The following is a 57,671-nucleotide window of genomic DNA, read 5'->3' as shown; positions in this document are numbered from 1 at the left end:
GCTTGTTTATAGGAATGATGAGGCTTACTGCTGTGCAGCATGATGGCCAGCGGTGTAACCAGTAGCAAAGGCGGCTGTAATGTTATACCCCCCTGTATAGCCGTGAATATCCAGAATCTCTCCGCAGAAGAACAATCCTCTTGTCAGCTTAGATTCCATTGATTTTGGATTTATTTCTTTTAAATGAATGCCACCGCCTGTGACAAACGCTTCCTCGATGGAGCGAGTACCGCTTATCTTCATCGGGAATGCCTTCATCAGCTCACAGAGATCCGCCCACTGCTTTTTCTGAAAATGGTCATGGGTAGTGGAGTCGTCCATGTTGACCATGGCCAGCAGCAGCGGAACCATGCGTTCTGGCACCATCTGCTTCATAATGTTCTTTACTGCCTTCTTCGGCTCCTTGGACCAAACGGATAGCCCCCATTGGCTGACTGCATCAAGGCTTAGCTCAGGCTTCAGGTCGATCGTGACAGGCACGGTTTCTCTTTTGGAGCGCTTCAATTCTTTAACGACGAATTGACTGCAGCGAAGAGCAGCGGGACCGGACAGCCCAAAGTGTGTGAAGATCAGATCTCCTTCATGAGTAATAAGCTTCTTGCCCTTTTCGTTCCACACCGTAATGGCAATATCCCGCAAGGAGAGGCCTTGAAGCACTTTGTCACGGATAAAGGAAGCATTGGACGTTAAGGGGACTTCTGTTGGATATAACTCCGTTATCGTATGCCCAGCAGCTTCAGCCCACGGATAACCATCTCCGGTTGATCCCGTATGTGGAACGGAACGTCCACCGGTTGCAAGGATGACAGCATCAGCTGGAAGCACTTCCTGACTCTTTAAGCGAACCCCTTTTACAGCATCATCTACATATATGACTTGCTCCACGGGTTCGTTAATACGCAATGTTACGCCCAGGCGAACGGCTTCGCCAATCAAGGCGTCGACGACAGACTTTGCTTTGTCGGACACGGGGAACATTCGTCCATGATCCTCTTCTTTTAAAGCGATTCCAAGCCGTTCAAAGAAGGCTATGATGCGCTCTGGATTCATATGCTGAAAAGCGCTGTGAAGAAAACGGCCGTTACCAGGGATAAAGCGAATGAGCTCGTCAATCGGCTTATTATTGGTTACATTGCAGCGCCCTCCGCCAGAGATGGCTAGTTTGCGTCCAAGCTTATTGCCTTTATCGACAAGAGTGACGCTGGCGCCTTGTTCAGCTGCGGCAATAGCAGCCATTAGGCCAGAAGGTCCTCCTCCTACAACTACAACTTGTGTACGGTGCATGCTGAAACTCCTTTTGCTGTTACTTTGATTGTATCCGCTATCTTTTTTCAAATATCGGGATGAAGCATTTCTTGTATCATTGTAGCCTTGTCTATGTCGATTGCAACCAAAAAACATAAAAAGTTGTTAAAAGATGTACTTTAGTGATTGTTTTAACAGCATGAGTATGTTTTAATACAGGCAGAAATAACCAGCGTGAGAAAGAAGGGAGATTATGTACGCTGCTTTAAAGGAAACACTGCTGCAAGTGTTTATTGCTTATCTTCCGGCTTTTTCGTGCCAGATCTATACGATGAAGCCGGAGCGTATCTCTAAGGCTCACTATAACATTGGATTTTTCTCATCCTTATCGGTGTTACTGTGCATGATGCTCTCCTTTTACTATTTTAAGGCAACGGTTCAGCCCTTTGATTTTCGTCTCATTCCTTATACGCTTGGTATTTTGTACGGTGGCTATCTCATTGGGAGCCTTATTGTCGGCTTTTATGTTATTGTATTAATTGGGTTCAGCCTTGCTCAGTACCCCGTCGCCATGTGGAGCGATGCACTTATTTATTTGACACCGTTTCTATTTTTGTCTATCAGCAAGTTTCGCCAGGCAGGGACGAGAAAGCGCGTTTACATCGTGATGAGCTTCGCGGTGCTTGGCATGCTGCTTTATTTCCTTTATTACGTTATCGCGTTATGGAATCATTCGATTATTTTTGATCTCGAAGTCTTTTTATTTATGGCCATCTTTGGAACGGTCTTCCTTGGTGCGGCCGGCTTAGTCGTGTACTTTGTTGAGAGTGCAAGGGAGAAGGCTTACCTGCAGCAAGGCTATATTTCGGTGTGGAGGCAATATCGGCAGGAGGCGCACAAGCTGCATCAGGTGATCGATGCGACGCCGCTTGGGGTTATATCGGTTGATGCGAATGAACGCATTACGGGTATTAACCAAATGATGATGTCTATGCTATTCCGTGAGGATCAAATGCCTCTTGCAAGCCACTTGATCGGGAGAGAATATCACAGCATCATTCAGACGACACGCTTCTGGCGCGGACAGGAGCTGCTGGTTCACCGTGTGCTTAGAGGCGAGAGCCTGCAAAGCGATGTGATTACGGTGGAGGGCAGAACGTACCTGATTCGTGCAGCTTCGATGAAGAATCAGGAAACCGATGAGATTGTTGGCGCTGTTGCTATGATGCATGATATTACCGAGCTTGTTCAGCTGCGTGCGGAGATGGGCAACATGGAGCGGCTTAGCCTTGTTGGGCAGATGGCAGCCAGCATTACCCATGAGATTCGAAATCCGATGGCCGTCGTACGCGGCTTCATTCAGCTGATGAGACAGAAGAGCCCGAATCACCTCGATGATTACTATAAGATTGTAATGGAGGAGCTGGATCGGGCAAACAGCATTATTAACGATTTTTTGTCCCTCGCTCAGAATCGTATCGTCGAAAAAGAGAGAATGCACCTGCATGATCTCATCAATACGATCTCCCCGCTGGTCCAGGCGGATGCCAATCTGCGAGGTCAGGAGATTACGTTAAGATTAAATAAACATGTGCCGGAATTGCTGCTCAATCCGAAGGAAATCAAGCAGCTCCTGCTTAATCTTGCCCGCAACGCCATGGAGGCGATGGACGACAAGGGGAGCCTGATGATTGAGACAAGATCTGAAGGACAATTCGTAGAGTTAATCGTACAGGATAATGGGCCTGGAATACCGAAGGAGACGCTAGATAAGCTCTTTGAGCCATTTTTTACAACCAAGACGAAGGGAACAGGTCTAGGCCTGCCGTTGTGTCTGAGCATCGTAGAGCGTCATAATGGAACGATACGGGTAGAGTCAGAGGCCGGTCAAGGTACTCGCTTTATCGTTTCATTCCGTACAGAAGATCATGTACAACCCATTCTTCAATCCCAGGCCATGTAGCAACAAGATATGGAGGACACTATGGATGTCATACAACTTGGATCATTAACGCTGAAGTGGGATTTGCTTGCCCTGATCGGCGCGCTTGTCTTAGCGCTGGTCGCAATCTCTCTTCGTTTAAAGCTCGAAAGCAAACCAGTAAAGCCGTGGATGGAATGGGCGATGACGGTGATGCTTGTGCTGCTGCTTAATGAAAAATTCGGCTACCTATGGGATTCGCCTTCTGTTATTTGGGAGCAGCCCAAAGCGCTGTTGTTTTTATCGGGGACCTCGATTAATGGAAATGTATTGCTTGTGATCGGGCTTGTTTCCTGGTCCATCTTATATGCACGCAAGCATCAGTTGTCGCTCGCCGTGTTAACGGATTTGGCTGCACAGGGCTATTTAATGTGGCTCGTCGGCTATGGCTTTTTGTATGCTTATATGACCGAGACAGCACCAGGCATGACGCCATTTCCGCTTCCTGGTGGGATAGCGCAGGCACTGCCGCCTATCGAATCATTTATAGCGATCGTCGTTTTGTTAGTGCTGTGGCTGCTGCGAAGACCGCTTGGCTCGCTGAAAGACGCGCAGTACAGTACCGCCTTTATGGGGACGTCAGGCTTGCTGCTGTCGCTATGGATTCCTCCAGAGATCGCGTGGATGTCGATGTCGAGCAATCAATGGCTGTATGTCTTCCTTCTCATCTGCTGCTACTTTATTACCCGGGAACGGGAGCGGCGCAAGCTGCTTATGAAGGCAAAGCAAGAATGGTCTAAAGAGGAAACGATAGAGGAAGCAGAGCAGGCTAAGCCTGGTTTGTAGTGTACGGACTGGTGAGCTCGCAGCGGATAATCCTGTCTTTATTCGCACATAATAGCACTGACTTATGTGTGGGAAAGGAGGGATACCTGTGAGCAGCAACAATTCAAAGGAACAAGAAATGCAAGAGAAAGCGAATCGTGGGAATAAGGGAGCTTCCAGTACTCCAGACAAGAAGCTTAACGGACCGAACATTCCGTCTACCTAGTCTAGAATGTTGTTCTGATGCCCTTGCTTTCACTTCTAGGCATGGTACAATATTTACCGATAGAGTGTTATGAATGTTCTATCGTAACATACTTTACTATAGGAGTGAACGAGGATGTCGATGTCATTCGAGCAATATATGCGTGATATGGTCCAACCTATGCGTGATGAGTTGACAAAGGTTGGCTTTATCGAGCTGCGCACAGCAGAAGAAGTAGAAGAGAAGCTTCCAACTGCAAAGGGCACAGCCCTTGTCGTGGTGAACTCCGTATGTGGTTGCGCTGCAGGACAATGCCGTCCAGGCGTTCGCCAATCATTGGAGGCCGAGGCAACACCGGATCATCTATTTACGGTGTTCGCTGGACAAGATAAGGAAGCAACGGCAAAAGCACGTGAATATTTTGCGCCGTACCCACCATCTTCTCCATCTATTGCCTTGATGAAGGATGGGGAGCTCGTGCATTTCATCGAGCGTCATAGTGTGGAGAATCGTTCTGCAGAAGAGATTTCAGCTGAATTGACTGCAGCTTATGAGCGTTTCTGCCGCTAAGCGTCATAGAAGGACGAAAGCCCCCGCACATATTGCATGTGCGGGGATTTTTGCACAACATTGAAGCAGAGGAAAGGGGAACTATGGAGATGAGCCTACAACAAGAGATTATCGAACGGTTTGGCGTAAAGCCTCAGATTGATGAAGCAGAGGAAGTACGCAAGCGCGTAGATTTCTTGAAAAAGTACGTCACAGATTCAGGCACGAGCGGCCTATTGATTGCGATCAGCGGGGGGATTGACAGTGCTGTTGCAGCAGGACTTTGCAAGCAGGCGACAGATGAATTGTCAGCAGAGACAGGCAAGCCTTATATGACCCTTGGCGTGTTCCAGCCTTATGGTGAACAAGTAGATATTCAAGACAGCTACGCTGTAGCGGAAGCCTTCAAGCTGAAGCATACGGTTGAAACGAATGTAGAAGATGCGGTTAATGAGATTGCCCTGGAAACGGAACAAGCCTTTAAGCAATTAAATATTCATCGTCATATCAGCATTCCGGGGAAAGGCAACGTTAAGGCCCGTGTCCGCATGGTGACCCAATATGCACTCGCGTTCGATCTCAATCTTCTTGTTGTTGGAACGGACCACGCTTCTGAAGCTCTTACAGGCTTCTACACGAAGTGGGGAGACGGTGCGGTTGATATCACGCCGCTCTCATCGCTGAATAAGCGTCAGGTTCGCCAATTGGCTCGTTATCTAGGCGTTCCTACCAGTGTTATTGACAAGGTACCGACAGCAGGCCTATGGGAAGGTCAGACAGACGAAAAAGAGCTTGGGATCACCTATGATGAAAATAGCGACTATCTCGAAGGCAAATCGGTATCTGATGAAGCAATAGAGAAGATCGAGCGTCAATATAGAAAGACTGAGCATAAACGCTCGGCGATTCCTGGCATTTAATTGAACATGCCAAGAATCAGGTTGTGAATGAAGAGGAAAGGCTGTCACTTGGCTGATATGCCCCTGCAGCAGCGTTTTACCCATCTGCTGTAAGGGGTGCATATCAGGTTAACCAAGGGGCAGCCTCTTTGTCATGTGCCTATGGAGTAGAAGCATGCTCCTGCTGCACGAATAAGCCATAAAAAAACAGTCCATCAAGGTGAGCCTGTGACGGACTGTTTTTTTATATATACAATTCATAAGTGCTGTTTTCTAAGTATCATTAGATTCTAGGTTGGCGGGATATAAGCCCGTTCAAGCCACTACAGGCTGATCTAGAATGACAGAGCCAGACCAATAGATCTCCTCTAAATGCGGATGATGATCGTGAGAAGTCGTGCATTTCTCGCGCAGAAGCATGCCAAGCTTCGTGCACGATTGAGAGAGTGCAGCATCGGAGCCTGCAATGACAAGAAGACCATAGCGGTCGCCGTAAACCATGAGAACCTCCTCTTCCTTAAGCTCCTGTTTCAGCTGAAGTGGTGAAAATGGATGCTTAAGCTGCTGTATGGTCGTCAGCTGTATACTTTCCTTAGGATCAACAACCGTCTCGACAAAAGTGGAGTAAGCCACTTGTGCAGGGCGGGCGGTGAGCGTTGTGAGCACCTGCTGCAGCTCTGAAAGCTCAGATTCCATATGCTGTGCTGCAGGCTTCGCCACCAATAGAGTCATCGTCATGTTCATTCTCCTCCCTTTCCACATACAGAAGCCTTATTCTTAGATGATCAAGGCTTTGAGGGTAAATTACCCCTATTTTAGCACTCTTAATCGCCAGATGAAACGGTAGGATATGGCATATAAAAGAAGATAATGTCTACTGTTTTGCCATGTAGGCCGCAATCAAGCACCCCCATTTATCCTTGTAGAGGTTGACGCTGGATAAAAGATAGGTATATTATGTGTATTAAGTGTACTATACATAGTAATACAGTTGATGCGAAGTCCAGATGTGCTTCGCCACAAGAGGAGGCAAGCGATGATACGGCTGCAGGAGCATAGTGCGACACCCATCTACGAGCAGATCGTTGAGCAGCTGAAGGCACTTGTCGTCAAGGGAGCGATGAAAGCGGGGGATAAGGTGCCTTCCGTGCGGGAGCTTTCTTCTATGCTGCTTATAAATCCGAATACGGTGAGCAAGGCGTATCAAGAACTTGAACGGCAGGGTGTCATTAAGACGATACGCGGCAAAGGAACCTTTGTGTCCTCGAATGAAGCGCCTAGGATGGCTGCAGAACGGACGGAAGCTCTGCAGCGGGAGCTTCGGCGATTGGTCGTCGAGGCGAAGAGCCTCGGGCTTACACGCAAGCAATTTGAAGAGATGATTCGATCGGAAAGTCAATCATTATGGGGGGATGAACGTGCTGCGGATTGATTCGCTGCATAAGCAGATTGACGGCAAGGCTGTGCTCAGCGGAGCGAGCTTTGAGCTTAAGCCGGGAACCGTTACAGGTCTCATTGGCCGAAATGGCACAGGGAAGACCACGCTGATGAGGTTGATGGTCGGAATCTATGATCCCGATCAAGGTCAAGTAACACTGGATGAGATAGACGTTCATCGAATATCGTCAGTGAAACGGGACATTGTATTTGTGCCTGATGCGCCAACAGCGCTTGAAGGCTACACATTAAAGCATTGTGAGGAGCTGTATGCAAGGATCTACCCGAACTTCGACCGTGCGTACTTCCGTGAGGCCATGGAACGATTCAGGCTGCCCTTAAACAAATCGGTCAGATCACTGTCGAAAGGGATGAAGATGCTGTTCAGCACAGCGCTTGGCCTAGCAACGAGAGCCAAGGTGATTCTGCTTGATGAGCCGACGAACGGCGTGGATGCGGTTGCGAAGAAGCAGCTGCTCGCGCTTATTATGGAGTCGGTAACACCAGATAGCAGCATCTTGATCTCCTCTCATATGCTGCATGAGCTGGATCGCATTGCGGATTCTATTATCCTCTTAAAAGACGGACAGACCGAGGAGCAGTGGATGCTTGAAGATCTCCGCGAGAAGGTACGGAAGCTGCAAATTGTCTTTGCAGATGGGGCAAGCAAGGAGTGGCTGAAGCAGGCGGATGTACATGTGCTTCAGCAGATTGGTCGGGTCTATACGGTGCTGCTGGAGTCGGAATCCCTGTATGCCTCATTGAAGGAGCAAGACGTGCTGCTGATCGATGAGCTGGCTCTTGTGCTTGAGGACTGGTTCACCTGGAAATCAGGAGGTGACGGGGATGTGGCGTAAAGCTTTTGATCCAGGATTATGGTTCAAGGAATATCGACAGGTCCGCGTGATGCTGTGGGCGATGCTCGGTCTAGGATTCGCAACTTTGCCACTATATAACATGAATCGGTGGTGGTTTGGGGAACAACGGCTGATCGACAATACTGTGGAGAGCATCGTCATGAACCCAGGCTATGATCCATGGATGGATGCCGTCATGAACATTCAAGTTCTCATGCTCGTGCTGGGAACGATTCTGGCTTTATGGCAGATGGGATTTGAGCGCAGATCCAATATGCAGGAGTTCACTTTGTCTTTGCCTTATTCGCGCACTCATATTTATACAACGAAATGGCTGCTTGGTGCTGCTTTTCTGATCGGATGCTTTTTGTTCAGCGCGGCATTGGATGCTATTGTGCTCGCTACCTCACAGCTTGCTCCGTTTATTGAATGGGGCGGGTATGTGATGACACTCTTAAGAGCCATGTTGATTAATCTAACCTTGTATACGCTGATGCTCGCGATGGGCACGGTGTGCGGCAGCGTATTCAGTCAAATTTCCTTCTTAGCCGTTTTAGCTTTACTGCCAGAGTTCATCCGCTTGATGGTGATGAGATTCTGCTGGGCGTTTGACATCTCGACACTTAAAAAGGAAACAACTCTAGAGGGCGATGTCTATTATTCTTCTATCGTTCCGAATATTCACAGACCGGAGCAATACCTGTTTAACGACGTTCGGGGCGCAGATGGGGATATAGGATTTTGGACTATCTCTATTGCATTGACCGTGACTCTATTTGTAGTAGGCTTGCTCTTGTTTAAACACAACAAGGCAGAAAATAACGGCAAGCTCGTCATCCTGCCAAGCTTTGAAGTGATCCTTCGCGTAGGCTTCACGCTGTGCTTCGCTCTGCTTGGTGCTACCGTATCGACGGGGGTATTTACGAATAGTCCTGCTGCTTACTGCATTGGTTTCCTTGCAGCATTGTTTATCGGTTACTTTATCATACGCTGGTTAACAAACGTGAAATTAAAAATATAATGCATCTTAACGCACCGCATCAGATAGAGAACACCTCAAATAGAGAGAAAAGACAATTGGACGAAATGGGCTCCTCTTAAAGGGTTCAATCATTATCATTACAGAGGGTCAGCCCTATTAGGAATAAAAGGACCTCAGCTTCCACGATCTGTGGAGGCTAGGTCCTTTTATTATGGTGCTAGCAAAAGCTGAACGCACGGCCTCATGGGCAGGTTGAACGAGGAATGACGTATGATCCAGAAGTTGATGTATACATCATCCTGCTGTTTACGCCTCCATTGCTTCTTGGCGAGGCATGTGGGGCTAGATTCAGCCCAATATTCGCCTTAGGACGCGAAGCGTACGGTTCACAATATCCTTCACATCCTCAGGTGTTGTACAGTGCGGCAGCCAGTAATAGATCGTATCTCCAAGCGGACGCAGGATAAGCCCTTCTTCGAAGCCTTCCTCGTATATGGCAGCGCCGATTCGTCTATCAGCAGAGAAGGCGATCCGATTCTTTGCATCTTGGTAAAGATCAAAGGCAGCGACAAGCCCGAGCTGACGGATATTCGCTGCATAGGGGAGCTCAGCGAGACCGCAAGAGTGCAAAGCTTCTGCAAGAGCGTGAATCGTGCTCTGCATTCGATCCAGAACGGCTTCCTCCTGAAAGATATCAAGACTCGCCAATGCAACAGCACAGGCGACCGGATTGCCTGTAAAGCTGTGCCCATGGAAAAAGGTCTTTTGGGTCGCATAGTCGTCATAGAATGCGTCGTAAATCTCATTTGTGCACAGTGTAGTGGCGAGCGGCATGATGCCTGCCGTCAAGGCTTTGCTTAGGCACATGATATCAGGCGAGACGTCCGCATGCTCACAGGCGAACAGCTTGCCTGTCCGGCCAAAGCCTGTCGCCACCTCGTCCGCGATCAAGTGGACACGGTGTGCTGTGCACAGCTTGCGCAGTTCCTGCAAGTAGCAGGCAGGCGTCATGATCATGCCGCCAGCGCCCATAAGCATCGGCTCCACGATGATGCCGGCGATATGATCCGCCTCGTTAGCGAGCAGCTCGCGAAGCGGGGCGAGCGCCAGCTCGGCAACGATGAGCTCATCCGCTGGCGAACGGCCCTTTGCCTGCCGCAGATCGGGTGCAGGCATGCGGTAGCCATGGAACAGAAGCGGCTTGAACAGAGCGTGGTACTGTTCAACGCCGCCAACGCTGACGGCGCCCAAGGTATCGCCGTGATAGCTGCCGTCGAGGTACACAAATTTATTTTTTTCAGGTTTTCCAACCTGCTGCCAATATTGAAATGACATTTTTAGTGCGACTTCGACAGCCGTTGATCCGTTGTCTGAGTAGAACACTTTTTGCAGACCTTCAGGTGTAAGGTTGACCAGGCGTTCTGCGAGCTCAATTCCTGGGGCGTGAGTTAGGCCGCTGAACATAATGTGGTCAAAGGCATGAAGCTGCTGCATAATCGCTTCTTTGATCTTAGGATGACCGTGACCGTGGACATTGCACCACCAGGAGGAAACGGTATCGTAATATTGTCTTCCATCCGCATCGTAGAGGAAGATGCCTTCTGCGCGATCGATGAGGACGTGATTGCGATCCTCATAATCCTTCATTTGCGTAAAGGGGTGCCATACATATTGACGGTCCTTTTGGAGCAGTTCGTTGATTTGCTCAGGAGATCGAAGAGCTTGCTTTCGCATATGAGTTTTCATAGAATAGAACACCTCCGCCATCTATATTGTTAACCTATTATACACCTATAGAGGTTAACATATAAAGAGTGTGGATAAGCATGACTTGAGAGAAGATGTATTTGATGGTTCAAGTTAAATCATTTAACCATAACAATGGCGAAGGAATGGCAAACGCATACGGGAGGACATTATTTTTCAGGAGGGGCTATAATCATATTGAGTGCGAACGAATCTATTGAGGTCCCGTTACATAAAATAGCTTTGAATTATATAACATATCTTTGATTTGTAATATTGTTCCTATTATCTGGTTGTGAAACAATGATATCATCCATTGACTAGAATGATAAGAACGCCCTCAATAGAGTCAAATCATCCGCATGCATGAATCCTAATCTTGATCCTTCATCCTATGAAATAGCAACCTAATGCTCAGCTACAACAATCCCAAGTGGGAGATGTTGACCCGATATTCGTGAAAGGAGCAGCAAGCAATGTTTCGCTTGAACATAAAGGCTAAAGTCTCTCTGTCCACGATGCTGCTGACCTGCTGGAGCTTCTTTCTTGTCTCTTGTGCCACCCTTGGCGAGCAGCAAGCAGCGGTAACGCTTAAAATTATGGCATGGAATGATTATCAATTTAACGTACAGTATAAGCAGCCTTTTGAGGCTTTGCATCCCAAGATCAAGCTTGAGCCGATTATTCTCGATACGAGTAACGGAGTGCCGTATGACGAAATGCTTGAGCTCATACAAAAGCAATCCCCAGACGTCATTGCCGTAACGCCGGGCCTTTTTCAGAAGCTTGCAGAGGAGGGCGCGCTTGTTCAGCTTGATCCTCTTATCAAGAGAGATCAATATCCCATTGAGGACATGCATCCTCCAGCAATTGAATATTTGCGGGCCAAAGGGCTCGGAAGCTTATTTGGCTTGTCTTCCTATGTGAAGACGCAGGCCCTTTTCTACAATAAGGATCTGTTCGATCAGTACCGAGTTCCTTATCCAAAGGACGGCATGACGTGGGAAGAGGTGATAAAGCTGTCTGAGCGCTTTAAGACTTCGAACGGTTCGGAGGCTGTACAGGGACTAGTTGCTGGGGGCTATCGCTACGGCAAAGGACACTTTAGTGTAGAAATGGCGGAGCTGATGCAGCTTAGCTATCTGGATCGGCAGGGAGAGCGTGTGGTGATACAGACTAAACCATGGAAGGAATTATTCGAAACGATTGATCGTGCATTCCGATTAGGTGCTATCGTCGTTCAGGAAGAGGAAGAGCCGAACGGGTTTATGGAAGGGAAGGCTGCGATGACGATCGGCACGCCAACCACAGCATTGCAGCTTGGAGAGCTTGATCGCGCCAAAAGCAAGCGGAAGGAGTGGCCTTTGCTGAATTGGCAAATGGTTACGTCTCCTGGCGGCCCCGCCGAGTCTAACCCTGGAACATGGTCTTTGGATCATATTCTTGCGATTCCTGAGTCTTCAGCCTATCCTGAAGAGGCTTGGACATTTATCCAGTTTATTACGAGCAAAGAACACACAATAGGCGGAGGCTCCCTATGGTCGGGGCATATGAGGGAGATTAGCGGACGGAGCCAAGAGCCCTTTTACAAGTATCCGCCTAAGGTGGAGAAGCATGAACCCATGAATGTCCCGGGGAAATTCCATGAGCAGTTCTATATGATTGTAAATGAGCATCTTGAACAGGTGCTGGAGCGTAAAGCCACCATTGATGAAGCGTTAGCTGCCATACAGCAAGAAGGGCAGCAGAAGCTTGATGCGTTGAGGCAGGAGCTGGATAGAGAATAAGATGATGCAAATCAAAGGTCGAAAGCCCCTATTCCGAGAAGGAGAGGGGCTTTATTTATGGCAGTGGGATCAGGGCTGTTTATTTCCTCGCTTGCTCTAAGGCCAGTGCTACTGCTTGAATCACGGCTTCACTGGATTTGCTTGCTCCAGACAGGGAGTCAACGCCCTCTGTCGTTTGCTTTTCAATGATCTCAGGGATCGTATCGTCGATAATGCCTGTCATCAGGCTTTCCGTTTCTTCATGCTTGACGACATCAATAATATCGATTTTGCCGCTCTTTACAACGACATTTACAACAACTTCGCTTTCACTTCCTTCGGCCTTTCCTTCATAGGTGCCATCATCATATTTGCTTGAGGAACTGCAGCCTGCTGCAAGAAGAAGCACAAGCACAAGCGAGATCATGGCTGACAGTGTTTTTCTCATCTATGTTACCGCCCTTTCGTAAACAGAACGATCGTTTCAGCTGTGGATCGATGCATTGAATTCTTTTATTTGTGAGGATCACTCTAAATATAAAAGAACCATCCATAGATAAATGTGAATTAAATCACAAAAATAATAAACAAATAGGATATTTTATTTTTAAATGTTCCCTGTCCGAAGAATATACATTTTATAAAAAGAAATAGGAACGATTGGGAGATTCATTAATGAGTAAATACATAATTACATATACCTATAGGATAGGCTTGGAAATAAGGTGGAATCCAGTGACGACAGGTGTAGAAAAATGGATTAAAATGACATTAATTATTCAAAAATATCCCATGTTATGGTGTGGATTTTATTTATGAGTATGCTGAAAAGTATTGATATAATAGGTTTTTCGCATATTTGTACGAATAATAATTCAAAAGCGTGCATATAAGAAGGAACCAATGTTTCCCTATGTCTACCAACGGTAAATTTGTTATTGAAATGGCTTTCTATTATGCATATATTTTAGATAGCTTCAAATTTTATAGAAGCTTTATATATTCCTAGGAGGGGTCACCTTAAATGAAAAAAGGGGTCTTAGCAGTACTCAGTTTAGTGTTGTCTATCACGATGCTTGCAGGTTGCGGAGGTAAAAATTCAGGAGCTGAAAATGGCAGTGATGCACCAAAAGCAAACTTTAAAGTCGGTATGGTTACCGATGCAGGTACAATTGATGACAAATCGTTCAACCAAGGAACCTACGAAGGAATTGAAAAAGCAAATAAAGATTTCAATATGGACTACAAGTACCTGAAGCCAGCTGGAACAACGGAAGCGGATTACTCAAAAGAGATCGGCAATCTCTATGATGCAGGCTTCAAATTTATTGTAACGCCAGGCTTCAAGTTTGAAACAGCGGTCTTCAAGGCACAAGACAAATATAAAGATGCGAAGTTTGTTATTATCGATGGAACGCCAAATGCTGGTGACGGTGCTGAACCGGTTGTTAAGGAAAACAGCGTAGCGATCTTCTTTGCGGAGCATGAAGCAGGCTTCTTGGCTGGAGTTGCTTCCGCCCTTCACATGAAGGAAGGACAAGCAGGCTTTATCGGCGGCATGGAAATTCCGCCCGTTCAAAAGTTCAACTGGGGCTTCCAGCAAGGTGTAGCTTATGCGAACGAGAACCTTGGCACGAAAGTAGAAATGAAAGCGGAAAACGTAGTATATCAAGGCTCCTTTGACGATGTAGCAGCTGGCGGGCAGCTGGCAGCTCAAATGTATGACCGCGGCGTAAAAGTGATCTTTGCAGCGGCTGGCGGCGTAGGTGTAGGGGCGATCAATGAAGCGAAGACACGCGTAAAAGCTGGCAACGACGTATGGGTTGTTGGTGTAGACGTTGACCAATATGAAGACGGTGTATACGCAGATGGCAAGTCTGCGGTTCTGACTTCTGCTGTGAAGAAGATTGACCATGCTGCATATGACATGATCAAGGCAGAGTCCGAAGGCAAGTTCCCAGGCGGACAAACGCTTATGTTTGATGCGAAGAATGATGGTATCGGCCTTCCAGAAGAGAACCCGAACTTGAGCGAAGACACGATCAAGCAAGTAGACGAAGTGTTTGCGAAGATCAAAGCCGGCGATATCAAAGTGGCAGCAGAGCAAGGCGGTCTGATCAAGTAAGATAAGTATAGAAAGCAAGGCTGGAAGTGAGGCGGCAGAAGCACCGCTGATCGGCGCGGCGGAAGAGGCATTTATCCTAAAAGCAAATGACATCTATCCACTCGCGTCGATCAGCTCGTTTCTGCAATTGAAGAGACGAGTGAAAGACGGAAGACATCCGTCTTTTTTTGTGAGCAAGATGAAGACAATGCCCGCATGGGCAATTAAAGAAAGTGAGGACCCTAAGCCATGGACTATGTTGTCGAGATGGTGGGCATCCGTAAGGAGTTTCCGGGGATCGTTGCAAATGACGATATTACGCTTCAGCTAAAAGAAGGCGAGATTCATGCTCTGCTCGGTGAAAATGGGGCGGGGAAATCAACGCTTATGAGTATTTTGTTTGGCATGTATCAGCCTGACCGTGGATTCATTAAGGTGAATGGGCAGGAAGTGAAGATTACGAATCCGAACGTGGCGAATCGCCTCGGCATCGGCATGGTGCATCAGCATTTTAAGCTGGTCGAGAACTTTACCGTAGCGGAAAATATCATTTTGGGTAGTGAAACACGCCAATGGGGCATTTTTTTGAATATGAAGTCCGCGATCAAACGCGTTGAGAACCTGTCGCAGCAATACGGTCTTAATGTGGATCCGAATGCGAAGATTGAAGACATCTCGGTCGGCATGCAGCAGCGGGTGGAAATCCTCAAGATGCTGTACCGCAATGCAGAGGTGCTGATCTTTGACGAGCCGACGGCCGTTCTAACCCCTCAAGAGATTGAGGAGCTTCAGCATATTATGAAGAAGCTCGTTAGCGAAGGCAAATCCATTATCCTTATCACGCACAAGCTGAAAGAAATTAAAGCCGTTGCGGATCGCTGCACGGTCATTCGACGCGGCAAGACGATCGGCACGGTGGATGTTGCAGAGACCAGCCGTGAGATGATGGCAGAGATGATGGTTGGCCGCAGCGTATCTTTTAAGGTGGATAAAAAAGAAAGCGAGCCGGGAGATGCGGTATTGCAGGTCCAATCTCTTACGGTTAAAAATAGCAAGAAAATTGAAGCTCTTAAATCCTTCTCGCTGGACCTTCATGCTGGAGAGATTGTCGGGATCGCAGGCGTGGACGGGAATGGCCAGAGCGAGCTGATCGAAGCCATTACAGGGCTGAAGCAGGCGGAAAGCGGCAGTGTTCTTCTTAATGGAAAAGAGATTGCGAAGCTCTCGATTCGTGAACGCCATGAGAGCGGCATCGGCCATATTCCGGAGGACCGTCAGAAGCGCGGTCTCGTTCTCGATTATACGATTGAAGAGAACCTGATCCTTGAGGTATACAACAAGCCTCCTTTCTCCAAGGGAGGACTGCTTAAGCCTGCCGCCATTCGCAAAAATGCTGAGCACATTATCGAGAGCTTCGATGTGCGCTCTGGTAACGGAGCGACCTCAATCGTTCGCTCGATGTCTGGCGGTAACCAGCAGAAGGCTATTATCGGCCGCGAGGTAGAGCGTGATCCAGATCTTCTTATCGCGGTACAGCCGACACGCGGCCTTGATGTAGGATCGATCGAATATATTCACAAGCGTCTAGTCGAGCAGCGCGACAAAGGCAAAGCGGTACTCCTCGTATCGCTTGAGCTTGATGAAGTTATGAATCTAGCTGACCGCATTGCGGTTATTAACAACGGTGAATTGGTTGGCATTGTCCACTCCTCTGACACGAATGAGCGCGAACTGGGGCTCATGATGGCCGGTTACAAGAGAGAGGAGGAAACAGCATGAGGAACGGTGTCAAATCCTTAATTGCCGTTTTGTTTGGTTTGCTTGCAGGTGCGCTTCTCATGGTATTCACAGGGCATGACCCTATAGAGGGCTACACGTATCTTTTGCAGGGCGCGCTTAAGAATCCTGAGCGGATCGGCAATATGCTTGCAACGGCCACACCGCTTATCTTAACGGGCTTATCGGTAGCCTTTGCCTTCCGGACAGGCTTGTTCAATATCGGGGCAGCAGGCCAGATGCTGTTCGGCGGCTTCTGTGCGACAGCCGTAGGCCTCTCGTTTGATTTTCCACGTCCGCTTCTATTGCTTGCGATGGTGCTCGCTGGCTTTATCGGCGGTGCGCTGTGGGCTGTAGTTCCTGGCTTCCTGAAGGCGCGCTTCAACGTGCATGAGGTCGTATCGACGATCATGATGAACTGGGTCGCCTATTGGACGATCTATTATGTGGTGCCAGGCTACTTCAAAGGAGCCAGCTTGGAGACAGAATCTCGTCAGCTCCCACCAGAAGCGATGCTTCATCAACAGTGGCTTACGGACCTATTCCAAGGCTCTTATATTAACCTTGGGTTCTTTATTGCGGTGCTTGGCGTGATTATTGTCGCGTTTATTATCAACAAAACGACGCTTGGCTATGAGCTGAAGGCGGTCGGCTATAACCGCCATGCTGCTGAGTATGCAGGGATTGCTGTAAAACGCAGCATCGTTACGTCGATGTTCATCTCTGGTGGACTAGCAGGGCTTGCGGGCGTTGTGCAATACGCAGGTAATGCCTCCAGCATGCAGATTGGTGTTCTGCCAACGCAAGGCTTTGATGGCATTGCGGTTGCGCTTCTTGGCATCAACGCTCCAGTTGGCGTATTCTTATCGGCTATCTTCTTTGGATTGCTGTACTCCGGACGAGGCTTTATGAATGCAATGACGGAGATTCCGCCGGAAATTGCCGATACGATTATTGCAATCATTATTTACTTTGCAGCAACCAGCATCTTGATTGAGCGTTTATATCAAAAATACAAATCGCGTCGTGCAGCGAATAAAAAGCGGGAGGACTGAAACCATGTGGACGACTATTGAGCAAATTTTTCCGTATGCGATCGCCTTCATGATTCCGCTTTTGATTACAGCTTTGGGCGCGCTGTTTAGTGAACGAAGCGGCGTCGTCAATATCGGACTTGATGGTCTGATGATTGTCGGCTCGTTTATAGGAGCCTTTGTTGTTTCTAAGCTTCAGGAGATAGTTCCCGGGGCGTGGTGGACGGTATGGGTAGGTCTGATAGCTGCCGCAGCAGCAAGTGCGCTGTTTTCGCTCCTGCATGCGTTCGCCAGCATTAATCTAAGCGCCAACCAGATCATCAGTGGTACGGCCATTAATATGATTGCAGGTGCGCTTACGATCTTCCTGGCGCGCAACATGACAGGCAGCGGTAATATTCGTGTCAAAAACGGTTTTGATACATTTGATATCCCGTTTCTTTCGGATATTCCGATCATAGGCAACTTGTTTTTTACGAAAATGTACCCTACAACGTTGCTTGTCCTCAGCATATTGATCCTTAGCATGTTCTTGCTGTACAAGACGCCATTCGGCCTTCGTCTTCGCTCTTGCGGGGAACATCCGCATGCTGCGGAAGCGGCAGGGATTCGGGTGCAATCGATGCGTTATGTGGGCGTCATGATCTCAGGCGCTTTCTCAGGCCTTGGCGGCGCGATTATACTGCTTACGTATTCCGGCGAATTCACGGGCAACGTAGCAGGGCTTGGCTTCCTTGCTCTTGCTTCCTTGATCTTTGGACAGTGGAAGCCGATCGGCATTCTGCTTGCGACGTTGTTCTTCGGATTCGCAACAACTGTAGCGAATGTATCGCAGGTTATTCCGTCATTGGCGGTCTTCCCGCCAGTGATTCTGAAGATATTCCCTTATATTGTCACATTGATCGCGTTGGTGATCTTCTCGAAGTCCTCCAATGCGCCGAAGGCGGTTGGAGAGCCATTCGACTCCGGCAAGCGCTAACAGCATTTAGAGTATATTAAAAATGAGTACCTCTGCTAGCAGCCATGTATGAAGGCGTATAGATTGAACGAATGAATGAGAGTCGTTCATCTATATAGATGCTGGCAGAGGTTTTTTTCAATTGCGAGTCATTTGCATTCTTCCTCGTTCAACCGGATAATAGTAACATTGAATAGAGACTAATAGATTGAGGGAAATAGATAGCCTATGTACGCGCAGAGAGGAGCTTATGAATGATCTATGGTGTGGGTCATGACATTCTTGAGCAGGATCGGGTAAAAAGCATATTGGAGAGCAGCAGCGGCGATCGGTTTCTACAGAAGATCATGACGGAAAAAGAACGGGAGCTTCTCGCTGATCGCGGGCCGCGTAGAATTGAGTATACGGCGGGCCGCTTTGCGGTGAAGGAGGCCGTCGTCAAGGCGTTTGGCTGCGGAATCTCAAGCCAGATCGGCTTTCAGGATATTGAGGTGCTCCCTGACTCGCTAGGGAAGCCGGTAGCAGTGCTGAGCCCGGGTGCTTGGGAGCGCTTGGGGCTTGATTCGAATGAGATGCAGCTTCACGTCAGCATCTCCCACCAGCCGGGACTGGCGTCTGCCTTTTGCATCGTGGAGAAGCTTGCATAAGAAGATCGTCTTGCATAACACAATGAGGGCCGCGATCTATAGTGATTGCGGCCTAATCTTGCCATATATATAGAATTTATAAGTGCTGCTTCCTGAGCGTCAAAGGAAGAAACTAAGCCCCAGGCTTGTCTGCCGTGTCCGACTTCAGGGTGGACAGCCATTCTGCGACCTTTTCGACGTCGCCTTCCTCCATGGAGCGTCCTACCTGCGGCATACGGGTGCCGCCGTTATGGATCTTGTCGATAATCTCTTCCTTGGTCAAGCGATCTCCGACCTTTTGAAGATTCGTATCCTTCCCCATGCGGCCTTCCAGATTGCCGCCATGGCATTGCAGGCAGCTTTGCTTATATACATTAGCCGCCTCAGCAGGTGCTTCACTTAAGATGGCATTCGATTCCGCATTGCTTGATGCACCGTTAGAGCTGCTGCAACCAGCCAGCACAGCGCCTAAGCACAAGGCGCCAATGAAGACTCCTAACCCTTTTGAACCTAATAGACTGCGCATCGTAATCTCCTTTCCATGATGAGTGCCTAGCTAATTTAAGTATGCTTGTGGTGGAAGAATAAGGCAAGGTGGAAAGGTGTCATTTGGAAGAACATTTGTCAGGTTCAGGGTGTGATATAATAGACAGCGGAAATTATACTAGCATAATAAGGAGGCCGTCATGGTCGAACCAAAAGCCTTTTTCAGCCGCGAGCTCTTGCGCTGGTATCACGAGAACCGCCGTGATCTCCCTTGGCGGCACGGACACAATCCTTACTATACATGGGTATCCGAGATCATGCTTCAGCAGACGCGAGTCGATACGGTAATCCCTTATTTTGAACGATTCATCTCCAAGTTTCCGACAGCAACCGACCTTGCTGATGCACCAGAGGAAGAGGTGCTAAAGGCGTGGGAAGGGCTTGGCTACTATTCGAGAGCCCGCAATTTGCAGGCAGCTGCGAGAGAAGTAAAGGAGCGCTATGGCGGAGAGGTGCCCGATGACTTGGCAGCCGTCTCTTCGCTGAAGGGCATTGGCCCTTATACAGCAGGCGCGATCATGAGCATCGCGTTCAACCGCAGCGAGCCTGCCGTGGATGGCAACGTGATGCGTGTGCTTTCGCGCTACTTTCGCCTGCATGATGACATCGCGAAGCCTAGCACGCGTGTTAAGATTGAAAAGGTTGCGAAGGAGCTGATCCCTGACGGACATGCTTCGGACTTCAATCAGGCGCTGATGGAGCTTGGCGCGCTGACATGCACGCCAAAGTCTCCATCATGCCTGCTATGTCCGGTCATGGAGCTTTGCGAGGGTCGCATCGCAGGAGAAGAACTGATCCTGCCGATCAAGACCAAGGCGAAGCCGCCGAAGCCAGAGGTACGCTATGCAGCGCTCATTGAGGGCACGGGACGGCATGAAGGCCAGCTCTTGATCCGCAAGCGTCCAGATACAGGACTGCTTGCTCGGATGTGGGAGCTTCCCCATGTGCTTGCAGCGAAGCAGGCAAGCAAGGGGAGCGCTGCAGAGGAAGAGGCAATGGACCAAGTAAGGGAGATGCTCTTCCAAGAAGGAATTCACGCAGAGCCAGTAGAGGCGTACTGCGATGCAGAGCATACGTTTAGTCATATTCAATGGCAAATGCGCGTATATCGCTGTAAGGCGCTGAGCGAAGCGACTCTTCCACCAGGCTACGCGTTTATCGAACGCGAGCATATGGAGGAGTATGCGTTCCCGAATCTATTCTTAAAGCTTATTTTGCAGTACTTTAATGAGCAGACAGTGGGGAATAGCTGAGCCATTCCATAGGTTGGGATAAGTGGCGAATCAGAGAGCTGACAAGCAAGGAGAGATAAAGATGGCAGTGAGAGAAATATTGCCGTTTGGGGATCCGATTCTGCGCAAGACGTGCAGACCAATTACCGAGATGACGCCCCGAATGGTGCAATTGCTGGATGATTTGAAGGAAACATTGTACGACAAGCCAGGAAGAGCGGGACTTGCCGCTCCTCAGATCGGCATCCTGAGAAGAGCTGTGGTAATGGATGTCGGTGAAGGCTTTTACGAGTTTATTAATCCTGAAATTCTGGAATGCTCGGGTGAGCAGGTGGGGCTAGAGGGGTGCTTGTCCTATCCCCATTATTATGGCAATGTGCAGCGTTATGAGCATGTGAAGCTTCAGTACATGACGCGCGAGCTCGAGACGAAGACGCTTGAAGCCAGCGGCTATTTCGCGGTATGCATTCAGCATGAGCTGGACCATTTGGACGGCGTGCTCTTTATTGATCGTATGGGAGAGACATTCCTTGTCCATGAGCGCACACATGACCGTGTTCCGGTTATGGAGGTCCTCAAGCTATCCAATCAGAATGTGTGCAAGTTATAGTTTGAACAGTAGAGTCAGTCATAGCGGTAGAATAGAAAGACGTGTCCAATGGGAGTCCCTTGAACACGTCTTTTTCATATCATCAATTAACAGGCCCATTTATCCTCTAGACTCAATATCCTTCGCAACGCGGAAGCCGATATTGCCTGATGAGCTGTCGGGAGTATTGCTGCTGCGAGCCGCCACTCGATATCGATTGCAGTAGGATTGATGGCATAGATAGGAGCCGCCCTTCATGACGCGGCTAGTTCCTTCAGAAGGTCCCATGGGACGCTCAGTCGAGCCTCGCAGCTCCGGTCGCTTTGTAAACCAATCCGCACACCATTCCCATACGTTTCCGGCCATATTGTATAGACCGTAGCCGTTTGGATAAAAGGCATCGATTGGTGCTGTCCCCAAATAACCGTCGCTCGCATGATTCTTTGTCGGGAATACCCCTTGCCAAATATTGCAGTAGTGCTTGCCATCTGGACGAAGGACATCTCCCCAAGGATAGCGGCGCTTCTCTAAGCCGCCTCTCGCGGCCGCCTCCCATTCGATTTCCGTTGGAAGCCGCACACCTGCCCAATCGCAGTAGGCCATTGCATCGTTCCAACTGATATGAACGACTGGATGCTGCATGCGATCCTCGATATGGCTGCCCGGTCCCTCCGGCTGCTTCCAGTAAGCGCCCTCGACGGCAAACCACCACGGCGTCTCTTGAGGAGAACCGATGATTGGCAGCTTATCCGGGTCCTCGATAAGAAGATGAAACACATAGGACCAGTTGAACTTTTCAGCATCCGTTAGATAGCCAGTAGCATCCACGAAGCGGGCAAACGCCTCATTCGTAACCGTATGAGGCGACAGGTGAAAAGCCTCGATCGAGACAGGGCGAGCAGGCCCCTCGGCATCTGCGGGAAATCCGATATCTTCATCGGTGCCGAGCATATACGTTCCAGCAGGGATGATAGGCCAATGGGACGTATCGACAAGCGCTGCACCTTGGGCTGTCGTGCTTGTACGTTCCGATAAGGAAGTTGAAGGCACAGTGGAAGCTGTCCCTGATGAACCGATTTGCTCCCGTGTGCCTGCACAGCATGATTGGGCGGCATCGGTGTGTTGTTCTCTTGCTTCTTGGGCTGAAGAGGCAGCTAGCGGAATCCATTTCTTCATCTTCAACGCTCCTTGCATGATAGATAATAAATGCGATGAGTTAACTCGGAATAGTAGCCGTCTCGAACTACGGTCTTTATGAATTTGAGCCCTTCTAGGATGAACTGTGTTGTGATAAGCGATCAATTACAAGAAGTGCTGCGCCGACGGCGATCGCTTCCTCGCCAAAGGCACCTTTGCTGAACACCACTTGATATTCGGGGTAATGATAAGTCTTCCGAATAGCCGTTTGCGTCGCGGTATAAAAATATAAGTCATGATTCGTCATCAACGGTCCGCCAAGCACAACCTTCTCCGGATGCAGAACATTAAGCAGATTGGCAAGGCCGATCCCAAAGTAGGTGGCAGCTTGCGTGACGATTTCTGTCGTTAACGGGTCTTGACGTTTTAGCCCCTGCATCACGTGACGAAGCTGTACGGGTTCGTTTGGCTCCAGCAGCGAGGCCAAGTAGCTGTTGCGCCCCATTCGAAGCTTGGCATTCAGCTCCCGCTCAATGGCATACACGGTGCAGTAGGAATCGAGACAGCCGTGATTCCCATCCCTTGTCCGATAAGGAATGCCGTCACTCTGGATGATCATCTGGCCAAGCGAGCCCTCCATGTCCATGGCGCCATAAATGAGTTTGCCATCGGACATCATTGCTGATCGAAGCCCGATTCCGACATGTACATAGAGCATATGGCGTACATTCTTCATCCGGTCAGCAAAAGATTCGGCGATAATGGCGGTATTCGCTCCATTGTCCAGCATAACGGGGATATGCAGCCGTTCTTCAAATCGAGCCGCAATATTGATATTTCGCCATCCCGGCGCCTGGAACCACTCGGGATTCTCAATGTATCCTGTAAATCGATTCAGCGGCCCTACGGCCCCAATACCCAATCCTATAAGATGATCCTCTTGAATCTCGTATTCGTCTTTCCAAGCTTCAATCTGTCGAATAACAGTATGCAGTAGTGCTTCAGGGGTCATTTCTTCATGCATGTCCCATACGGAAGCAGCAAGCTTTTTACCACTAAGATTAAGCAGCACCAGTCTTGAACTGACACGAGAGATGTCTAGTCCTAAGCTGTAGCCGTAGTCAGCCCTAACGCGGTACAGGATAGGCCTGCGGCCGCCTGTGGAAGCGCCGAAGCCGCATTCCTCGATAACACCAAGGTTGAGGAGATCCTCAAGTACACGCGTCAATGTGCTTACCGTCAGCCCTGACTGATTCAGCAGATCGAGCTTTGAGATCTCGTGCTTTCTGCGTACCATGCTGAAGATTTCCTTGGCTTTCTGAGAGGTGATGCGATCCGCTGGATCTGGGTAATGATTATCCTTAGACATACAATACCATCCCCGCAATTCCTGATATTAAGATGACGGCGATCGGATGGATACGAAACTTGACCAGCGCAAGAAGGGCAAGGACAAAGATGCCGATACTGATGTAGGTGCTATTGGACCAGCCGCTCAGCAAATCCGCATTCATCGTCATATTGACGGCCGCGTACGCGATAAGCGCAATAACAGCCGGCTTCATACCGTCGAGTGCAGCCTGCACCCAATGATTATCATACATTTTATAGAAAATAGTGGCAACCAGCAACATGATGATTGCTGAGGGAAGGACGACCCCCAAGGAGGCGGCCAAGCTTCCTGCGAATCCGGCTGCTGCATATCCCACATAGACAGCGCTGTTCATGGCGATTGGTCCTGGCGCCATTCCGGCTAGGGTGACAGCTTCCGCATACTGTGCTGGTGTAAGCCACATGTGCGTGAGAGCCTCGCGTTCTATGATCGGGAGCATCGCGTATCCGCCCCCGAAGGAGATAAAGCCTAATTTGAAAAACGTCCAAAACAACTTCCAAAGTACGAACATGCTGGCTGCCTTCTTTCTATCCGGTATGACTTGTGTTCATCTTGGAACAATCTATCGATAACATTTTAAGAATGATGGGAAGATTGCTGAACATTATGCCCTTGTGATTTCGGCGGCATCGTCATGCGCATGCGCAGCCACTCTACGACTAAGCCAGCTAGGGTGCCGAGAACGAGTACAAGGATCGGATGAATAGGTGTAAATAAGAGCAGCAGCGCGCAAACGCTCATCGCAATCCAAGCGAATGCTTCCTTAAGCGTTCTCCGTCCCATGCGGATAGCAGCAAATGCGATCAAAGCAATAACCGCAGGCTTGATGCCGGTTAATGCCGCTTGAACAAGCGGCTGGCTGCTGTACTTGGCCACCCCAAGGCAGATGATAAGCATAATCAGTATGGTCGGCAGTGAAATGCCTATAATGGAAGCAACGAGCCCAGGAAGCCCTCCAATCCGGTAGCCGATTAAGCCTGCCGCATTGACGCCAATTCCGCCAGGAGCCGCTCCTGCGAGTGCTGTAATTTCATTCATTTCATCTTCATTAAGCCATTGATGATGCTCTACGACCTCTCTGTCCAGCACAGGGAGGATGGCATAGCCGCCGCCGAAGGTTGTAGGCGCAATCTTGGTGAATGTCATGAACAACTGGCCGCACAGCTTCAGTCTTGAAGGTTGTTGAGAGGCACGATCCACGAGTTCCCCTTCTTTCGGTTCTGTCTTGTTGCTTCTAGTATAGCTCACTTAATTCCAAAATGGAATAAACCTTATCCTATATTCGGCTATAAAGGATTATTGGAAGAAATGTAGAAGTTATTTATAAAACTAAAAATGAAACTTCTGTTCATTATGGATGGAACTATGGTTGTCTGTGACGAACAGATCCGAAAGGAGCCGTAAATATGACGCAAGCAGGAGGCGCGAAGCGTCCGAACATCCTGTTTATAACCGTGGATCAGATGCGATATGACTGCTTAAGCATTGCTGGGCATCCTGTTGTGGAGACACCGAATCTTGATGAGCTGGCAAGAACAGGGGTCCGATTCGACCGGGCCTACACGGCAACTCCATCCTGCATACCTGCTCGAGCAGCTATTTTTACAGGACAAAGCCCTGCTCATCATGGCCGAACCGGTTATGAGGATTGTGTGCCATGGAGGTATGAGGAGACGATGCCAGGCGAGCTTGCGAAGGCAGGCTACCATACACAGTGTGTAGGCAAGATGCATGTGTACCCTGCACGCAATCTGCTTGGATTCCACAATGTTGTCCTGCATGATGGCTATCTTCATCATAATCGGATGAGGCACAACGTTTCTGCCAAGGATCATTTTGACCAAGTGGATGATTATTTGGTATGGCTGCGCCAGCAGGTGCCGACCGCTGATCTTGTAGATTTAGGTCTGGATTGCAATGCTTCAACCGTTGCGAGACCTTGGGAGCTTCCAGAGCGTCTTCACCCAACCAACTGGGTCGTTTCGGAGTCCATTGATTTCCTTCGCCGTCGTGATCCAGGCAAGCCCTTCTTCCTGTGGATGTCCTTTGTGCGGCCGCACCCGCCATTTGATCCGCCGCAGGCGTTCTTGGATTTGTACAAGGATGCGGATCTTCCTGAGCCTCCAGTGGGAGATTGGGCGATGCAGGAGGACCCAGATCAGTTTGGTCTGAATCCAGTCACAGACAAGGGTTTGGTTCCAAAGCGCCGCCTCAAGCAAGCAATGGCTGCCTATTACGCCCTTATTACGCATTTAGATCATCAGATTGGCCGGTTTATACAGGTGCTGAACGAATACGGCGAATGGAATAACACAATTATTATCTTCACCTCCGATCATGGCGAGATGCTTGGCGATCATCATATGTTCCGCAAGGCGGTGCCGTATGAAGGCAGTGCAAGAGTGCCGTTCATTTTAAATGACCCAGGCAATCGACTTGGGCTGAGAAGAGGAGCGGTGCTGGACGAGGTGATTGAGCTTAGAGATATTATGCCTACAGTGCTTGAATCGGCAGGAGTAAGAATACCAGATGCCGTGGATGGCCAAAGTATTCTTGGTCTTGCGCGGAAGGATGCTGCATTGTCTGAAGAACAACAGGAATCTTCCTTGGAGCCAGCGTCTCAAGGCTGGCGGCCGTATTTGCACGGCGAGCATGCGTATGGCAGCCTGTCCAATCATTGGCTGACCAATGGAAAAGAGAAATATATTTGGTTCTCGCAGACTGGCAAGGAACAATATTTTAACCTTGAAAAGGATCCTTTGGAGCTTCGCAATGCGGTGAATGATGCTGAATATGCGGATCGGATCGTCCATTGGAGAAGCGAACTGATGAAGGAGCTTGAGGGCCGCGAGGAAGGGTACAGCGATGGAACGCAATTGTTCGTGGGCAAGCAGCCGAGATCGACGCTTTCATTTCTTAAATCATAGATAATCCACCATATGAACAGATATCCAATATCGGATAGAGTCTTTTCCTTTGGCCATTCAAGGAGGAAGAGGCTCTTTTTTATTTCTCGCTTGGCTAGATTCAATGAGCGGTGCTTTCTTCTTGAGGACAAGGCATTGTGCTTCAAAGATTGATCTTCTATAAATGTAAAATATATGTAGAACAGTGTGGTAGTGAACTGCTACAATTTAGAAGGATTTCTAATATATATAGAACAGGGGAAACGAGTATGAAAAGTTGGAGAAGGATGACTTGTTTGGCGATTATGATGGTATTGGGAGTGCTGCTAAGCGCTACTGTCTCTGCAGCAGACAAGCCAATCGCAGTCTATGTGAATGGAGAGAAGCTTGTCTTTTCTAGCGGAAAGCCGATCATGGTAGAGAACAACGTTATGATTCCATTCCGTCCGATATTTGAAAAGTTTGGTTTAGAAGTCTCATTTGACCGAGAGTATGCAGAAGGTTATGTGTTTGTAGTTGGAAGCAATCAAGTTATGGATATAGATCTGGTTATCGGCGAGAAGCTGGCATCGGTGAATGGAAAAACACATCGACTTCCGGTAGCGCCTAAAGTCATGAATGGTACGACTTACGTTCCGCTTCGTTTTATTGGCGAAGCCACTGGCAGTGTTGTTAATTGGGACTCCAAATCGAATACAGTAAAGATCGATATTAAAGGCGTCCTGGCGGACAATCTGGAGATTGCGGAGTTGTTTGATCGCTTCTATCATTATCAAAGCACCGACAATATCAAGGGATTGAAGTCTTTATTTAAAGGCTCGCTATACGAGGCTGATTTTATTAGCTTCTACGAGGAGGATGCGAAGAATTACGACGTCAAATATAGCTCGTTAAGCGACTATGATATTAGTGAGATCACGAATGATTATGCGCTAGTTACCCAGCATGAGCGCTATCAGTACGTATCAGGTTCTCCCTTCTTTCCCCACTCTGAACTTTTGACTAGCTATGAACTATTAAAAGTCGACGGGCATTGGATCATAGCGGATATGTGGACCGAAGATTGGGAGTTCTTTATGGACAATGAAGCATTGCTGGCAGCTCCGAAGATTCCTGCGGAAACAGAGAAGTCTATTCATGAATTAGTAGTAAAGTACAACGACTACTGGAGTGCTGAGGATGCTGAGGGCATCAAGTTGCTCAGAATCACGGATGACGCTTGGTTGGAGTCCTTTGAGCATACGGTGAGAGAGGAATTCCCGAAGTATGATATTAAGTATAAATATAATCAGCTCAAAACCATTCGGTATGATCAAGACGAGGCGACAGTATACGCAGTGAACGAGCGGAATTATGAGTGGGAAGGTAAGCCTACCACGGATTATTGTGCCTATATCATTGTAGTTAATCGAATGAAGGACGGCCAGTGGAAAATAAAAGATCACTACACGTTAAGAGAGGTCAAATTAGTACCAGATAAGCCCAATGGCCCATTTATAACCATTGAGCAATAATAAGCACTGGCGATAAACATGCAATCGAGTATGGACGACTATGTGTTGAAACAAGCATATGCGAGATTACAAAAAAGCGAGTCCGCGGCATATCGCCAAAGACTCGCTCCTTTATGTGTAAACTGCTTATTTCGCAGCAGCTTCGTAACGTTTTTCAACTTCTGACCAGTTTACAACGTTCCAGAATGCGCCGATGTAGTCAGGGCGTTTGTTTTGGTATTTCAAGTAGTAAGCATGCTCCCATACGTCAAGACCCAAGATTGGCGTCTTGCCTTCCATGATTGGGGAGTCTTGGTTAGGCAAGCTGTATACGGACAATTTGCCGTCTTTGTCTACAGCAAGGAATGCCCAGCCGGAACCAAAGCGGGTAGTAGCTGCTTTAGCGAAGTCCTCTTTGAACTTCTCAAAGCCGCCAAGCTCATTGTTGATAGCGTCAGCAAGCTTGCCAGATGGTTGGCCGCCACCGTTCGGTCCGATTACTTCCCAGAACAGGGAGTGGTTCGCATGGCCGCCGCCATTGTTGCGAACTGCTGTACGGATGCTTTCAGGTACGCTGTCCAGATCCGCGATCAATTCTTCTACTGACTTGGATTGCAATTCAGGAGCGGACTCCAAAGCTGCATTCAAGTTCGTTACATAAGTATTGTGGTGACGATCATGGTGAATCATCATGGTTGTTTCATCGATGTGTGGTTCCAAAGCATTGTTTGCATAAGGGAGTGCTGGTAATTGATGTGCCATCTGTATTACCTCCTGATAATTTGAAATCTCTCTTCATTCATTAAACATGATTGCACTGAATAAATCAACAAAAATGTTTAAAAAGTCAGTTAATTGTTGCCATGTGTACACAATGACATATATTGTGTCATAATATACCTGTAGGCACTCTATAGAGATTACCCAAAATTAGGGGATTCCAAACGCTACTGTCCCAATCCATCCCATGAGGTATGCATAGGGATATTCGATGTTTTTGTAATCATGGTGGAAGAGGAGGAGATAAAACCTGAAGAAAAGCGCTTAAAACCTAATAACACGTTGAAAACGATTACAATGAAGCGCTTTCAGTAGAAAAAGGGCTTTTTTTCGTATTTTTTAAAAGTTTTTGCGTAAGAAAGAAGGAAAACTGTGCTTTTTGTCGTATTTGTAAATTTGTTTTGTTTGATAAACTAGTCCCTATACAAGAGAGAGAGAGTATAGAACCTATCATGCTCAGGATGAGGAGAGTAGTACATGAATGTTCGTTCCTTTCGATTGTCGGATTATATGCCGGCTACAGAGTTGTTGAAAGCCTCGCTGTCAGAAGAGTGCTGCGAAAAGACATTAGCAGCCTTGGCAAGACAATTGAAGCTCGAGGGGGAGCTCGTTGTTGTAGCAGAGCTTGAGGAAGATTCTGATGTGAAGATCGTTGGCGTTGCCATCGGTACGATTGACAGCAACAATGGTTATTACTACCGTTTAGCTGTACACCCTGACTACCGCAGTCAAGGTATAGGGAAGGCTCTTGTTCAAAAGTTGGAGCAGAAGTTCCAACAGCGTCAAGTTAAGAACATTATGATTGCTGCGGACGAGCATACGGAGGTTGTCCTGCCGTGGTTCGAGCAGCTCGGATACGGAGCACAGCATGTTCTCCGATCCTTGAAGAAGCTCCGCATTGTTACAGGCTGAGCGTGATGATTTTGCTCTAGAGACATAATTGCATAATCCTGTATTGGAAGGCATATCTTTTCAAACGTTGCATTCGGCGAAAAGATATGCTTTTCTATTATTAATTAGTTTTTCCTTGAACTACACGTCATTTATAAATGAGGAAAGCCGATGGAGCACTACAGACAAGTACTCGTGAAGAGCTTTAAGCATGATGGGCATTTGCACCGGGTCTGGTTGAAAAACTGGCTCGTCCCGCCAACTGTGCGGCATCCGCTCTTTTGCGGAGTGGATATGCATGTCCTGATTAACAGCCAGACTCCAATCGTGGAATCAGACGGGAAGCAGTGGATGAGCAAGGTTCCCGCGGTTACCTTTTTGATTCCGAAGCTGTGGTTCAATGTTGTTGCCCTTATTGAAGAACAGGGCGTTCGCTATTACTGCAACATTGCCTCTCCTCCTTATGAATATGAGGACACCTTCACGTATATTGATTATGACTTGGATGTGATACGCCATGCGAACGGGCATGTCGCGGTTGTGGATCGTGATGAGTACAATCATAACCGGCTGCTCTATCACTATCCGGACATGGTCGAACGTAAGGTAGCCGCAGGTCTTGAGGAGGTGCTTGCTCGGATACAAGCCGGTGAGCTGCCTTTTCAGGATGAAGCGGTCGAATGGTACTATCATAAGTGGATGCAGTGGATGGCAGAGAGCGGGAATGCCGAGTATTAACAGGTATGCAGGGAATCATGCTGGCTTGATGAAGTTGAAGGTCGTTTCGGATCACAACGGCGCCTCGTTAGGAGAAACTAGCGACAAGGTGCCGTTTATCCGTTTATAGATAAATCGTGTTGAATTTGAACAATGAAGGAGGTGATGATAATGGAGGACAAACAGATGAAGCAGCAAACGTTTCACAAGCAACAGGAACGCTGGGACAAACTGAAAAAGGAGATTCAAGCAGCAGCTGAATCCCTTGGCATCGATCAGATCGGCTTTACAACGGCTGATCCTTTCCCTTTGCTGAAGGAACGCCTGAAGCAATCGGTGGATAAAGGCTACAATTCCGGCTTTGAGGAGCCCGACCTTGATAAAAGAACGCAGCCGAAGCTGCTGCTTCCAGGAGCAGCGTCCATTCTGTCGATTGCGGTTGCCTATCCTTCCAAGCTGCCTTATACGCCAAAGTCAGAGCCTCAGTCGTATCGAGGCATGTTTGCAAGAACGGCTTGGGGAATGGATTACCATCATGTGCTTCGGGATCGCTTGAAGCGGCTTGAGAGTTTTATTCAAGAGCGAGTCCCTGAATCGGAGCTAAGCATATTGAGCATGGTGGATACGGGCGAGCTGTCGGATCGTGCGGTTGCAGAACGAGCAGGGGTCGGCTTTAGCGGGAAAAACTGCTCCATTATCTCACCTAAGCTTGGCAGCTGGATCTACTTAGGGGAAATGATTACGAATATTCCCTTTGCCCCTGATCATCCGTTAACAGAGGATTGCGGAACTTGTACAAAGTGCATGGATGCCTGTCCGACTGGTGCCTTTGTCGGTCCGGGCCAGCTGAACGCGAATCGTTGCATTTCCTTCCAGACACAGCTTAAAGACATGCTGACGGATGAGATGATGAAGAAGATGGGCAATCGCTTGTACGGCTGTGATACGTGCCAGATCGTGTGTCCGAAGAATCGCGGACTTAACTGGACCCATCAGGAAGAGCTTCAGCCCGATCCTGAACAGACGAAGCCGCTGCTCGTGCCGATGCTGTCGCTATCGAATCGGGAGTTCAAGACCTCGTTTGGCACTAGTGCAGCGGCATGGCGAGGCAAGAAGCCCATTCAGCGCAACGCTATCGTGGCGCTAGGCAATTTCCGGGATAGAAGCGCCGTGCCAGAGCTCTCGCAACTTCTTCTCAAGGATGATCGAAGTGAGATTCGCGGCACTGCAGCGTGGGCTCTAGGGCGCATAGGCGGCGATACGGCCATTGAGAAGCTTGAGCTCGCGAGACAGCGAGAAGCTGAAGAGGAGGTCTTGAAGATGATCGAAGATGCCATTCAAGAGGTGAAAGCAACGCCTGAGCCGTTGTACATGATCGAGATGGATTCACCGCTTGGCAAGCTTACGCTTAGCGCGACATTGGAAGGGCTTTGCCGAATTGACTTTGGCAGTGTGCTCGACTGCTCGCAAGAAATTCAAGTTTGGGCAGAGAAAGCGATCGGTGCTGTTATTCTTCAACGGAATCCTGAGCGCTTGAAGGAAGCGAAGCAGCAGCTTGAGGAGTATTTTGCTGGTGAGCGTACAGCGTTTGACCTGTCGCTTGATATCCGCGGAGGCACTCCCTTCCAGAGGGAAGTATGGCATGCACTTCGCAGCATCCCGTATGGCGAGACCTGGGCATACAAAGATATTGCTGAGAAGATTGGCAATCCAAAGGCGGTCCGTGCCGTTGGCGGCGCAAACAATAAGAATCCGCTCTCGATTATCATTCCGTGCCATAGAGTGATTGGCGCTTCAGGGCAGCTTGTGGGATATGGCGGCGGATTATCGAAGAAGGAGATTCTTTTGGCTTTAGAGCGGAAGTGAGGCTGTTCATTTTCATAGAAAAAGGGGAAATCTGCTTAGAACGAAAGCCATTGGATGAGCAGGAAGCTTGTCCCTATAATTGTCATCTCACGATGGACATGCTATCATAGTGCGGTAGTAGATTAACATCGTATATGTTGGGGTGACCATTGGAATGTGGACATGGATTACGGGCATCGTGTGCCTGATTATCGGTCTAGTAGGCGGATTTGCAATTGGTGTATACTATCTCCGCAATCAAATGACCAAAATGCAATCAGATCCTGAGATGATTCAGAAGATGGCGAAGCAGATGGGCTATAATCTGAATCCGAAGCAGATGCAAGCCGCCCAGAAAATGATGAAAAATGGCGGAGCCGGTCAAATGAGACCAAGCGGAGCTGCAAAGGGGAAAAAGAAAAAATAATTCCCCTTATGAAGCAGCAGTGCTAATGAACGCATGTGGCGGGAAGGAGGAGCAGTCATGGCGGGTGTAAAAGATTACGTGAATAAGAGCGTTAGCGACAACCGTGAACAAGTTGAATACCATATACGCGAGCTATTGAAGCTGATTGGCGAGAATGTGGAGCGCGAAGGACTTCTGGATACACCGGCGCGGGTAACGCGCATGTATGAGGAAATCTTTAGCGGATACAGCGTAGATCCGCGAGATGTACTTGGCGTAACGTTCGACGAGCAGCATGAAGAATTAGTCATTGTGAAGGATATTGTATATTACAGCCAATGTGAACATCATATGGCTCCATTCTTCGGCAAGGTACACATTGGTTATATTCCAAGCGGTCAGATTGTAGGCCTAAGCAAGCTTGCACGTCTGGTCGATGCGATTACACGCAGACTGCAAGTCCAAGAGCGTATTACTTCCGAGATTGCAAACATTTTGGAAGAGGTGCTGACGCCGCAAGGTGTAATGGTTGTAGTCGAAGGCGAGCATCTGTGCATGTGTGCTCGCGGCGTGCGTAAACCAGGCAGCAAGACGGTCACGACGGCTGTAAGAGGCTCGTTCAAGACAGATGCTGCCAGTCGCCAGGAATTCATGTCACTGCTGAAGCAGTAGGGTTATTAGGGTTGTAAGGATCGTATAGAACCCGTTCCGGGCATGGAACGGGTTTTTATTTCGAGATACAAGCATTTTAACGACGAATACGGTGCTTAATTGTGGTCGGAAACGCCTATATGTCCTTGCAAGGATAGAAATGGCGTGTTTCCGTTAGGATGGTGTGCGACAACGAAGGAGGAAGGAACGAGAAGATGACGGTACAAGAGAAGCAACCAGCATCAACGGATCAAGAGAAGGTATTGACAGAGGAGCAGCAGATGCTGTCCAAGCTGTATGAAACAGCAAGAGAATTTAAGAAGCTGGCTTGCTGGAAGTGGATTTCGGATAACCATATTTTTGGTGTGCGTAACCCTGAGGACGGCGAAATTGGCTACTGCAGCATCATGGGCGAAAGTGAGAATCTGTTTGGTCTTGCTTTGTTCCGTGGAAGCGAAGGGTTGGAAAGCCTTAATGACATGCTGATCGAGCGCGATGAGCGCTACGCATGGCTGCACAGACAAAAATGTATCATGGTGACTTACGAAGACCGTACAGATTTAGAGAAGCGTGACTTGGCTGAGATCAAGGAACTTGGCTTAAGCTTCCGTGGACGCAATGCATGGCCGATGTTCCGGGTGTTCGACCCTGGATTTGTGCCTTGGACATTGAATTCGGAGCAGGTTCGCTTTATGACAGCAGCCTTGGAGCAAGCGATGGACTTTGCTTCGCGTGCGAAGAAGGATGCCTCGCTCTTGACACCGCCTCAATCCGGATACGTTCTTGTCCGCACAAACGAAAGCGGTGCTTGGGAGGATCGCTGGGTGGAGCCTGGCTTTGTGTTGAAGCGTCCAAACAAGGTTATCATGAACAATCAAGAGATGCTTAACGACATTATGAATCGTTTCCCGAACAAAAAGGGACACTGGGAGACGGAGTTCTTCTTTGCTCCTGTAGCGGTGAAGGGTGACGGTGAGCGTCCTTATTATCCACGTCTTGCTATTTGGGTAGACCGTACGACACGCTCCGCGGTTGGCTTCCACTTGTGCTATGACGAGAACTATGAGCAAGAGTTCTTGGAGCATTTCCTGAAGCTGATCGAAGAGAAGGGACATCGTCCTCAGAAGCTGATCATTCGCACGAATGAAACGTTGGATCTATTTGAGAAGACTGCACAGCGTCTGAAGGTTAAGATTGAGCGCGAGCCTCGTCTTGTCTTCCTTGAGGAAGCGCGTCAGGACTTGTTCGAATACTTTATGAATAATCAGAAGTGATAGGTGTAATGCCAGAAAAGACCGTCTCGATTACAGAGGTGGTCTTTTTGCGTAATCTTGCTCCATTTGTTATGAACGTGACAACCTAACTTAGCTAGAAGCTTATTCACAGCATGAGTAGTAGACGTAGGCCAAATAGCAGCCGCCGCTCAATAAAACACTAAAGCAGCAAAGAGCAGATTGATCCTGCATTTGATGCGTGAAATATTTATCGTTAGTGATATTTCATTATGCTAATCGTTGAGCTTCGATTGGACACTAGCGATGAGAACGATTGTAATAAAGTGTAAAAGCACTTGTGCTAGATAACTCGATGCATGATCACTGTAGGAACATGCCTCTCCTCGTTTTACTGTATACTCTTTCCATAATCTTGGTCTAGTCTAGGATCTTTCCTCATCTTCTCTAGTATTGCACTTGTAAACGCTCTCAAGGCGGGATAGATCGCCTTCTTGTCGAAAGATTTACCTTGCAACACCCCTAACACAAGTGCAGCTTAATAAAGGGGAAGCGTGATATTTTTGATCGCTTCTATGGTTTCGACTTTGAATGTCGTTTCCAATGCCAAACAGGTATACACCTCATGTCATTATTTCTCGGGAAATGATGATTCGGCCTTTCAAAGATAGAATGAAATCATAGAAAGCGTCATATCCTTCCAGTATTATTGGGATTACGGAAAGTTTGAGGGGAAATGACAGACAATGACGCAAACATTCATCGACATGATGATAGCGTAAGTGCAGGAAAGGGACTTGCCTACATGGCGGGAGATCTCTTGCTTTTGATGATATAGATAGTGAGTGCGATCGTGCTGGCTGCCGCCTATCGAAGCAAGTGATGATATAAGTAAGCTTGTCCGCAGGTTTGCATGTAAAATTCTTTCGAAACCATTCAAAGATGAGACCGGGTATAGAGGTAGGCTTTATCGCCAAATAAATCGAATGTGGGCTCCGTCTATGACGAAACGCAGGCATCCTATCATGATAAAATAACGCTGCGCACATCGCGCAGCGTTTATCTAAAGTATGGAGGGATCGCAAAGCAACGGTCGACAGAGATAGCAAAAGGGGAATGCAAACGGCTTCCCTTTACTTGATGTAAAGGATTTGACACATACTCATATTTCAATGGCCAGCCGGCTAGAAGGGCGGCCATTTGAGCATCCTTGCTTTGAGATAGCGTTCCTGAACCTTCGGCCAGTAAACGACGTTCCACCAATCCTTGATATAGTCTGCCCGCTTGTTTTGATGCTTTAAATAATAGGCATGCTCCCAGACGTCCAGCGGGAGGAGCGGTATCACATCCCATTGGGATAGATTCTGATGCTTTTCAGCCTGCAGAATCTCCAAGCGGCGGCTTCTCGGACTCCAAACAAGGATAGCCCAACCGCTGCCCTCCACCATTTCGGCAGCTTTGGAATACTGCTGCTTAAAGGCCTCCAAGCTGCCAAAGTCCCGCACGATCTGCGCGCGAAGCTCGCCTTCCGGCTCACCGCCGCCTTTTGGACTCATAATTTCCCAGAATATCGTATGAAGATAGTGGCCGGCTCCGTGAAAGGCAAGCTCGCCCGCAAGCGCCTTGATTCGCTCGAAGTTGCCCGTGCGTCTAGCTTCTAATAACGCCAGCTCGGCTTTGTTGAGGCCTTCCACATAGCTCTGGTGATGCTTGTCGTGATGGATGCGCATGGTCGTCTCGTCAATGTAAGGCTCGAGCGCATTGTATGGGTAAGCAAGCGGCGGCAAACGATGCCCGCCAGGCGGAACGTAGGCCATGTCTGACTCAGGGCGACCTGGCTGCTCCGTGCGTGGAGGCGAGGTTCCGCCGCTCCGGTGAGGATCAGAAGGCGGATAGCCTTGCAGGGATTCAGCATTCTCCGACGAGCGATTGGCCTTTGTTATCGTAGCAGCAGGCGCGATGTAGGCAGTCGATGCGCCGTAGGGCTGCTCATGCACCATCGTGGCTGGCTGGGCATAAAGAGGCTGTTCGTCAGCTTGTCGAAAGGGCTCCTCTTGCGGTTGCAAATTGCCAATAAAGGCCCTTATGCCTGAGCTTGGCGCTTGCTGAGCACCTGATTGCGCAGCTGTCCATGGCGGTTCTTCCTCAGGCGCAGGAAAAGAAGGCCCTAACGCGTGGATATGCGCTTGTGGACCAGACGCCTGCTTTGGCGGATTGGCGCTAACCGTAGCCAAAGGGACATTCGTAAGCCCGTGAACAAAGCTGACGAACACGTACGATTCACGGACAATATGAGAGACGACCAGCGAGGCTGGTTGATTATCCTGAACCACCTTGCTGTACTGCCGCATATATTCGAGCTGCTGGACGAACTGCTCAGACTGATAGACGGATGCTTTAAGCAGCAGTTCGATCTGTTCTAGCATGGGTTGTTCCGGCAGCTGTCTTTTTTTAGAGATGCTGTTGAGCCAGCCTCGTGCGGTCTCCTCCGTTTTCTGGAATACCTGCTCCCACTCGGACAGCACCTGGACATAGGCGGGTTCAAGATCGGGGACAAGCTGAGAGATCATATGAGCATGCTCCAGCTCTTGATTTTTCCAAAATTGAATCTCTTCCAGCAAGCGCACGGGCATGAGATCTCCATAGATGAGCAGCACATCGTCACCTCCTTACCTCGTCGATCTGCTCACTCCTTATGTTCATGTGTATGTCGACAATAGGTTGGCCTATATCACTTAAAAAAAGAAATAAACCCTTCATGCTCATATAGAGCCTGAAGGGTGAAAGAACTTAAAGGTGCTAGTAAGACAAGATATGATAGCACGATGCAAAAAAAGATGGGGAAGCAAGAACATTAATATCCACTGCATGAAAGTACAGAATCTTCTATCTACGTTTATGCTAAGGACTATTTGACTTTAAAGCCTAATGAACGATTACCGAGACTCTTGGTCTTTTGCGATCAAGACAGAGGGCTTATCGACATGCGCAAGATAATCGGCAACCAAGCTCAAGTATTCTTTGCTATGCGTGCGATAGATCATTTCATGCTGTGCGCCAGACACGATCCAAGAGCTTGAACGGGAAGGGTCCTGATTGGCCGCAATCTCCTCAGCGATGGAGTAAGGCGCCTTCGTATCCTCCGTTCCATGAATGAATAGCGTCGGCATGCTGTATTGATGCTGCTTCACTTCCTGATAAGGAATCTGCTGCATGCTCGTGTCATTCAACAACGGGAACATCATCCGCAGAATATCCAAGGAAGGATGCTTAGGGACCTGCACATACTGCTGCACGTTATGGTACAGCGTATCTGGCTCGAGCAGGAAGGTGCTGTCGAGGATCATCCCATCGATATGATTATCCTCTACAAGCCCTGCCTGAAGCGCAGTGCCGGCTCCCATGGAGAAGCCCCATACGATGACCTGCTTGGCTCCGCGCTCTTTTGCAAGGTCTACCGCGCCCAGCAGCTGCTCCTTTTCAATCCGACCGCCTGTTGCCTTAGTCTTGTGCTGCTCTGAGGCAAAGCCATAGTCGAACATCACGACATTGTAGCCAAGTCGGTGGGCAAATTGTGCGAGATCATACATAGGCACCCAGTATTCCTCGCGGTTTGCACCGTATCCGTGGCTGAGTACAATCGTCTTGGTGGAATCATCAGCGGGGATATACCATCCATCGACGAGCGTGTGACCGTCTCTAGCAGGGAACGTAACCGTATCATAGGACATGCCCTTGGCTGCCATCGGATTCGAGAACAGCGGAGGAACCTGCGGGTTCGCAAACATCCAGGCAATAAAGGCATGAGCGGCTAAGAAGATCAGTACCGCCGCGAATAGTGCAGACAGCAGCAAGGCAATCACAATATTTTTGATCCGTACTTTGCCGGATTGAACAAGCTTAGGATCAACCGGGTTTATCCATTCTGGCTTTAGTACGGGGGTCGAAGTTAACGGTGTATTCATGATCATGGCCTCCTTGGATAATGTCGATTCTTCACCTCGCAGGGTGAATGCTAGAGAAGGAGGTAACGTCATATAGGACATAAGTCTCGTAAAAAGAATGAGAATAGGCACTCAACCTTGTCATTTCTTCTCTACTTTAATAGTATGTTGAAAGCCCTTACAACTCAACAGTTATACGGGATTTGTAAGGTCGGCGTAATCAAGTTGTAATATTGCAATCATCCTGTAAAATTTGTCGAAAGCAGGGCCTTTAGTCGAGTAAGGTGTTGGTTGAAGGTGTGTGTCATTCAAGCCCAATTTTAAGGCGTCTAATGAAATTTCCTCGTCGCTCACGACAGGCAAAGCACCGTATATCCTTCTATGCTTTACGAATATTACTTGCATCCGTTATACTTAATGTAACGAGGTTTCATACTATGAAACGTGAAAAGAAGGAGATCCGACATGGAGGAACGTGGCGGCAAGTTAACGGTGCGCGCGGTGGAGCGTGCGCTTGATATCTTAATGTGCTTTGCACACGATCAAGATCTGACGTTAACCGAGATAGCGGGACGCATTGGTTTGAATAAGAGCACCGTACATCGCTTGATTGCGACCTTGGAGGAGCGGGGCTTTATTCTGCGGAATGGAGACAAACTTCGCTTGGGATACCGGGTATGGGAGCTTGCGGCAAACCTGACTCAGGTAGATGATCCAGCGCAGCTTCTGCTTCCAGAGATGGAGCGCCTGAGAGATCAGCTTGGAGAGACCGTGAGCCTCTATGTCCAAGATGGGGATGCAAGGATTCGCATTCAAGCGGTACAAAGCAATCAGGCCATACGGAGAGTTGCTCCAGTTGGGGCAAGACTGCCTTTATATGTAGGGGCATCGAGCAAGGTGCTGCTTGCTTTTATTTCGGAAGAGGAACGCGAGCAGATCTTGAATACAATAGAGTGGCCTCAAAATTTTGATGTGCATGTATACTTGGCTCAGCTTGATGAGGTGACAGAATCAGGCTTTGCGATAAGCATGGAGGAGCGGGAGCCGGGCGCTGCGGCAGTGGCGGTTCCAGTCTATGGCCGCGATCAGCAGCTAGCGGCGGCGCTATCGATCTCGGGACCAGTCAGTCGTCTAACGCAGGAGACGATGATGGAGTATGCGCCGTATCTGAAGGAAGCGGCTGCTCGTATGGGAACGATGATGCGCACGGTGACGTAGACAGAAACGCTCTTTTTTAGTAAATGTGGAATGAGCGGCACAGCTACATCATATCTACATCACATTCAGTATTAATGGTTGCAGAAGGACTTGATTTAAGGTAAGGTAAAGAAGGAAATTATTTCAAAAACTATCATTGAAGATGGTTATCATGCGTTACTAGGGGGGCCCCGAGCGGGGCTGAGATGAGATCGCGACGAAGATCTTACACCCTTTGCACCTGATCTGGGTTATACCAGCGTAGGGAAGTAATCGGCACTTCGGAGAACATAAGCCTCCAGTCTATTGCCAATAGACGAGAGTTGCTTATTCGTTCGTATCGTGAAGACAACAGTCTAGCCGATTCCCTTGTGGAATCGGCTTTTTTGCGCAGTGCGGCATCGGTGATATGAATTCCGAATTCTGCTCTTCCTTCCTATACATTCACGACTTGCTTGGTGTGCAGGATTAGTCTCGCTAATCTCTACCTTGAGATAACGTATGAAAGAAAAGGGAGGATGGAGCAGCATGTCGAATGTGGCAAATACGGAAAAAAAACAGGATAGAGTATGGTGTGCGCCGTTTCCAAACAGCAAGAAGGCATACACAGCAGGGTCCAGAGCGGATATCAGAGTGCCAGAACGCGAGATTGCACTGTCGGACACGGAGACTCCAAATGGCATAGAGAAGAATGCTCCATTTCGTGTATATGACACGAGCGGACCATACACGGATCCAGGCTATACTGTTGATATCCGTCAAGGGCTGCCAGCGCTTAAGCGAGATTGGATAATGGAGCGGGAGGATGCGGAAGCCTATAAAGGCCGGACTACTAAGCCTGTGGACAATGGCTTCCGTACAGAAGCAGCGGTGAAGCAGGCTGGTGCGGAGCCGTTCCCATCCTTGAAGAGATGGCCGCTTAAAGCAAAGGCAGGGAGCAATGTAACTCAGATGCATTATGCCCGCCGAGGGATCGTGACGCCTGAGATGGAGTTTGCAGCAATACGAGAAGGTGTCTCGCCAGAGTTCGTTCGCGAGGAGATTGCAAAAGGCCGGGCGATCCTGCCTGCCAACATCAATCATCCAGAATGCGAGCCTATGCTGATCGGACGAAACTTCCATGTGAAGATCAACGCTAATATCGGGAACTCCGCTGTAGCAAGCTCGATCGAGGAAGAGGTTGAGAAGATGACCTGGGCGATCCGTTGGGGAGCGGATACGATTATGGATCTTTCAACGGGTCGAAACATACATACGACGAGAGAGTGGATTATCCGCAACAGCCCGGTTCCTGTAGGAACCGTTCCGATTTATCAGGCGCTTGAAAAAGTAAATGGCAAGGCGGAGGACCTTACTTGGGAGATTTACCGAGATACGCTCATTGAGCAGGCTGAGCAGGGAGTCGATTATTTTACAATACACGCAGGTGTTCTGCTGCGCTACATCCCGATGACGGCCAAGCGGATGACAGGCATCGTATCGCGCGGCGGCTCTATTATGGCAGCATGGTGCCTTGCTCATCATAAGGAAAACTTCCTCTATACTCATTTCGAAGAAATATGCGAGATCATGAAGCAGTATGATGTGGCATTCTCCCTTGGTGACGGTCTAAGACCAGGCAGCATCTATGATGCGAATGACGAGGCGCAGTTCGCGGAGCTGACTACACTGGGCGAATTAACGGAGCTTGCCTGGAAGCATGATGTACAGGTCATGATTGAGGGCCCTGGTCATGTGCCGATGAACAAGATTAAGGAAAATGTGGATATCCAGATGGATATTTGCAAAGAAGCGCCATTCTATACGCTTGGGCCGCTGACAACGGATATCGCGCCAGGCTACGATCATATTACTTCAGCGATTGGAGCAGGCATGATTGGCTGGTTCGGAACCGCCATGCTGTGTTATGTGACGCCGAAGGAGCATCTTGGCCTGCCGAATAAAGAGGATGTGCGCGAAGGGGTTATTGCCTATAAGATTGCGGCTCACGCAGCAGATCTTGCAAAAGGGCATCCTAGAGCGCAGCAGCGCGATGATGCCTTGTCGAAGGCGCGCTTTGAGTTCCGCTGGAGAGACCAATTTAATCTATCGCTCGATCCTGAGCGGGCAATGGAATATCATGACGAGACGCTGCCTGCTGAAGGGGCGAAGACGGCTCATTTTTGCTCCATGTGCGGGCCGAAGTTCTGCAGCATGCGCATTACGCAGGACATTCGTCAATATGCGAAGGAGCATGGCCTAGACGAGGCAAAAGCCATTGAGAGCGGCATGCAGGAGAAAGCGGAGGAGTACCGCAGCTCACGCTTAGGCTCGTAAGCAGCCCAAGAGGTTATATAAATAAGCATAAATAAGTCTGCTAGCCCAGCAACCCTCACATTTCTTGTTTAAGGGTCGAGGGCAGCAGGCTTTTATTTTTTATACGCTAAAGACCTGTTGGCATAAGAGGGACAGCGTCTAACATGCTGGATGTCTTCTATTGATCTGAATCCAAAGAGCGGCATTCCGTACAGAGCAGATTTCTTATAGAGGGACTGCGTAATCAACGGCGTTTTGTTGTACATCATGCCTGTTATGCCGAGTACGATGCCCAGCAGGAGAAGATAGCCGTAATCCTAGATCGGCTGTGCTTCAAGATGCCCAAATGAGAGTACCGGAGTGAGGCCAAAGAATTGGGAAGCCACCACATTGGCAGTAACCGATGAATGCATCACTGTTAACAGAATGATCGGTGAAAAATGACGGTGAACCTTCTCCAGCACAAACAAAACGCCTGCAAGTGGGGCATTGAAAGCGGCAGATAGGCCAGCACCTGCACCGCAGGTAAGCAGGAATTTCTCCTCTAGACGATTGTGGTTGCCAAATAGACGATGAATCCCTTGACCCAGAGCAGCACCAAGCTGGATGGAAGGGCCTTCTCGTCCTAGAAACAGGCCGGAACCGATAGCAAGCAAGGGTGCCGCCTATGAATTTTTTAATAAACACAGACAGCCAATTCATATGGAGCTTATTCACGAGTTGTCCTTCAACCTGTGGAATGCCACTTCCTTTGATTAGTGAGTCGCTTTTGATTAGAAGGCCGATGATCCAAGCCAGCATCAGGGCACCTGCAATCACAAGGGGGATATAGGCAAGATGATGCTGTACGTAGCCAAACATCATTTTGACAAGCTGCAGGGACTCGGTCCCCGCCATTCGAAACAGGCTGATGAATAGGTCCAACCACAAGACCTACAACCATGGTCTTTAACATAAATTTGAGCGTTTTCGTAAATGATTCCACCATTTATTTAGGGTTGACATCCCACTTCAAAACACTTAGTTTAATGGATATACAAAGTTATAAGAGATGTGCTAGGATGATACTAAGTGATAATGCTCGATCAGTCTTGAAGAGGTGGTGGTAAAAGACTACTATGTTACCGTTAGATGCGTACCAAGTAGCCTTTACAGCATGAGAGCATGCTCATTTTGGTTTGTTTGTCCATGATGCTAAGACGGTATCCCATCTTTCAGCTGTACAGGACGACAAAGAGACAAGAGACTTGCATGAATCCTGTCAGAATAAAATTTTGTAAGCGTTGTAACTTTGGAGAAGACTAATGAAACGAACGACGGAATCATGAAGAAATTTATAACCGACGACTAGCTCAATGAATTTGATATCGATAACACTGGAGGTCATACTCGTGAACGTTAAAGATGCAAATGTGCCGATAGAGGATCGTGTTCGTCATGTATTAAGCATGATGAATGTGGAAGAGAAGATTGGTCAGTTAATACAGCTGTATGGCTGGGAGATGTACGAGAAGGTGCAGGATAAGATCATACTGACTGAGGCATTCAAGGAAAAAATGCTTCGGGGTGGGATCGGCTCCCTCTATGGCACCTTGCGTGCGGATCCATGGACAGGTGTTACGCTTGAAACGGGATTGTCACCACGCCAAGGCGCGGAGGTGACGAATGAGATTCAACGCTTCGCGGTGGAGGAAACAAGACTTGGCATTCCGATTTTATTTGGCGAAGAGTGCTCTCATGGACATATGGCGATCGGCGCGACCGTGTTTCCTGTACCGCTTGCCATCGGCAGTGCTTGGAATCGCGATTTGTTTGAGAAGATGTGCCGGGCCGTTGCCATTGAGACTAGAGCTCAGGGCGGGGCGGTGACGTATTCACCGGTGCTTGATGTCGTTCGTGATCCAAGATGGGGAAGAACCGAGGAGTGCTTCAGCGAGGATAGCTACCTTGTGGGAGAGATGGGCGTTGCCGCAGTGAAGGGCATGCAGGGCACCTCGCTAAGCTCGCCTGACAGCATTGGTGTGACACTGAAGCATTATGCGGCTTACGGAGCTTCAGAGGGTGGACGCAACGCAGCGACGGTTCATATCGGGGCGCGTGAGTTGCATGAAGTGGATTTGCCTCCATTTGAAAAAGCATTCGCAGAAGGAGCCTTCTCAGTTATGACGGCTTACAATGAGATCGATGGCGTACCTTGTACCTCCAGCCGTTACTTGCTCAATCAGGTGCTTCGCGAGCAGTGGGGCTTTAAGGGCTTCGTGATTACGGATTGCGGCGCAATTGATATGCTGCATTCCGGACATAATGTCGCATCTACAGGCGAAGAGGCGGCAGCCTTGGCCCTGTCAGCAGGCGTAGATATGGAGATGTCAGGCTCCATGTTCAGCCGCTATCTCATGGAAGCCTTGAACAAGCGGTTGGTGTCTCAGGATGAACTGGATGAGGCAGTGCGCCGCGTGCTTGATGCGAAGTTCAGCTTGGGCTTATTCGAAGAGCCTTATGTTGATCCTGAACGCGCAGCGATTGTGATCGGCTCAGAGGAGCATGCAGCTATAGCGAAGGATGTGGCGCTCGAGAGTACGATCCTTTTGAAAAACGAGAATAAGATTCTTCCGCTGAATAAAGAACGCAAACAGAAGATTGCCGTGATTGGCCCGAATGCGGATCGGCCGTACAACCAGCTAGGCGATTACACCTCACCGCAGCCAAGAGAGCGTGTGGCGACGGTGCTGGATGGCATCCGTCACAAGCTCGAAGACAGCGACTGTCAGGTTGTCTATGCTCCAGGGTGTCGTGTGAAGGGAGAGTCCAAGGAGGGCTTTGAGTTTGCGGTATCGTCTGCACAGGATGCTGATCTGACCATTCTTGTGCTGGGCAGCTCTAGTGCGCGCGACTTTGGAGAAGGGACGATTGACCTTCGCACAGGCGCCTCTATTGTGACAGACAACGCTGAAAGCGAAATGGACTGCGGCGAAGGAGTTGACCGTACGAATCTTCGATTGTCTGGTGTGCAGCTTGAGCTTGCCCAAGAGCTCGGCAAGCTTGGCAAGCCGATGATTGTGGTGTATATCAATGGCCGGCCGATCGTTGAGCCATGGATTGAGGAGCATGCGGATGCCATCCTTGAAGCCTGGTATCCTGGACAAGAGGGCGGCCATGCGATTGCTGATCTGCTCTTTGGCGATGCGAACCCTTCCGGCAAGCTGAGCATCACGATTCCGATGCATGAGGGGCAAATGCCGATCTCCTATCATTTGCGCAGACCAAGCAAGCGGAGATATGTAGAGATGGACCTTAAGCCGCGGTACCCGTTTGGATATGGGCTAAGCTACACGTCATATGCGTATTCGAACCTGCAGGTGAGCTCGGCGCATGTGAAGGCTGGTGAACCGGTTCATGTTCAAGTGGAAGTGAAGAATACAGGAGAACGAGCAGGACAAGAAATTGTGCAGCTCTATATTCGTGATAAATACAGCTCGCTCACGCGTCCGGAACTTGAGCTGAAAGGTTTTGAGAAAGTACATTTGGAGCCTGGTGAAAGCCAAACGGTGCAGTTTGTATTGACGGATGAGCACTTTGCTCTCGTTAATGAGCGGATGGATCGAGTCGTCGAGCCGGGAGAATTTATTCTTTCTGTCGGCCCTAGCTCAGATCAACTCGTGTCTCAAACTATCTATATTGAAGGTGGCGATCGTTAATGGAACGCATTCATCGCTGGATACAGCAGCTGTCGAAGCAAGCCTATGAAGAGCGTATGCCTCTTGATCAATGGAAGCTCTCAAGAGGAACCTATGTAGGGCCTCGCAACTATGAGATGGAGCAGCTTGAGCAAGTGGGCTCTCCTAATCAGATTGTGAAAGGAGAGTACGGAACGACCTATCTATTCGAAACCGTCGTGAAGATTCCAAGCGACTGGGACGCAGATGCTGTAGGCTTCCGAATCGAGGCAGGCGGTGAAGGTTTGCTATCCGTTAATGGGAAACCTTATCATGGCTTGGATCGCAATCACTCCTTTGTCATGCTTCATGTAGACAAGATCGGATGGGAGCCAAGCTTAACCATTGAACTATTTGATCCGATCCCGGAGCCGATCGATCCGCTTAACGGCAAGCAGGTGCGCAATGAACCGATTCGCCATATCTCCTGTGAGCTGGTTCATGTGAACAAGCCGCTGGAAAGCCTATTGTTCACTGCGACGGTATTGCGCGACACGGCTCGCCTCCTTCCAGAGAGCAGCCTGAAGCGTACGCGAATAATGGAGACCTTCAAGCAAGTGATTCAGGACGCGAGCAAGGTGAAGCGCCGCCTTAGCACAGACTTTGCATGGGTAATGGAACTGGAGAATCAGCTTCGCAGCTGCATCCAGGAGAATGACGATCCGATGGATACCGATTCGCGTGGGATCATGCATATGGTTGGGCAATCCCATATTGATGTCGCTTGGCTATGGCCTGTCAGAGAAACGATCCGCAAGTGCAGCCGCACATTCTCGACGGTGATGACGCTAATGGATGAATATCCAGAGTTCCAGTATGCGCAAAGTCAGCCACAGCTCTATGCTTACGTGAAAGAGTATTATCCTGCGCTTTATGAGCGAATCAAAGAGAGAGTAGCTGATGGGCGTTGGGAGCTGGTCGGAGGCATGTGGGTTGAGCCGGATCTGAACATCCCGAGCGGTGAGTCGTTAGTTCGGCAGCTCTTGTATGGTCAGCTTTTCTATGAAAAGGAGTTTGGCAAGCGCTCTGTAACGGAATGGGTGCCGGATACGTTTGGCTATTGCGCTTCTCTCCCGCAGCTGCTGAAGCAAGCAGGCATGAAGTATTTTATGACCTCCAAGCTCAATTGGAATGATACCAATGCATTCCCATATGATTTGTTCCATTGGGTGGGCATTGACGGGACTCCCATTCTGTCCTTCTTGAATCATGGGTTAAATGAGCATACCGTGCCTAAGGATATTGCTGAGCACTGGGCTTCGTACCGACAGAAGGATCGCCATTCGGAGCAGATGCTGCTGTATGGCCACGGTGACGGAGGCGGAGGCGTTACACGTGAAATGCTCGAGATTCTGGATCGTGCTGAACTAATGACGTCGCTTCCTAAGGTGCAATATAGCAATGCCAAGACGTTCTTCGAAGGGATTGGAGAAGGACCCGCCGATCTTCCTTCCTGGCATGGAGACTTGTATCTGGAACTTCATCGCGGAACCTATACGACGCACGCGCGCAACAAGCGATGGAACCGTAAGGCGGAGGTGCTGTACCGAGAGGCGGAGATTTGGAACAGTCTATATGAAATTGGCATGCTGACTGGAGTCGACGGCAGATCTCACAAGCTTCGTACATTGCCAGCAGCAGATGCTGCTTCCTTTAGCATAGAGCAAACTGGGCTCGCTGATCTGAAGCAGGGCTGGGAACTGCTGCTCTTGAATCAATTCCATGACATTATTCCAGGCACGGCGATTACTGAGGTATATGAGACCTCGGCTCGTGAATATGAAAAGATCTTCGAGTTAGGTGAACAAGCGCTTAATAGCGGCCTAGAGCAGATCGTGAAGCAGGCAAGAATCGAAGAGGTCAATGGATTAGTCGAATGCCATGCAGCATCCAGCTTGGATGTACAAGAAGGCACGCCGTACCTGCTGTTTAATAGTCTTGGTTGGGAACGTGAAGCGAGCGTTGTCATTGAAGGCGGAGAAGAACTGCTTGATATGTCCGCGTGGAATGAACAGGGAGAACGTCTTGTGTGCGATTACTGTGCCGCAGATGGCGAATCGAAATCCGCTTCATTAACGGTTTACGTACCAAGCATACCTGCATTTGGCTATACAACCATCTGGCTGAAATCAACGAAGGATGAAGAAGCGGGCCAAGCGGCTGCGAATGCTTTAGACAGTAAGCCTTCGCTTCAAGCAGCGGGAGCAGTCGCAGAATCGCTGCAGGAATGGGAGACACCATTCTACCTCATCGCTTTCAATGACAATGGGGAGCTTTGTCGTTTGTATGATAAAGAGGCGAAGCGGGAACTGGTGAAGTCGGGCGAGGCCCTTAATGTGTTCCAGCTGTTCCATGATACGCCGACCTATTGGGATGCGTGGGATATTGATCCGAAGTATGAGCAGCAGCAAGCGGCCGTGCCGGCTTTATTGAACAAAGAGCTTATCCTTTCAAGCGAGCAGAGGGATGTGTTCCGTTTGTCTTGGCAGCTTCACCACTCGATGATTCAGCAAGACATCATCTTCTACAAGCATCGTAAGGTTATTGATTTCTGTACGGCTGTGGATTGGAGGGAAGACCATAAGCTGTTAAAAGTCTCGTTCCCTGTGGATCTGGTCACAACCCATGCGACCTATGAGATTCCATTTGGAACGATCGAGCGCCCGACTCATCGCAATACAAGCTGGCAGCAGGCGCAGTATGAGGTATGCGGGCACCGCTTTGCGGATGTATCAGAGGGTGATTACGGAGTGAGTCTGCTTAATGATTGCAAATACGGCTATGATGTACATGGCAGCACGCTTCGGCTGTCGCTGCTCCGTTCGCCAAGATGGCCGGATGAAACGGCAGATCAAGGCGTGCATACCTTCACATACTCCCTTTACCCGCACTTAGGCAGTTGGAGACAAGGGCATGTTGTGCAAAAAGCCATGGAGCTGAACCATTCCATCCGTGTCATGAAAGGTGAATCAGCGGCTGGACGTCCTTCAACGGCGAGCTTCCTATCCTTTGACAGTGAACATGTCATCTTGGATACGATTAAGCCCGCAGAGGACGGAAAGGGATACGTGCTTCGGTTCTATGAATCCTCTGGCAGCAGAGGTGAAGCCGTGCTTGGTCAGCTTGCTGGGGTGGAGCATGCTTACCTTGTTACGATTATCGAAGATATCGAGGAAGAGCTCGACTTTAATGAAAGCGGCGAATTAAAGCTGGAGTTCCTTCCTTATGAGATCAAGAGCATTAAGCTCGTCATCGCATAACAAGAAGGCGTACTGATGGGCTCGGTTGTTTATCTGAATAAAAAAAGGCTGGACCAGGTATAACCTAGTACCAGCCTTTTTGCTTTTTTAAAAGGATCCATGAATGATAGCGGGAGTGCTTTACGACAAGCTTAAGCGTGTGCACGCTCACTTGCAATCATTTGACGAAGCACTGTTTGCAGGATACCGCCATTGTGGTAGTAATCCACATCCACCATGCTGTCCAGACGTACAACTGTATTGAACTCGAAGCTAGAACCGTCTTCGCGAGTTGCCGTGACACGAAGGGATTGTCCTGGCTGCACATCGTTGGACAAGCCTTCGATGCCGAACGTTTCTGTTCCCGTAATGCCAAGGGTGCTCCAGCTTTGACCATCTTCGAATTGAAGAGGCAGCACGCCCATGCCTACCAAGTTGGAACGGTGAATACGCTCAAAGCTTTCTGCGATAACAGCTTTTACGCCGAGGAGGTAAGTCCCTTTTGCCGCCCAGTCGCGGGAGCTTCCTGTGCCGTATTCTTTACCTGCGATAACGACCAGGTTCTTGCCGTTTGCCTGATACTTCATGGAAGCATCATAGATGGACATCACTTCATCTGTAGGCAGGTACTTCGTAACGCCGCCCTCCGTACCAGGTGCAACTTGGTTGCGAATACGGATATTGGCGAATGTACCGCGCATCATGACTTCATGGTTACCGCGGCGGGAGCCGTAGGAGTTGAAGTCCTTGCGCTCTACGCCATGCTCGGTCAGGTACACGCCGGCAGGGCTGTCGATCTTGATATTACCAGCAGGCGAGATGTGGTCTGTTGTTACAGAATCGCCAAGCAGGGCAAGCACGCCAGCATCCTTGATGTCTTGGATGTCAGTCAGCGTATCGCCAAGATTCGCAAAGAACGGCGGGTTCTGAATGTAAGTCGACTTCTCATCCCACTCGTACAATTCGCCTTGCGGAACCGGAATGGAGTTCCAGCGCTCATTTTGCGTAAAGATGTGCTCATACTTCTCACGGAACATATCCGGAGTGATCGCTTGAGCAACGGCTTGCTTGATCTCTTCATTGGATGGCCAGATATCCTTGAGATAGACAGGCTCATTGTTCTGGTCATAGCCGATTGGATCGTTTGCAAGGTCAATATTAACCGTTCCTGCAAGCGCGTAAGCTACGACAAGCGGAGGGGAAGCCAAGTAGTTCGCTTTCACCTGCGCATGCACGCGACCCTCGAAGTTACGGTTACCAGACAATACAGCAGCTACCGTCAGATCGTTGTCTGCGATCGCTTGGCTCACTTCGTCCGGAAGCGGGCCGGAGTTACCGATGCAGGTTGCGCAGCCATAGCCTGCTACGTGGAAGCCGAGCGCTTCAAGTGAATCAAGCAGGTTTGCCTTTTGCAAATACTCAGTTACGACCAGGGAGCCTGGCGTCAAGCTGCTCTTTACATAAGCAGGCTTCTTCAAGCCGCGCTCAACCGCTTTTTTCGCCACCAAGCCTGCGCCGATCATAACGCTTGGGTTCGATGTATTCGTACAGCTTGTGATCGCCGCGATAACGACAGCGCCTGTGCCGAGCTTCGTTTCTTCGCCATTCGGATGCTTTACGGCTACTGTCTCTTGAATCTTCTCATCGGACAAGCCGTATCCGCCCTTATCGATTGGCGTACGGATAATGTCGTTGAACGCTTCCTTCATGTTCGACAGCTCAACGCGGTCCTGCGGACGCTTAGGACCTGCCAAGCTTGGCACAACGGAGCCAAGATCAAGCTCAATTGTATCGGTGAAGATTGGATCTTCCATTTTATCAGTACGGAACATGCCTTGTGTACGGTAGTACGCCTCTACAAGTGCGATTTGCTCTTCGGAACGGCCAGTTCCTCTCATGTAGTTCAGTGTTTCGCTGTCTACAGGGAAGTAACCAACGGTTGCGCCATATTCAGGCGCCATGTTGGCTACGGTAGCACGGTCAGCTAGGCTGATGCTGCCAAGGCCGGAGCCATAGAATTCAACGAATTTGCCGACTACGCCCTTTTTGCGAAGCATTTGCGTAACAGTCAGGGCAAGGTCAGTTGCTGTCGCTCCTTCTGCAAGCGTACCAGTCAGCTTGAAGCCGATAACCTCTGGTGTAACAAAGTAGAGCGGTTGGCCAAGCATTCCTGCTTCTGCCTCGATACCGCCTACACCCCAGCCTACAACACCAAGACCATTGATCATGGTGGTATGGGAGTCTGTGCCGACGAGGGAGTCAGGGAACACTTCTGTTACGCCATCGACTTCCTTTGTTGCAGCAACAGAAGCGAGATATTCCAAGTTTACTTGGTGAACGATACCCGTTGCCGGAGGTACCGCACGGAAGTTATTGAACGCAGTCTGTGCCCATCTCAAGAAGCGATAGCGCTCTTCATTCCGTTCAAACTCAACGTTCATATTGTAATCCAGCGCATCCTTTGTACCGAATGCGTCTACCATGACGGAGTGGTCGATAACAAGGTCAACCGGTACAAGCGGGTTGATGGACTTCGGATCTCCTCCAGCCTTCTTCACCGTGTCGCGCATGGCGGCGAGATCGACGACTACAGGCACACCAGTGAAGTCTTGCAAGACGATTCGCGCAGGGATGAATGGAATCTCTTTGTTGTTATCACGATCGTTCGCCCAATTCGCGATCTGTTGAACGTGCTCTTCCGTAATCGCTCTTCCATCAAATTGACGGATAGCAGCTTCAAGCAGCACCTTAATCGAGAAAGGCAGACGGGATACGTTGTTAAAGCCTCGATTGGTAAGCGAGTCCAGACTGTAATAACGATAATTCTTGTCTCCAACACTCAGCTCGCGAGCAGCGGAGAATGCGTCAGTTCTTGCCATAAATGTACCTCCTCCATGGTTGTGTAAATGATGGTTGTCATAACAGTGGTTAGATGTGTCGTTCATTTACGAATGACATAGGTTCACCTTGTATCTCTTTATGTTTCATTAGATGAAACCCTATTTCAAAATATAATTTACAATTTCAGTATACCGTTTCTTTCCGTATTGGTAAAGAACTTTTCCTGCAAAAAAATGCCTAAACAGAGGTGGTTCCTGCATACAATGTGTCAGATGAAAGGTTGGATGTGGGCAAGCTCTTATCACTTGAAACAACGAGGAGGCGAGATGGTTGCAGCAGGCGTGGAAAAATACCCTCTATTTATATGTCGATCAGCATAACCGTCAAGAGGTCGATGACCGGCATCATGCAGTGAAGGCCCCGATTTTAGACATGGAATACAACCTCCGAATGAGTGAACGAAGTGCCAGATTAAAGGAATGGTATCGGAAGAGAGAGGCAGCACCGACGAAGAGCCAAACCAAAGCAAAGCTTGTAAGAACCCATGAAGGCGACGGGGAAGTGCTTGTCGATTTGGAATTTCATATCCAGCGTACCGTTGATCAGCAAGGATTCTCGATGATGGAGGAACGCATTGAAGAGGAGCGGATTACACTAAGTAGAGAGGGCGATAGCTGGGTTATTGCGAGCATCGAGCATAAGCAGCCAGAACGAAGAGCGATGCTGCATGTGAAGGAAGAGGAGCAGGTGCTTATTAAGAGCCGTTCCCAGCCCTATCTGAATCCAAGCATGCTTGGAAGATCAAGGTCGACAAGGAGAGTGAATTATCGTCGGGACAAGGCGGTAGAATACGCGGAGCAGTGGTGGAACGAGCCTAATCCGCGCTTTGAAACCTTTAAGCTTGATTGCACCAATTATGTCTCGCAGTGCCTCTTTGCAGGGGGTGCCCCTATGGACTATACTGGGAAGAGAGAATCGGGCTGGTGGTATAGAGGCAAGATCAATGGCCAAGAAGGATGGAGCTACAGCTGGGCAGTAGCGAACAGCTTGGAGCACTTCCTATTAAATAATATAGGTGGACTTCGGGCTGAGCTCGTGGATCGCCCGAATGAGCTGAAGCTTGGAGATGTCATTCAATATGACTGGGATGGCGATGGCAACTATCAGCACAGCACCATCGTCACGGCATTCGATCTGAATGGGATGCCGCTCGTCAATGCGCATACCAACAACAGCCGCCACCGCTACTGGGATTATCAAGATTCGTATGCATGGAACGAAGCGACGAACTATCGCTTTTTTCATATCGCGGACATCTTCTAAATGAAGCTGTTCACCTGACAAACCATAACATCTGTTGAATAGCGAGCACCGCAAACGTTAGCAGCTGCAAGGCCAATGTCAGTACAGCATAGGAGGATGTCTTCAAGAGATATTGGCGCGTCAAGCGCTGACGGAGGGACGTATGGAACAACAACGCAAACTGCGCGTCGGGATCGTATACGGCGGCAAATCAGGTGAGCATGAAGTATCGTTATCCACTGCGCATGCAGTGATGAATGCCTTTGACTTTGACAAATATGAACTTATTCCTTTCTATATTACGAAGTCAGGACAATGGAGAGTAGGATCGATCTTAGAAGTGCCATTCGCCACCAAGGAGGAACTGCTGCTTCAGGATTCGAAGGGCGGCACGGTAAGGGCGATGGAAATGGTCTTTTCCGGCTTGGAGGCTGCACGGGACAGCCATATAGACTGTATCGATGTCATGTTCCCACTCGTTCATGGAACGAATGGGGAGGATGGAACGATTCAAGGCTTGTTTGAAATGGCGAATGTTCCTTATGTCGGTGCTGGGGTACTGGCGTCCGCTGTAGGGATGGATAAGGCCTTTATGAAGCAGTCATTCCATCTTGCTGGGCTGCCGCAATGCAAGTATGTAGACTTTATTGCCGCCGAGTGGAATCGCAATCAAGATGAAGTGCTGAATCGTACAGAGCAAGAACTTGGGTATCCATGCTTTGTGAAGCCAGCGAATCTTGGTTCCTCGGTAGGAATCTCGAAGGCACGCGACCGCGCAGAACTGGTGGATGCCGTCAATTATGCACTCAAGTATGACCGCAAGATTGTCGTCGAGGAGTTCGTGGATGCTCGCGAGGTTGAAGTGAGTGTGCTTGGCAACGATGAGCCGATTGCTTCCGTGCCAGGAGAGATTATTTCCTCAAATGAGTTCTATGACTATAAGGCAAAGTACATTGATGGCAAGTCGCAGATGGCGATTCCTGCGCCACTTGATGTAGAGCTTGCTGGCCGCATTCGTGAAATGGCAGTAACCGCTTATCGTGCAATCGACGGTTCGGGATTGTCTCGTGTCGACTTTTTTGTACGCCGCTCGGATATGCAGGTGTTTATCAATGAGGTGAACACCATGCCTGGCTTTACACCGTTCAGCATGTATCCGCTTATGTGGAAAGAGACGGGCATCTCCTATCGAGAGCTGCTGGACCGACTCATTGAGCTTGCGCTGGATCGCTTTGAGGCAAAGCAGAAGTTTTTTTACCATATATAGAATATGTAAGTGATGCTTTCTAAGGGTCTTCCAATTCTATTTTGGCAATAAATTGACCTCTAAACGAGGTTACTCATCTTTGATTGGCCTCGAAAAAGGGTTTCCGTGAGTATATATAAGAATGGCGTGTGATCACGCTAAAAGGATTGAGAGCCGTTTATGTTCAGCATAGGCGGCTTTTTTATATCCTTATCTTTAATTTAAGCTCTTGTTGTTTTAAGTTATATGTCAAATGTGTAATATAGTGATGGGTTGAAAGATGCAGAAGAAAACGCTGCTTTCATAAGGATGGAAATGCTGAATCGATTGTATTCTTGAACAAATGGGGGGTTGTCAGTTATGTTGAACGTCTTCTAGATATACCCATCTAGGGAAGAGGGCTGCCATTGACTGCCAGATGAAGAGGAGTACAATGAGAGAAGAAGCTAATGCGTATGGGGAACTGTGTGGAATTCATCATGCAGCGATTCATGCGTTTCTTTACACCTAAAAGTTGCATTTATACAACATAATTGTAGTTGGTGAAAATAAAGTTGAGGAGGTTGTCGGCATGAGCTCAGAAGTAATAAGTATCGAGCAGGAAGAAGAAGGCTGGGGACGCCAAGGCACACAACCTTCCCTTCCTGAGTCGTATCGATCGATTAAAGTACCGAAGCATGGATCTTGGCTGAAAAAATTTCTCGCGTTTGCTGGTCCAGGCTATCTCGTGGCAGTTGGGTATATGGATCCTGGGAACTGGGCAACAGACTTGGCAGGCGGATCCATGTTCGGCTACTCGCTGCTTGCCGTTATTCTTATCTCTAATCTAATGGCAATCCTACTGCAGACACTGGCGGGAAGACTCGGCATCGCAACGGGCAAGGACTTGGCGCAAGCCTGCCGAGATCATTACAGCAAGCCGGTATCAATTGTCCTTTGGATTCTCTGTGAGCTTGCGATTGCAGCCTGTGACCTTGCTGAGGTGATCGGTTCCGCGATCGCGCTGCAGCTTTTATTTGGGATTCCGCTTCTATACGGGGTGATCATTACAGCACTGGATATTCTGGTTATCCTATTTATTCATAATAAAGGCTTTGGCTTTACTGAGAAGCTTGTCATTATCTTGATCACGACCATTGGGGCATGCTTCCTGATGGAAATGTTCTGGGCAAAGCCTTCGATTGGCGGAATTATGAACGGATTCGTTCCGACAGCCGAGTTGATCACGAATCCGCAGATGCTTTACATTGCGATCGGGATTCTTGGTGCGACTGTAATGCCGCACAATCTGTATCTGCACTCTTCGATCGTACAGACTCGCTCCTACGAGCAGACATCTGCTGGCAAACGCGAGGCGATCAAATTCAGCACATGGGATACCACGCTTGCCCTGTGCATGGCCTTATTTATCAATGCGGCGATTCTGATCGTCGCCGCTGCTTCCTTCCATGAAGCGGGCTACTTTGAAGTCGCAGAGATCAGCGAAGCTTACCGCCTGCTGGCACCAATGCTTGGGACAACGCTGGCAAGCATCCTATTCGGTGTTGCGCTGCTGGCAGCAGGGCAGAACTCGACCTTGACTGGTACGCTTGCCGGACAGATTGTCATGGAGGGCTTTTTGAATATACGGCTCGCCCCATGGCTGCGTCGTTTAATTACACGATTGATTGCCATCATTCCAGCCGTTATTGTCACAGCTATTGCAGGAGAGAAAGGTACGGCAGATCTTTTGATCTTAAGCCAAGTCATCTTGTCGCTTCAACTGCCCTTTGCGGTAGTACCGCTTGTGAAGTTCACAAGCGACAAGAAGAAGATGGGTGAATTCGTAAGCCCTGCGTGGATGAAGATTCTCGCTTGGTTCGTCGCAGCGGTTATTATTGTGCTTAATATCATTCTAATTGTTCAGACCTTTCAATGATCGAATGGCAGGTTTGGATTGCAGAGCATAGCTGAGCCATGTTTCAATAGAAAGTAGAACGTAATGAGAGGAGTGCGACAATGGGATTCCAAACGGAGTTTAATTCAGTTTGCAAATTCAAGAGCGAACAGGAATTGTATGAGCTGTTGGAGTACGGTCGCGGGAAGATGAAGAAGTCAGGACTTCGAATTTTTCCAACGGGCCAAAAGGTCATCGCGTATACACCTGACAATACGGCTGTGGCGATTGTTCGAATTGTAGCATCGATTGCAGAAATTAATTTTCAAGGCGAAGAAGTTACAGAAGTCGAGATGGAACTGGTGCGCAAGTTGACAAACGAAGAATCTCGCATTCAAACGGCACTTGCTTATGAAATGTTCTTTGGAGAACAGGTTCAATAGAGGCAGCAAAGCGAATAAGATCGAGAAAGCATGGATCAGATATCACTGGTCCATGCTTTTTTATATAGAATAGGTCAAATATGCACAATTGCCATTGCGCAAAACCAACACATTGCTCTAATGTACGAGCATGACCTTATCCTATGCAGGAACTAAGAACTGGTTCGCTTATCGAAAGTTCCGCGTGGAAAAGAACGAACAAGGACGCGAGAGCGATAACCCCCCCTTTATAAGTGAAGACAATGGAAACATACAATCGAATAAACATAAGGGACAACTGGTCGGACAATCACAAACGAACAAGAGGAACATCCAGAAATGATGAATGAATCCAGAATTGTGCAAAAGTAATAAAAAAAGCATAAACAATATGCGAAATATATTGGTAAATGTTAGATGATCGGCGCTTTAAAAAGACAAATGCAACACATTTTCGAGGCCTTTTTCGATTGTCATTATCTGCTCAAAGTGGCTATAACCCTTGATACATAAGGAATTGTTCACATTTGACCTAGTGTGAAATCAACATATTTACGATTTCTTTGTTTAAACCTACAATCAAATTTGTAAACGCTAACAATGACAGATATATCCTTGGCCATTGATGAAGATGTTGGCAAGAATCACTTAAAATCTTACACACTCTCATTATTGTCATCAGCGTTATCCATAAAGAAAGGAATGAACACAATGCAGCAAAATGGAGCAACGGCCATGCCAGTACATGGAGTTCCTATTAGGAAGAAAAACACATTGTGGAAACGAGTAGCTCAGAACTGGGAGCTTTACTTATTAATAGCACCCGCGTTCTTCTACTTCTTGAT

The 57,671-nt window shown here is 48.7% G+C and carries 45 protein-coding genes, 1 pseudogene and 1 riboswitch; of the genes and pseudogenes, 32 read left to right on the top strand and 14 right to left on the bottom strand.

The annotated features are described in order from the left end of the window. Positions 1 to 24: 24 nt before the first annotated feature. A complete protein-coding gene (locus tag I2H74_RS20460; protein WP_195576101.1) occupies positions 25 to 1,284 on the bottom strand; it encodes an NAD(P)/FAD-dependent oxidoreductase in 1,260 nt (419 codons plus the stop codon). A 214-nt stretch (positions 1,285 to 1,498) separates the two neighbouring features. Here I2H74_RS20460 and I2H74_RS20455 point away from each other — a divergent pair, with 214 nt between their 5' ends. The 4 genes from I2H74_RS20455 (at position 1,499) to nadE (ending at position 5,665) form a co-directional block, all read left to right on the top strand. Then, positions 1,499 to 3,208 (top strand): two-component system sensor histidine kinase NtrB, encoded by a 1,710-nt coding sequence (locus I2H74_RS20455; RefSeq protein WP_195576100.1) that lies wholly within the window; start codon positions 1,499 to 1,501, stop codon positions 3,206 to 3,208. A gap of 21 nt (positions 3,209 to 3,229) precedes the next feature. Continuing rightward, on the top strand, positions 3,230 to 4,012 hold the full coding sequence (locus tag I2H74_RS20450; protein WP_195576099.1) for a hypothetical protein: 783 nt from the start codon (positions 3,230 to 3,232) through the stop codon (positions 4,010 to 4,012). A gap of 319 nt (positions 4,013 to 4,331) precedes the next feature. Further along, a complete protein-coding gene (locus tag I2H74_RS20445; protein WP_195576098.1) occupies positions 4,332 to 4,766 on the top strand; it encodes a BrxA/BrxB family bacilliredoxin in 435 nt (144 codons plus the stop codon). Between the two features lie 89 nt (positions 4,767 to 4,855). After that, a complete protein-coding gene (nadE, locus tag I2H74_RS20440) occupies positions 4,856 to 5,665 on the top strand; it encodes an ammonia-dependent NAD(+) synthetase (protein WP_195576097.1) in 810 nt (269 codons plus the stop codon). A 294-nt stretch (positions 5,666 to 5,959) separates the two neighbouring features. Here the strand turns inward: nadE and I2H74_RS20435 are convergent, their stop codons facing one another. Beyond that, positions 5,960 to 6,382 carry a hypothetical protein gene (locus tag I2H74_RS20435; RefSeq protein ID WP_195576096.1) on the bottom strand — a complete coding sequence of 141 codons (423 nt, stop codon included), beginning with the start codon at positions 6,380 to 6,382 and terminating at the stop codon, positions 5,960 to 5,962. A 298-nt stretch (positions 6,383 to 6,680) separates the two neighbouring features. Between I2H74_RS20435 and I2H74_RS20430 the strand changes: the two genes are divergently transcribed. Genes I2H74_RS20430 through I2H74_RS20420 form a run of 3 tightly spaced genes read left to right on the top strand, consistent with a single transcriptional unit; the run spans position 6,681 to position 8,959 of the window. After that, on the top strand, positions 6,681 to 7,076 hold the full coding sequence (locus tag I2H74_RS20430; RefSeq protein ID WP_195576095.1) for a GntR family transcriptional regulator: 396 nt from the start codon (positions 6,681 to 6,683) through the stop codon (positions 7,074 to 7,076). After that, positions 7,063 to 7,938, top strand: a complete 876-nt coding sequence (locus I2H74_RS20425) for an ATP-binding cassette domain-containing protein (protein ID WP_195576094.1) — start codon at positions 7,063 to 7,065, stop codon at positions 7,936 to 7,938. Before I2H74_RS20430 ends, I2H74_RS20425 begins: the two co-directional genes overlap by 14 nt. Beyond that, on the top strand, positions 7,928 to 8,959 hold the full coding sequence (locus tag I2H74_RS20420; RefSeq protein WP_195576093.1) for an ABC-2 transporter permease: 1,032 nt from the start codon (positions 7,928 to 7,930) through the stop codon (positions 8,957 to 8,959). Before I2H74_RS20425 ends, I2H74_RS20420 begins: the two co-directional genes overlap by 11 nt. A gap of 309 nt (positions 8,960 to 9,268) precedes the next feature. On the opposite strand, the gene bioA is transcribed toward I2H74_RS20420, so the two are convergent. Next, positions 9,269 to 10,666, bottom strand: coding sequence for an adenosylmethionine--8-amino-7-oxononanoate transaminase (bioA, locus tag I2H74_RS20415; protein ID WP_229106892.1), 1,398 nt, complete (start codon positions 10,664 to 10,666; stop codon positions 9,269 to 9,271). A gap of 476 nt (positions 10,667 to 11,142) precedes the next feature. Between bioA and I2H74_RS20410 the strand changes: the two genes are divergently transcribed. Next, entirely contained in the window at positions 11,143 to 12,453 is a 1,311-nt protein-coding gene (locus I2H74_RS20410) for an ABC transporter substrate-binding protein (RefSeq protein ID WP_195576091.1), read from the top strand. A gap of 79 nt (positions 12,454 to 12,532) precedes the next feature. On the opposite strand, the gene I2H74_RS20405 is transcribed toward I2H74_RS20410, so the two are convergent. Next, positions 12,533 to 12,880: an FMN-binding protein gene (locus I2H74_RS20405; RefSeq protein WP_195576090.1), complete on the bottom strand. Its 348-nt coding sequence runs from the start codon at positions 12,878 to 12,880 to the stop codon at positions 12,533 to 12,535. A 576-nt stretch (positions 12,881 to 13,456) separates the two neighbouring features. On the opposite strand from I2H74_RS20405, the gene I2H74_RS20400 reads away from it, so the two are divergent. The 5 genes from I2H74_RS20400 to acpS all read left to right on the top strand — a co-directional run bounded on the left by I2H74_RS20400 (position 13,457) and on the right by acpS (position 18,951). After that, complete coding sequence (locus tag I2H74_RS20400) at positions 13,457 to 14,557, top strand: BMP family lipoprotein (protein WP_195576089.1); 1,101 nt, start codon at positions 13,457 to 13,459, stop codon at positions 14,555 to 14,557. Between the two features lie 228 nt (positions 14,558 to 14,785). Next, positions 14,786 to 16,315: an ABC transporter ATP-binding protein gene (locus tag I2H74_RS20395; protein WP_195576088.1), complete on the top strand. Its 1,530-nt coding sequence runs from the start codon at positions 14,786 to 14,788 to the stop codon at positions 16,313 to 16,315. Next, positions 16,312 to 17,367, top strand: coding sequence for an ABC transporter permease (locus tag I2H74_RS20390; RefSeq protein WP_195576087.1), 1,056 nt, complete (start codon positions 16,312 to 16,314; stop codon positions 17,365 to 17,367). The genes I2H74_RS20395 and I2H74_RS20390 overlap by 4 nt, the downstream gene beginning before the upstream one ends. A 4-nt stretch (positions 17,368 to 17,371) precedes the next feature. Further along, on the top strand, positions 17,372 to 18,325 hold the full coding sequence (locus I2H74_RS20385) for an ABC transporter permease (protein ID WP_195576086.1): 954 nt from the start codon (positions 17,372 to 17,374) through the stop codon (positions 18,323 to 18,325). A 233-nt stretch (positions 18,326 to 18,558) separates the two neighbouring features. Continuing rightward, on the top strand, positions 18,559 to 18,951 hold the full coding sequence (gene acpS, locus I2H74_RS20380; RefSeq protein WP_195576085.1) for a holo-ACP synthase: 393 nt from the start codon (positions 18,559 to 18,561) through the stop codon (positions 18,949 to 18,951). 112 nt (positions 18,952 to 19,063) lie between these two features. Here acpS and I2H74_RS20375 read toward each other — a convergent pair whose 3' ends face one another. After that, entirely contained in the window at positions 19,064 to 19,456 is a 393-nt protein-coding gene (locus I2H74_RS20375) for a c-type cytochrome (protein ID WP_195576084.1), read from the bottom strand. Between the two features lie 160 nt (positions 19,457 to 19,616). On the opposite strand from I2H74_RS20375, the gene mutY reads away from it, so the two are divergent. Continuing rightward, complete coding sequence (gene mutY, locus I2H74_RS20370; RefSeq protein WP_195576083.1) at positions 19,617 to 20,729, top strand: A/G-specific adenine glycosylase; 1,113 nt, start codon at positions 19,617 to 19,619, stop codon at positions 20,727 to 20,729. A gap of 61 nt (positions 20,730 to 20,790) precedes the next feature. Continuing rightward, positions 20,791 to 21,318 (top strand): peptide deformylase, encoded by a 528-nt coding sequence (gene def / locus I2H74_RS20365; RefSeq protein WP_195576082.1) that lies wholly within the window; start codon positions 20,791 to 20,793, stop codon positions 21,316 to 21,318. Between the two features lie 99 nt (positions 21,319 to 21,417). Here def and I2H74_RS20360 read toward each other — a convergent pair whose 3' ends face one another. The 4 genes from I2H74_RS20360 to I2H74_RS20345 all read right to left on the bottom strand — a co-directional run bounded on the left by I2H74_RS20360 (position 21,418) and on the right by I2H74_RS20345 (position 25,027). Next, entirely contained in the window at positions 21,418 to 22,473 is a 1,056-nt protein-coding gene (locus I2H74_RS20360; RefSeq protein WP_195576081.1) for a formylglycine-generating enzyme family protein, read from the bottom strand. A 94-nt stretch (positions 22,474 to 22,567) separates the two neighbouring features. Further along, positions 22,568 to 23,803 (bottom strand): ROK family protein, encoded by a 1,236-nt coding sequence (locus tag I2H74_RS20355; RefSeq protein WP_195576080.1) that lies wholly within the window; start codon positions 23,801 to 23,803, stop codon positions 22,568 to 22,570. Further along, positions 23,796 to 24,338, bottom strand: coding sequence for a chromate transporter (locus tag I2H74_RS20350; RefSeq protein WP_195576079.1), 543 nt, complete (start codon positions 24,336 to 24,338; stop codon positions 23,796 to 23,798). The genes I2H74_RS20355 and I2H74_RS20350 overlap by 8 nt, the downstream gene beginning before the upstream one ends. A gap of 65 nt (positions 24,339 to 24,403) precedes the next feature. After that, positions 24,404 to 25,027, bottom strand: a complete 624-nt coding sequence (locus I2H74_RS20345; protein WP_324254119.1) for a chromate transporter — start codon at positions 25,025 to 25,027, stop codon at positions 24,404 to 24,406. Between the two features lie 206 nt (positions 25,028 to 25,233). Here I2H74_RS20345 and I2H74_RS20340 point away from each other — a divergent pair, with 206 nt between their 5' ends. Further along, entirely contained in the window at positions 25,234 to 26,754 is a 1,521-nt protein-coding gene (locus I2H74_RS20340; RefSeq protein ID WP_195576078.1) for an arylsulfatase, read from the top strand. 248 nt (positions 26,755 to 27,002) lie between these two features. Beyond that, positions 27,003 to 28,247, top strand: coding sequence for a copper amine oxidase N-terminal domain-containing protein (locus I2H74_RS20335; protein ID WP_229106891.1), 1,245 nt, complete (start codon positions 27,003 to 27,005; stop codon positions 28,245 to 28,247). Between the two features lie 126 nt (positions 28,248 to 28,373). Here the strand turns inward: I2H74_RS20335 and I2H74_RS20330 are convergent, their stop codons facing one another. Next, positions 28,374 to 28,988: a superoxide dismutase gene (locus tag I2H74_RS20330; RefSeq protein ID WP_195576076.1), complete on the bottom strand. Its 615-nt coding sequence runs from the start codon at positions 28,986 to 28,988 to the stop codon at positions 28,374 to 28,376. 495 nt (positions 28,989 to 29,483) lie between these two features. On the opposite strand from I2H74_RS20330, the gene I2H74_RS20325 reads away from it, so the two are divergent. From I2H74_RS20325 to I2H74_RS20300, 6 genes are all read left to right on the top strand, one after another. Next, positions 29,484 to 29,918, top strand: coding sequence for a GNAT family N-acetyltransferase (locus I2H74_RS20325; RefSeq protein WP_195576075.1), 435 nt, complete (start codon positions 29,484 to 29,486; stop codon positions 29,916 to 29,918). Between the two features lie 150 nt (positions 29,919 to 30,068). Beyond that, positions 30,069 to 30,635: a DUF402 domain-containing protein gene (locus I2H74_RS20320; protein ID WP_195576074.1), complete on the top strand. Its 567-nt coding sequence runs from the start codon at positions 30,069 to 30,071 to the stop codon at positions 30,633 to 30,635. 150 nt (positions 30,636 to 30,785) lie between these two features. Next, entirely contained in the window at positions 30,786 to 32,480 is a 1,695-nt protein-coding gene (gene queG, locus I2H74_RS20315) for a tRNA epoxyqueuosine(34) reductase QueG (RefSeq protein ID WP_229106890.1), read from the top strand. 154 nt (positions 32,481 to 32,634) lie between these two features. Continuing rightward, entirely contained in the window at positions 32,635 to 32,886 is a 252-nt protein-coding gene (locus I2H74_RS20310) for a YneF family protein (protein WP_195576145.1), read from the top strand. Between the two features lie 57 nt (positions 32,887 to 32,943). Beyond that, complete coding sequence (gene folE, locus I2H74_RS20305) at positions 32,944 to 33,537, top strand: GTP cyclohydrolase I FolE (RefSeq protein ID WP_195576072.1); 594 nt, start codon at positions 32,944 to 32,946, stop codon at positions 33,535 to 33,537. Between the two features lie 194 nt (positions 33,538 to 33,731). Continuing rightward, complete coding sequence (locus I2H74_RS20300; protein WP_195576071.1) at positions 33,732 to 34,790, top strand: DUF7309 domain-containing protein; 1,059 nt, start codon at positions 33,732 to 33,734, stop codon at positions 34,788 to 34,790. 1,142 nt (positions 34,791 to 35,932) lie between these two features. Here I2H74_RS20300 and I2H74_RS20295 read toward each other — a convergent pair. Then, positions 35,933 to 37,405: a Fe-Mn family superoxide dismutase gene (locus I2H74_RS20295; protein ID WP_324254118.1), complete on the bottom strand. Its 1,473-nt coding sequence runs from the start codon at positions 37,403 to 37,405 to the stop codon at positions 35,933 to 35,935. A 279-nt stretch (positions 37,406 to 37,684) separates the two neighbouring features. Continuing rightward, positions 37,685 to 38,713 (bottom strand): alpha/beta hydrolase, encoded by a 1,029-nt coding sequence (locus I2H74_RS20290; RefSeq protein WP_195576070.1) that lies wholly within the window; start codon positions 38,711 to 38,713, stop codon positions 37,685 to 37,687. A 444-nt stretch (positions 38,714 to 39,157) separates the two neighbouring features. Between I2H74_RS20290 and I2H74_RS20285 the strand changes: the two genes are divergently transcribed. After that, positions 39,158 to 39,910, top strand: coding sequence for an IclR family transcriptional regulator (locus tag I2H74_RS20285; RefSeq protein ID WP_195576069.1), 753 nt, complete (start codon positions 39,158 to 39,160; stop codon positions 39,908 to 39,910). A gap of 151 nt (positions 39,911 to 40,061) precedes the next feature. Further along, positions 40,062 to 40,174, top strand: a riboswitch (TPP riboswitch). 243 nt (positions 40,175 to 40,417) lie between these two features. Next, positions 40,418 to 42,205 carry a phosphomethylpyrimidine synthase ThiC gene (gene thiC, locus I2H74_RS20280; protein ID WP_195576068.1) on the top strand — a complete coding sequence of 596 codons (1,788 nt, stop codon included), beginning with the start codon at positions 40,418 to 40,420 and terminating at the stop codon, positions 42,203 to 42,205. A 296-nt stretch (positions 42,206 to 42,501) separates the two neighbouring features. Here the strand turns inward: thiC and I2H74_RS20275 are convergent, their stop codons facing one another. Further along, positions 42,502 to 42,840 (bottom strand): chloride channel protein, encoded by a 339-nt coding sequence (locus tag I2H74_RS20275; protein ID WP_195576067.1) that lies wholly within the window; start codon positions 42,838 to 42,840, stop codon positions 42,502 to 42,504. Between the two features lie 735 nt (positions 42,841 to 43,575). Between I2H74_RS20275 and I2H74_RS20270 the strand changes: the two genes are divergently transcribed. After that, positions 43,576 to 45,882: a glycoside hydrolase family 3 N-terminal domain-containing protein gene (locus I2H74_RS20270; RefSeq protein ID WP_195576066.1), complete on the top strand. Its 2,307-nt coding sequence runs from the start codon at positions 43,576 to 43,578 to the stop codon at positions 45,880 to 45,882. After that, on the top strand, positions 45,882 to 49,160 hold the full coding sequence (locus tag I2H74_RS20265; protein WP_195576065.1) for an alpha-mannosidase: 3,279 nt from the start codon (positions 45,882 to 45,884) through the stop codon (positions 49,158 to 49,160). The genes I2H74_RS20270 and I2H74_RS20265 overlap by 1 nt, the downstream gene beginning before the upstream one ends. A 131-nt stretch (positions 49,161 to 49,291) precedes the next feature. Here I2H74_RS20265 and acnA read toward each other — a convergent pair whose 3' ends face one another. Next, entirely contained in the window at positions 49,292 to 52,018 is a 2,727-nt protein-coding gene (acnA, locus tag I2H74_RS20260; protein WP_195576064.1) for an aconitate hydratase AcnA, read from the bottom strand. 292 nt (positions 52,019 to 52,310) lie between these two features. Here acnA and I2H74_RS20255 point away from each other — a divergent pair, with 292 nt between their 5' ends. From I2H74_RS20255 to I2H74_RS24835, 5 genes and pseudogenes are all read left to right on the top strand, one after another. After that, positions 52,311 to 53,303 (top strand): amidase domain-containing protein, encoded by a 993-nt coding sequence (locus I2H74_RS20255; RefSeq protein WP_195576063.1) that lies wholly within the window; start codon positions 52,311 to 52,313, stop codon positions 53,301 to 53,303. Positions 53,304 to 53,445: 142 nt separating this feature from the next. Next, the gene (locus I2H74_RS20250; RefSeq protein ID WP_195576062.1) at positions 53,446 to 54,549 is read left to right on the top strand and encodes a D-alanine--D-alanine ligase; all 1,104 of its coding nucleotides are present in this window, start codon (positions 53,446 to 53,448) and stop codon (positions 54,547 to 54,549) included. A gap of 550 nt (positions 54,550 to 55,099) precedes the next feature. Continuing rightward, on the top strand, positions 55,100 to 56,446 hold the full coding sequence (locus I2H74_RS20245) for an Nramp family divalent metal transporter (RefSeq protein ID WP_195576061.1): 1,347 nt from the start codon (positions 55,100 to 55,102) through the stop codon (positions 56,444 to 56,446). Between the two features lie 80 nt (positions 56,447 to 56,526). Continuing rightward, the gene (locus tag I2H74_RS20240; protein WP_195576060.1) at positions 56,527 to 56,847 is read left to right on the top strand and encodes a hypothetical protein; all 321 of its coding nucleotides are present in this window, start codon (positions 56,527 to 56,529) and stop codon (positions 56,845 to 56,847) included. A gap of 594 nt (positions 56,848 to 57,441) precedes the next feature. After that, a pseudogene (locus I2H74_RS24835) lies at positions 57,442 to 57,671 on the top strand (hypothetical protein); the annotation flags it as partial.

It is taken from the genome of Paenibacillus sp. 1001270B_150601_E10, from assembly GCF_015558675.1.
Taxonomy (GTDB): Bacteria; Bacillota; Bacilli; order Paenibacillales; family Paenibacillaceae; genus Paenibacillus_B.
Note: the sequence above shows the minus strand (reverse complement) of the source record. Positions and strands in the feature narration are given on the sequence as shown.

Coding starts and splice junctions, on each gene's coding strand:
- folE (WP_195576072.1), top strand. CDS start 32,944: ATGGCGGGTGTAAAAGATTACGTGAATAAGAGCGTTAGCGACAACCGT.
- I2H74_RS20335 (WP_229106891.1), top strand. CDS start 27,003: ATGAAAAGTTGGAGAAGGATGACTTGTTTGGCGATTATGATGGTATTG.
- I2H74_RS20445 (WP_195576098.1), top strand. CDS start 4,332: ATGTCGATGTCATTCGAGCAATATATGCGTGATATGGTCCAACCTATG.
- mutY (WP_195576083.1), top strand. CDS start 19,617: ATGGTCGAACCAAAAGCCTTTTTCAGCCGCGAGCTCTTGCGCTGGTAT.
- I2H74_RS20350 (WP_195576079.1), bottom strand. CDS start 24,338: ATGTTCGTACTTTGGAAGTTGTTTTGGACGTTTTTCAAATTAGGCTTT.
- I2H74_RS20375 (WP_195576084.1), bottom strand. CDS start 19,456: ATGCGCAGTCTATTAGGTTCAAAAGGGTTAGGAGTCTTCATTGGCGCC.
- bioA (WP_229106892.1), bottom strand. CDS start 10,666: ATGAAAACTCATATGCGAAAGCAAGCTCTTCGATCTCCTGAGCAAATC.
- I2H74_RS20240 (WP_195576060.1), top strand. CDS start 56,527: ATGGGATTCCAAACGGAGTTTAATTCAGTTTGCAAATTCAAGAGCGAA.
- acnA (WP_195576064.1), bottom strand. CDS start 52,018: ATGGCAAGAACTGACGCATTCTCCGCTGCTCGCGAGCTGAGTGTTGGA.
- I2H74_RS20340 (WP_195576078.1), top strand. CDS start 25,234: ATGACGCAAGCAGGAGGCGCGAAGCGTCCGAACATCCTGTTTATAACC.
- I2H74_RS20355 (WP_195576080.1), bottom strand. CDS start 23,803: ATGTCTAAGGATAATCATTACCCAGATCCAGCGGATCGCATCACCTCT.
- I2H74_RS20310 (WP_195576145.1), top strand. CDS start 32,635: ATGTGGACATGGATTACGGGCATCGTGTGCCTGATTATCGGTCTAGTA.
- def (WP_195576082.1), top strand. CDS start 20,791: ATGGCAGTGAGAGAAATATTGCCGTTTGGGGATCCGATTCTGCGCAAG.
- I2H74_RS20430 (WP_195576095.1), top strand. CDS start 6,681: ATGATACGGCTGCAGGAGCATAGTGCGACACCCATCTACGAGCAGATC.
- I2H74_RS20300 (WP_195576071.1), top strand. CDS start 33,732: ATGACGGTACAAGAGAAGCAACCAGCATCAACGGATCAAGAGAAGGTA.
- thiC (WP_195576068.1), top strand. CDS start 40,418: ATGTCGAATGTGGCAAATACGGAAAAAAAACAGGATAGAGTATGGTGT.
- I2H74_RS20400 (WP_195576089.1), top strand. CDS start 13,457: ATGAAAAAAGGGGTCTTAGCAGTACTCAGTTTAGTGTTGTCTATCACG.
- I2H74_RS20410 (WP_195576091.1), top strand. CDS start 11,143: ATGTTTCGCTTGAACATAAAGGCTAAAGTCTCTCTGTCCACGATGCTG.
- I2H74_RS20395 (WP_195576088.1), top strand. CDS start 14,786: ATGGACTATGTTGTCGAGATGGTGGGCATCCGTAAGGAGTTTCCGGGG.
- I2H74_RS20385 (WP_195576086.1), top strand. CDS start 17,372: ATGTGGACGACTATTGAGCAAATTTTTCCGTATGCGATCGCCTTCATG.
- I2H74_RS20330 (WP_195576076.1), bottom strand. CDS start 28,988: ATGGCACATCAATTACCAGCACTCCCTTATGCAAACAATGCTTTGGAA.
- I2H74_RS20405 (WP_195576090.1), bottom strand. CDS start 12,880: ATGAGAAAAACACTGTCAGCCATGATCTCGCTTGTGCTTGTGCTTCTT.
- I2H74_RS20265 (WP_195576065.1), top strand. CDS start 45,882: ATGGAACGCATTCATCGCTGGATACAGCAGCTGTCGAAGCAAGCCTAT.
- I2H74_RS20455 (WP_195576100.1), top strand. CDS start 1,499: ATGTACGCTGCTTTAAAGGAAACACTGCTGCAAGTGTTTATTGCTTAT.
- I2H74_RS20435 (WP_195576096.1), bottom strand. CDS start 6,382: ATGACGATGACTCTATTGGTGGCGAAGCCTGCAGCACAGCATATGGAA.
- I2H74_RS20325 (WP_195576075.1), top strand. CDS start 29,484: ATGAATGTTCGTTCCTTTCGATTGTCGGATTATATGCCGGCTACAGAG.
- I2H74_RS20460 (WP_195576101.1), bottom strand. CDS start 1,284: ATGCACCGTACACAAGTTGTAGTTGTAGGAGGAGGACCTTCTGGCCTA.
- I2H74_RS20245 (WP_195576061.1), top strand. CDS start 55,100: ATGAGCTCAGAAGTAATAAGTATCGAGCAGGAAGAAGAAGGCTGGGGA.
- I2H74_RS20285 (WP_195576069.1), top strand. CDS start 39,158: ATGGAGGAACGTGGCGGCAAGTTAACGGTGCGCGCGGTGGAGCGTGCG.
- acpS (WP_195576085.1), top strand. CDS start 18,559: ATGATCTATGGTGTGGGTCATGACATTCTTGAGCAGGATCGGGTAAAA.
- I2H74_RS20250 (WP_195576062.1), top strand. CDS start 53,446: ATGGAACAACAACGCAAACTGCGCGTCGGGATCGTATACGGCGGCAAA.
- queG (WP_229106890.1), top strand. CDS start 30,786: ATGGAGGACAAACAGATGAAGCAGCAAACGTTTCACAAGCAACAGGAA.
- I2H74_RS20390 (WP_195576087.1), top strand. CDS start 16,312: ATGAGGAACGGTGTCAAATCCTTAATTGCCGTTTTGTTTGGTTTGCTT.
- I2H74_RS20450 (WP_195576099.1), top strand. CDS start 3,230: ATGGATGTCATACAACTTGGATCATTAACGCTGAAGTGGGATTTGCTT.
- I2H74_RS20290 (WP_195576070.1), bottom strand. CDS start 38,713: ATGAATACACCGTTAACTTCGACCCCCGTACTAAAGCCAGAATGGATA.
- I2H74_RS20420 (WP_195576093.1), top strand. CDS start 7,928: ATGTGGCGTAAAGCTTTTGATCCAGGATTATGGTTCAAGGAATATCGA.
- I2H74_RS20320 (WP_195576074.1), top strand. CDS start 30,069: ATGGAGCACTACAGACAAGTACTCGTGAAGAGCTTTAAGCATGATGGG.
- nadE (WP_195576097.1), top strand. CDS start 4,856: ATGAGCCTACAACAAGAGATTATCGAACGGTTTGGCGTAAAGCCTCAG.
- I2H74_RS20360 (WP_195576081.1), bottom strand. CDS start 22,473: ATGAAGAAATGGATTCCGCTAGCTGCCTCTTCAGCCCAAGAAGCAAGA.